Below are 56,852 nucleotides of genomic sequence, written 5' to 3'. Positions count from 1 at the left end.
GCCGGAGGATCCGGACGAGCCGCTGGTGCACGCGGCGAGCACCGCGACGAGCAGGGCGGCAAGGGGCACGGCCGGCAGTCCGGCGAATCGTCGCATGGTCGCCAGCGTAGGACCCGGGGCCGCCGCAGCCGGGGAGGCGCAAGCACGCACGCGAGGGGTGGCGCCCGGACCCACCCGGACGCCACCCCTCGTGACCGCCTGTGCTCCCGCGTGCGTCACATGCCCGCGATGAGCTTCTCCACCCGCTCGTCGACCGAACGGAACGGGTCCTTGCACAGCACGGTGCGCTGCGCCTGGTCGTTCAGCTTCAGGTGGACCCAGTCCACCGTGAAGTCGCGCCGCTGCTCCTGCGCCCGGCGGATGAAGTCGCCGCGCAGCCTGGCCCGGGTGGTCTGCGGGGGCACCGACTTGGCCTCGAAGGTCTTGAGGTCGGTGGTGACCCGGGCCGCCCGGCCCTTGTTCTGCAGCAGGTAGAACAGGCCGCGGCGGCGGTGGATGTCGTGGTACGCGAGGTCGATCTGGGCGACCCGCGGGTTGGACATCGTCATCTGGTGCTTCTCGCGGTACTGCTCGATCAACCGGTACTTCATGATCCAGTCGATCTCGGTGGAGACCTTCTCCAGGTCCTCGGTGCGGACGGCCTCCAGGGTGCGTCCCCAGAGGTCGAGCACCCGGGCCACCGTGCCGGTGTTCAGGCCCTTGCGGTCCGCGAACTCCAGCGCCTTGGTGAAGTACTCCTCCTGGATGTCCAGCGCGCTGGCCTCGCGGCCGTTGGCGAGCCGGACCTGGTGGGTCCCGGTGAGGTCGTGGCTGACCTCGCGGATCGCCCGGATCGGGTTCTCCAGGGTGAGGTCGCGCATCACCACGCCCGCCTCGATGAGGCGCAGCACCAGGTCGGTGGCGCCGACCTTGAGCAGGGTGGTGGTCTCCGACATGTTGGAGTCGCCGACGATGACGTGCAGCCTGCGGTAGCGCTCGGCGTCGGCGTGCGGCTCGTCGCGGGTGTTGATGATGGGACGGGAGCGGGTGGTCGCCGAGCTGACGCCCTCCCAGATGTGCTCGGCCCGCTGACTGACGCAGTAGACCGCGCCGCGCGGCGTCTGCAGCACCTTGCCGGCGCCGCAGATGAGCTGGCGGGTCACCAGGAAGGGGATGAGGACGTCGGCCAGCCGGGAGAACTCGCCGTGCCGCGCCACGAGGTAGTTCTCGTGGCAGCCGTAGGAGTTCCCGGCCGAGTCGGTGTTGTTCTTGAACAGGTAGACGTCGCCGGCGATGCCCTCCTCGTGGAGCCGGCGCTCGGCGTCCACGAGCAGGCCCTCCAGGATGCGTTCGCCCGCCTTGTCGTGCGTCACCAGCTCGGTGACGTCGTCGCATTCGGGAGTGGCGTACTCGGGGTGCGAGCCCACGTCGAGGTAGAGGCGTGCACCGTTGCGCAGGAAGACATTGCTGCTGCGGCCCCAGGAAACTACGCGGCGGAAGAGGTACCTGGCCACCTCGTCAGGAGACAGACGCCGTTGTCCCCGGAACGTACACGTGACACCGTACTCGTTCTCCAGCCCGAAAATTCGGCGGTCCATGAGGCATCTTTTCTCTTCCGGGGGCATTTCGAAACCCCTTCGGCGGAGCCGAAAAGGTCACGGTGTCGTCGGCAATCCGACCACGGTGCCGCGTCAAATCCCGGAAGGCGCACGTGAATCCCGCACGGCACCGGTGGGGTGCCGTACGGGATTCACACGTGCGGGCTATTCGGTGGCGGGCGCCCCGCCCTCGGCCGCCGGCGGCTCGTCGGCGGCCGGCGCCTCGTCGTCCGCGGCGGAGGCGTCGCCGCCGAGCAGGCGGCCGAGCTGGCCGCCCAGGATGCGCTTGAACTTGCGCTGCTGGACGCGCTTGCGGTCCAGCACCGCGACCTCCAGCTGTTCCGGCGTCAGGGCGCGCGGGCTGCCGCCGTTGGGGTCGCGGGCGAGGCCGTCCACGGCGAGTTTCAGGGCCTCGGTGAGCGCCATGCCGGCCCGGTGCCGCTGGCCGAGGTAGTTGCCGATGGAGTCGGCGTTGCCGCCGACCACGACGTAGTTCTTCTCGTCGACGACCGAGCCGTCCGGGGTGAGCCGGTAGATCTGGTCGTCGCCGTCGGTGCGGCCGACCTCGGCGACGACCAGCTCGACCTCGTACGGCTTGTCGCCGACCGAGGAGAAGATGGTGCCGAGGGTCTGGGCGTAGACGTTGGCGAGGCCGCGGGCGGTGACGTCGGCGCGGTCGTAGGAGTAGCCGCGCAGGTCGGCGTAGCGGACGCCGCCGATGCGCAGGTTCTCGAACTCGTTGTACCGGCCGACCGCGGCGAACGCGATCTTGTCGTAGATCTCGGAGACCTTGTGGAGCGCCCGGGAGGTGTTCTCCGCGACGAAGACGATGCCGTCGGCGTAGGTGAGCACGACCACGCTGCGGCCGCGGGCGATGCCCTTACGGGCGTACTCCGCGCGGTCCGCCATGGCCTGCTGGGGCGAGACGTAGAACGGTGTGGACACCGGCGGTCGTCCCTTCTTCCTGGATGGGTGGCGGACTAGAGCAGCGGGGCCTGCGGCCCGTTGGGGCGCTCGCGGCGGCTGGCGGTGATGGACAGGGCGATCTCCGACACCTCGTCGTCCGAGAGCCGGCGGAAGCCGTCCTCGGTGATCAGCGAGACGATCGGGAAGATGCCGCGGGCCAGGTCGGGGCCGCCGGTGGCGGAGTCGTCGTCGGCGGCGTCGTAGAGGGCCTGCACGGCCAGCGTGGCGGCCTGCTCGCCGCCGAGGTCCTCGCGGTAGAGCTTCTTCAGCGAGCCGCGGGCGAAGACCGAGCCGGAGCCGGTGGCCGCGAAGCCGCGCTCCTCGGAACGGCCGCCGGTGACGTCGTAGGTGAAGATCCGGCCGCGCCCGAGGTCGAGGTCGTAGCCGGCGAAGATCGGCACCACGGCCAGGCCCTGCATGGCCATCGCGAGGTTGGACCGGATCATGGTGGTGAGCCGGTTCGCCTTGCCCTCCAGGGAGAGGACGGCGCCCTCGATCTTCTCGTAGTGCTCCAGCTCCAGCTGGAAGAGGCGGACCATCTCGACGGCGAGGCCGGCGGTGCCGGCGATGCCGACGGCGCTGTACTCGTCGGCCGGGAAGACCTTCTCGATGTCGCGCTGGGCGATGACGTTGCCCATGGTCGCACGGCGGTCACCGGCGATCACCACGCCGCCGTCGAAGATCGCGGAGACGATGGTGGTGCCGTGCGGCGCCTCCAGCACGCCCTCGGGGAGGCTGCGGTTGCCGGGCAGCAGCTCGGGCGCGTGCCGGCCGAGGAAGTCGATGAACGACGAGGACCCGGGGGTCAGGAAGGCAGCCGGTAGACGCCCGGTGCCGCCAGTGTTGGCTTCCACGCGATTCCTTCCGTGGTGACGGTCAAGCAGTCGATCAAGCAGCTGATGCCCGGACCCTACCCGCGCCGGCACCCCTTGATCCACACGATCGACGGTGCCGTTGCGGGCGGTGGGAGCAGACCGCGCTGCAGGCATGCCGTGACACACCTGCAGCGCGGTCTCCGCAGCGCGGTTTCAGGAAGGGAATGCCCCCTCCTACTCGCCGCCCTTCTGCACGAATCCGCGGACGAAATCCTCGGCATTCGACTCGAGAACCTCGTCGATTTCGTCCAGGACGGCGTCGACGTCGTCGCTGAGCTTTTCCTGGCGCTCCTTCAGGTCGTCGGAGGCCTGCGCCTCTGCGGACTGCTCCTCGACCTCCTCGGAGGAGCGGTTCGCCCGCTGCTGGCCGCCGCCGGTGTCCTTACCAGCCATTTCCCTCACCCCGCTCGCTCTGTGTGGTCAGACCCTATCCGCCGGGTACGGCATTCGCGCCCGGTTTACCTTCAACGCCCGGCGCTCACCGGAATGATTCCCCCTCGGCGGGGATTTCACCCCAGGTGATCGAAGAGTTACCCTCCGGACAGTACACGAACCAGATCCTCGGCCGTCCGGCAGCGGTCCAGGAGTTCCTTGACGTGGTTCCTGGTGCCGCGCAGCGGTTCCATGGTGGGCACCCGCTGCAGCGAGTCGCGGCCCGGCAGGTCGAAGATCACCGAGTCCCAGGAGGCCGCGGCGACGTGCTCGGCGTACTGCTCCAGGCACCGGCCGCGGAAGTACGCCCGGGTGTCGTCCGGGGGCTTGGAGACCGCGCGGACGACCTCGTCCTCGGTGAGCAGCCGCTCGAACCGGCCGCGGGCCACCAGGCGGTTGTAGAGGCCCTTCTCGGCCCGCACGTCGCTGTACTGCAGGTCGACCAGGTGCAGCCGCGGGTTGTCCCAGTCCAGGCCGTCGCGCTGGCGGTAGCCCTCCAGCAGCTCGCGCTTGGCGATCCAGTCGAGCTCCTTGGACAGGCTCATCGGGTCGCGCTCAAGCCGGCCGAGCACGTCCTCCCAGCGGGCGAGCACGTCCATCGTCTGGTCGTCGGCGTCCTGCCCCCAGCGGTCCTCGACGTACTTGCGGGCGAGCTCGCAGTACTCCATCTGCAGCTGGACGGCGGTGAGCTTGCGACCGCTGCGCAGCTGGACGAGGTGGGTGAGGCCCGGGTCGTGGGAGACCCGGTGCAGGGTGCGCACCGGCTGGTCGACGGCCAGATCGACGGCGATGAAGCCGTCCTCGATCATCGCGAGCACCAGCGAGGTGGTGCCCAGCTTGAGGTAGGTGGAGATCTCCGAGAGGTTGGCGTCGCCGATGATCACGTGCAGCCGGCGGTACTTCTCGGCGTCGGCGTGCGGCTCGTCGCGGGTGTTGATGATCGGCCGCTTGAGGGTCGTCTCCAGACCCACCTCGACCTCGAAGAAGTCGGCGCGCTGACTGATCTGGAAGCCGTTCGAGGAGCCCTCCTGGCCGAGCCCGACCCGGCCGGCGCCGGTGACCACCTGGCGGGAGACGAAGAACGGCGTGAGGTGGCGGACGATGTCGGCGAACGGCGTCGCCCGCTTCATCAGGTAGTTCTCGTGGGTGCCGTAGGAGGCGCCCTTGTTGTCGGTGTTGTTCTTGTACAGGTGGATCTTCTGCCCGTTGGGCAGTTCCAGGGCGCGGGCGGCCGCCTCGGCCATGATCCGCTCGCCGGCCTTGTCCCAGAGCACCGCGTCGCGGGGGTTGGTCACCTCGGGCGAGCTGTACTCGGGGTGCGCGTGGTCCACGTAGAACCGGGCGCCGTTGGTGAGGATGACGTTGGCGAGGCCGATGTCCTCGTCGGTGAGCTGGCTGGCGTCCGCCACCTCGCGCGCGAGGTCGAAGCCGCGGGCGTCGCGGAGCGGGTTCTCCTCCTCGAAGTCCCAGCGGGCCCGGCGGGCCCGGTGCATCGCCGCGGCGTAGGCGTTGACGATCTGGGACGAGGTGAGCATGGCGTTGGCGTTCGGGTGGCCGGGCACGGAGATCCCGTACTCGGTCTCGATGCCCATCACGCGGCGTACGGTCATGCGGCCCTCCTTGCCCGTAGTGGTCCTGTGAGACGCGCCGTCCGGCTGCGGGGCGGGTGGGCACCGCAGCCGGACGGAGGGTTCGCGGTCCTTACAGGTACTGTCCGGTGTTGGCGACAGTGTCGATGGACCGACCGGACTCGGCGCCCTGCTTGCCGGTGACGAGGGTGCGGATGAAGACGATCCGCTCGCCCTTCTTTCCGGAGATCCGGGCCCAGTCGTCCGGGTTGGTGGTGTTGGGCAGGTCCTCGTTCTCCTTGAACTCGTCCACGCAGGCGGCGAGCAGGTGGGAGACGCGGAGGCCGCGCTGACCGTGGTCGAGGAAGTCCTTGATGGCCATCTTCTTCGCCCGGTCCACGATGTTCTGGATCATGGCGCCGGAGTTGAAGTCCTTGAAGTACAGGACCTCCTTGTCGCCGTTGGCGTAGGTGACCTCCAGGAAGCGGTTGTCCTCGGTCTCCGAGTACATCCGCTCGACCACGGACTGGATCATGGCGGCGACGGTGGCGGGCACCGAGCCGTCGTGCTCCTTGACGTCGTCCGGGTGGAACGGCAGCGAGTCCTTGAGGTACTTGGAGAAGATGTCCTTCGCCGCCTCGGCGTCCGGCCGCTCGATCTTGATCTTGACGTCCAGGCGGCCGGGCCGCAGGATCGCCGGGTCGATCATGTCCTCGCGGTTGGAGGCGCCGATGACGATGACGTTCTCCAGGCCCTCCACACCGTCGATCTCCGCCAGCAGTTGGGGGACGATGGTGTTCTCCACGTCCGAGCTGACGCCGGAGCCGCGGGTGCGGAACAGCGATTCCATCTCGTCGAAGAAGACGATGACGGGCGTGCCCTCGCTCGCCTTCTCCCGGGCCCGCTGGAAGACCAGGCGGATCTGCCGCTCGGTCTCGCCCACGTACTTGTTGAGCAGCTCGGGGCCCTTGATGTTGAGGAAGTAGCTCTTGCCCTGGGGCCGGCCGGTGACCTCGGCGACCTTCTTGGCCAGCGAGTTCGCGACCGCCTTGGCGATCAGCGTCTTGCCGCAGCCGGGCGGGCCGTAGAGCAGCACGCCCTTGGGCGGGCGCAGCTCGTACTCCTTGAAGAGGTCGGCGTGCAGGTAGGGCAGCTCGACGGCGTCGCGGATCTGCTCGATCTGGGTGCCCAGACCGCCGATCTGCCGGTAGTCGATGTCCGGGACCTCCTCGAGGACCAGCTCCTCGACCTCGGACTTCGGGACCACCTCGTAGACGTAGCCGGAGCGGGGCTCCAGCAGCAGGGCGTCGCCGGACCGCAGGGTGAGGTCGCGCAGCGGCTCGGCGAGCCGGACGACGCGCTCCTCGTCGGTGTGGCCGATCACCAGGGCGCGCTCGCCGTCCTCCAGGACCTCCTTGAGGGTGACGATGTCGCCGATGCTCTCGAAGGCCATCGCGTCCACGACGTTCAGGGCCTCGTTGAGCATGACCTCCTGGCCGCGGCGCAGCTCCTCGGGGTCGATGCCGGGGCTCACGTTGACCCGCAGCTTGCGGCCGCCCGTGAAGATGTCGACGGTGCCGTCCTCGTTGGCCTCGAGGAAGGTGCCGAACCCGGCCGGCGGCTGGGCGAGGCGGTCGACCTCCTCCTTGAGGGCCACGATCTGGTCGCGGGCCTCGCGGAGGGTGGCGGCGAGCCGCTCGTTCTGGGCGGTGACACCGGCCAGGTTGGTCTGGAGCTCGACGATGCGCTCTTCGAGGATTCTCGAGTTGCGCGGCGAGTCGGCGAGCTTGCGACGCAGGACGGCGATCTCCTGCTCGAGGTACGAGACCTGCGCGGCCTCGTCGGAACCACGAGCGGGCCGGCCGGCGCTGCGGTTGTAGTCGTCATCGTGGGCTGCCACGGTCCTCACCTCCTCCTGGGGGAGCTGGACGACCCAAACCTACCTGCAGCCAGGGGTCTGTAAACCCCTAGATCAGAAAGATGGATCGGGCGTGTCCGATCTTCGCCCTTGCGTTGCGTCCCCTCTGGTAGTGGATGTGCCCACCGCTCAACGGTTCAAAGCAGGGCGGGGGTAAGGTCGGCTCTGGAGTGCGAGTGGAAATGCCGCGCAAAGCGGGGCGTTCCGTGACAGAAACGGCAGGGGACATGTCGGCGACCGGCGAAGAGCTCGAAGTCTGGATCGACCAGGATCTGTGCACGGGCGACGGCATCTGCGCGCAGTACGCGCCGGAGGTCTTCGAGCTGGACATCGACGGCCTCGCCTACGTGAAGGACGAGGACGACGAGCTGCGCCAGCAGCCGGGCGACACGGTGCCCGTCCCGCTGACCCTGCTTCAGGACGTGGTGGACTCGGCCAAGGAATGCCCCGGTGACTGCATCCACGTGCGCCGGGTGCGCGACCGGGTCGAGGTGTACGGCCCCGACGCCGAGTGAGCCCGGCCGGGCTGAGCCCCGCTCAGCCCGGCCCCCGCAGGACGGTCCGTCAGCTCCGCCGGCTCCGGCGGGCCCAGGTCAGACCTGTCCGGCCGGCACGGCACTCTGTGCCCGCACCCAGCTCTCGCCCTGCCGCGTCCAGCTGAGGTCCACCGCCCGGTCCGGGCAGCAGCGCGGCACGTCGTCGGAGGACCAGCCCTGGGCGTGGCCGCGGATCGCGCCGTCGCTGCGGATCGTGAGCGCGGTGACGGTGAGGCCGTCCTTCACCGGGTCGAGCAGCGTCCCGGTGACCTGCGGGCGGCCGTCCGGGCCGTTGGTGAGCAGGTAGACCCCGTCCGGCGGGGTGCCGTTGCCGGCGGCGCAGTGGGCGGCCACGACCGTGCTCGGCACTCCGTCCACGGTCGCACTGGCCCGCAGTGCCACGGACACGCCGACCGGCCCGCAGTCAAGGGGAAGTTCGGCCTTCCCCGGGTCGGGTGCGGCGGCCGTCGGCACCGGCTCCGCGGTGGACCGCACGGGGGTGGGGGTGCCCTGCGCCGGGTCGGCCGCGAGCGCCCCGGCCACCACCGCGCCGCATCCGGCGGCGACCAGTGCCCAGTGCTTCAGCCCGCTGCGCGCGTGCCCCGGTGCCTTCGGTCCGCCGGTGGTCGTGCCGCTCGTGGTCATGGTCTGCTCCGCCTCGGCCGCTGCTGGTGCTCGCTGTCAGGGCTCCCCCGGGCCCGGGTGCCCGCCGTCCCCGCGAGGGGTGTCCCCCCACCTCGCCGCGCCCGCCGGGCAGACCTCTCCCCCGGTCGCTGCGCCGTGGCGCGAAGAAGGGGGTGTCGTGAGCGAGCATCCTGCCACATGATCGGCCGCTGCGGGACACCGGGCGGCGGGCTCGTCGGCGGGGCCGCCGCGGAACGCCGCGAGGGGCGGCACGCCGGAGGATCTCCTCCGTCGCGCCGCCCCTCGGCGGGTGGTCGGGCACGGTGTCAGGGCAGGTCGACGCCCTCGGCGGCGGCCGACTCGCGGGAGGCCCGGCGGGCCGCGGCCCGCTCGGCGAGCGAGGGCTCCGGGGTGCCGTTGTCGTAGTCCTCGCCGTAGGCGCCCTTGGCCGGACGGCGGCGGCGCAGCGGCGGCTCGACGCCGTCGGCGAGGCGCCGGGCGGTGAGCAGGAAGCCGGTGTGGCCGATCATCCGGTGGTCCGGACGGACGGCCAGGCCCTCCAGGTGCCAGGTGCGGACCATGGTCTCCCAGGCCTGCGGCTCGGTGAAGGTGCCGTGGTCGCGCAGCGCCTCGACGGTCTTCGACATCTGCGTGGTGGTGGCCACGTAGCAGCAGATGAGGCCGCCGGGGACGAGCGCCTTGGAGGCGACGTCCAGGCACTCCCAGGGGGCGAGCATGTCCAGGATGACGCGGTCGACGTCGGTCTCGACCAGGTTGTCCTGGAGGTCGCCGACGGTGAGCTTCCACGCCGGGTGCGGGCCGCCGAAGTAGCGCTCCACGTTGCCGCGGGCGATCTCGGCGAAGTCCTCGCGGCGCTCGTACGAGGCGAGCATGCCGGTGTCGCCGACCGCGCGCAGCAGGTACGTGGAGAGCGCGCCGGAGCCGACGCCGGCCTCGACGACGCGGGCGCCGGCGAAGATGTCGGCCATCGCCAGGATCTGACCCGCGTCCTTGGGGTAGATCACCGCCGCACCGCGGGGCATGGACAGGACGTAGTCGGGGAGCAGGGGGCGCAGCGCGAGGTACGGGACGTTGCCCGTCGTGCGTACGACCGTGCCCTCGGGGGCCCCGATCAGCTCGTCGTGCGGGAACGCACCCTTGTGGGTGTGGAACTGGTTCCCGGCCTGGAGCGTGAACGTGTAGTGGCGGCCCTTGGGGTCGGTCAGCTGGACCTGGTCCCCGACCTGGAAGGGCCCGCGTCGGCGGGTGGCACCGGTCGGTTCGGACATGCCGACAATCCTAAGGGAACGCCGGACCTCCCCCGACCAGCCGGGGTGCCGGCCGGTGAAGGAACGACCCCCACCCGGTGCGGAGCCGTCAAGGCCAACCCAGCAGGGGCGCGTGGGGGCACCTCCCGGCCGAAGGCCGGGGAGAACTGCGCAGTCCGGGGTCGGGTGTCACTGCGATTCGGGCCGGGCCCTGATCCATTCGGTGACCGGCATCCGACTTGCGCAGTTCCCCGCGCCCCTATCGGCTTGCCCCCTGCGGACCGCCGCCGCTGTCCGGGCCGGCCCCGAACCGTAGGAGGCCCCGTGCCGCTCGTGGCTCACACCCGGCCGCCGACCTCGCGGGCGAGTCTGCGTTCGAGGTCGGCGAGGGCCAGCACGCCGTACGGGGTGCCGTCGGGGCGGACGACCAGGTACTCGGTGGCGGGGACGCTCCGCATGGCGGTGAGCAGCTGCTCGCCCGTGAGGTCCAGGTCGAGCCGCATGCCGGGTTCGATGCCGCGGGCGAGCGCACCGACCGCGACCCAGGGGCGGCGGTGCTCGGGCACCTTGCCGACGGCGGCCTCGGTGACCAGCGCGGTGGCCTCGCCCCGGCCGTCGACCACGACGATCGCACCGGCCTGCGCCTCGCGGGCCCGCCGCAGCGCCTCGCCGAGCGGGGTGTCGGCGGGGACCTCGACGAAGCGTCGGGCGAGGTCCCGCAGGGCGAGCCGGGGCAGGGCCTCCCGGAGCCGGGCGTTGCGGACGGCTCCGCTCGCCCCGTTCCAGATGATCACGGCGAGGACGGCGGCGAGGACGCCGTCGATCAGGCTGTCGGTGGTGGACTGCTGGGGGTCGCGGGAGGCGCTGTACAACGGGAGGCCGAAGAGGACGAGCAGGGCGAGCCCGCGGCCGACCCAGGCGGCGGCGACGGTGCCGGCCATCGGCCGTCCGGTGATGCCCCAGACGACGGCGCGCAGCATCCGGCCGCCGTCGAGCGGCAGCCCGGGCAGCAGGTTGAAGGCGGCGACGACGAGGTTGCTGACCATCAGGCCGGCGAGCAGGACGCCGGGCACGGTGTCGGTGTCGACGGCGGTGAGCGCGACGTAGAAGACGCCGCCGAGGACGAGCGAGAGCAGCGGGCCGACGAAGGCCAGCCAGAACTCGCGGGCCGGTGTCTCGGCCTCCTTCTCGATCTCCGAGACGCCGCCGAAGAACTGCAGCTGGATGCGCCGCACCGAGAGCCGGTAGCGGAGCGCGACCACGGTGTGCGCGAGTTCGTGCACCAGCACGGAGGCGTAGAAGGCGACCGCGAAGGAGAAGGAGACCAGGTAGCGGGTGGCACCGAGCTCGGGCAGCACCTCGGAGAGGCGGCCGCCGAAGACCCAGGTGATCAGGGCGGCGATGACGAACCAGGAGGGCGTGACGTACACCGGGACGCCGAAGGGCCGGCCCATCAGGATGCCGCCCCGCGGTTCCGGCCGCTCGGGCCGGCCCGCCGACGGCTGGTCGGAGGTCCGCTGCCCCCTGGTGTCGCTCACCGCGTCCCCTTCGCTCTCGTCGTCCCCGCCGGCCCGCCGCGCTGCCGCGGCTGCCGCGGCTGCCGCGGCCCGCACCGTCGCGCCCACGCTACGTGATCTCCGTCCGGATGCCGCGCGCGCCCCTCGCGCCGCGCCCGCGGCGCCCGTCCGGTGCTGCCCGTACCTCGGTGATACCCCGGATGGGGCGCCTCCAGCGGTGCGGTGTCAGCCGGGCGGCAGCGGGATGTGAGCGAAGGGCAATAGGGTCGGGGGCATGCACCAGACCGACACCGAGCCGCCGGCCCGGCCGGCCGCCGCACCGACGGGGCTGTCGCCGTCGCGCGCCGGCGACTTCATGACCTGCCCGCTGCTGTACCGGCTGCGGGTGATCGACCGGCTGCCGGAGCCGCCGAGCGCGGCCGCGACCCGCGGCACGGTGGTGCACGCGGTGCTGGAGCGGCTGTTCGACCACCCGCCGGGCGACCGGACGGCGGAGCTGGCGCGCTCGCTGCTGCGCCCGCAGTGGGAGCGGCTGCTGGGCGAGCGGCCGGAGCTGGCGCAGCTGTTCCCGGGCGACGAGGACGGCTCGGCGCTGGCGGGCTGGCTGGGCGACGCGGAGAAGCTGGTGGACCGCTGGTTCGGCCTGGAGGACCCGACCCGGCTGCACCCGGTGGAGCGCGAGCTGTACGTGGAGACCCCGCTGGAGCCGGGCGTGCTGCTGCGCGGCTACATCGACCGGGTGGACGTCGCGCCGACCGGCGAGGTGCGGCTGGTCGACTACAAGACCGGCCGGGCGCCCTCGCGGGACTTCGAGGGCAAGGCGATGTTCCAGATGAAGTTCTACGCCCTGGTGGTGTGGCGCTGGAAGGGCGTCGTCCCCCGGCGGCTGCAGCTGGTGTACCTGGGCGGCGGCGGGGACGTGGTCACGTACGACCCGGACGAGGCGGACCTGCTGGCGGTGGAGCGCAAGCTCCGGGCGCTGTGGGAGACGATCTCGCGGGCGGTGGAGACGGGCGAGTTCCCGGCCACCCGCAACCGGCTGTGCGACTGGTGCGACCACAAGGCCCGGTGCCCGGAGTTCGGGGGCACTCCCCCGCCGTACCCGCTGCCGGTGCCGGTGCCGGCGCAGAGAACGACCGACGACGATCCCACGGGGGATCTCATGGTGAGCAAGGAGTCGTAGGTGACGATCCGAGTGCTGCTGGTCGACGACCAGCCACTGCTGCGCACCGGCTTCCGGATGATCCTGGAGGCCGAGTCCGACCTGGTGGTGGTCGGGGAGGCCGGGGACGGCCAGCAGGCGCTGGAGCAGGTCCGGGCGCTGCAGCCGGACGTGGTCCTGATGGACATCCGGATGCCGCGGATGGACGGGGTGGAGGCGACCCGGCGGATCTCCGGCCCGGGTCGGGACGGCCCGGCGAAGGTGCTGGTGCTGACCACCTTCGACCTGGACGAGTACGTGGTCGAGGCGCTCCGGGCGGGGGCCAGCGGCTTCCTGCTGAAGGACGTGCCGGCCGAGGAGCTGGTGCAGGCGATCCGGGTGGTGGCGGACGGTGCGGCGATGCTGGCGCCGTCGGTGACCCGGCGGCTGCTGGACATGTACGCCACCAAGCTGCCCTCCGGCGAGGAGGCGCCGCCGCAGGCGCTGGGCGCGCTGACCGAGCGCGAGGTGGAGGTGCTGCGGCTGGTCGCCCGTGGCCTGTCGAACGCGGAGATCGCCGCCGAGCTGTTCGTCAGCGAGACGACGGTGAAGACGCACGTCGGGCACGTGCTGACGAAGCTGCAGCTGCGCGACCGGGTGCAGGCCGCGGTGTACGCGTACGAGTCGGGTCTGGTGCGCCCCGGCTCGATGTGATCCGGCCCGGGTACGGCGACGGCCCGCCTCCTCCGCTGCGGAGGGGCGGGCCGTCGCCGTACGGTCACTTGGTGCCGTTGCGGCCGATCTCCCAGAAGCGGAAGATCCCGGTGGTGTCGACGGTGCCGTCGACGCCGGTGATGTCGTTGCGCGAGGCGTAGAACGACTTGGCCTGGAACAGCGGGATCACCGGGACGCCCTCGGCGACGATGTTCTGGATCTGGCCGTAGGCGCCGCCGGCGGAGCGGTCGGTCAGCTTGATGCTGGCGGGCACCAGCTTGCCGCTGATCCGCGGGTCGTCCCAGCCGTTGTGGAAGGCGCCGCCGTCGACCACGATCGGGCTGACGAAGTTGTCCGGGTCCGCGTAGTCGGGGGTCCAGCCGACGGTGTACGCCTGGTAGCTGCCGGCCTTCCAGCCCGCCTGGTACTTCTTCCAGTCGGACTCCTGCTTGATGTCGACCTGGAAGACGCCGCCGTTCTCCAAGTCCTTCTTGATCTGCTCCATCTCGGCGGCGCCGGCCCGGGCGCGCGACCAGGTCAGGGTGATCTTGACCGGCGTGGCGACCTTGGCGTTCGAGAGGATCTTCTTCGCCTTGTCGACGCTCGGGTCGCCGTAGCGGTCCGCGAAGGAGGTGTTGTGGCCGGTGATGCCGGCCGGCACCAGCGAGTACAGCGGCTGGACGGTGTTGGCGTACACCGTGCGGGAGAGCGCCTTGCGGTCGACCAGCTGGGCGATCGCCTGGCGGACGGCCGGGTTGCCGGTGACGGCGTCCTTGGTGTTGAGGACCAGGTAGCGGGTCTCGGCGCTCTCGCCCTCGGCGACCTTGAGGTCGCCCTGGCCGGCCATCTGGTCGCTCTTGATCTTGGCGCCGGCGGAGGGCTCCAGGCTGTTGTCGGCGAGGTCGACCTCGCCCTTCTCCAGCGCGGACTTCAGCTCGCCGGGCGCGTTGAAGTAGCGCAGCGCGAACTTGCCGCTGGTCGGCTTGTTGTCGCCCTTGTACTCGCTGTTGGCGGAGAGGGTGATCTTGCCGGGGTTGTCGCCGCCGTCGATGGTGGCGACCGAGTCGATCTTGTACGGGCCGGAGCCGACCAGCTTGTCGTTGGCGAGCAGCGCGTCGGCCGGGAAGACCTGGTGGTCGACGATGGAGCCGGCGGCCGAGGCGAGCTTCGCCGGGAGGACCGCGTCCGGGGCCTTGAGGTGGAAGACCACCTTCTCGTCGCCCTTGGCCTCCACCGACTTGATGGTGGAGAGCAGCGAGGCGGGGCCGCTCGGGTCGTTGATCTTCAGCATGCGCTGGACCGAGAAGACGACGTCCTCGCTGGTCAGCGAGTGGCCGTTGGAGAACTTCAGCCCGCTGCGCAGGGTGCACGCGTAGGTGATCGCGTCACCGCCGGTGAAGCCGCAGGACTGCGCGGCCTCCGGCTGCGGCACGGTCGCGCCGGGCGGGAAGCTCAGCAGCGACTGGAAGGTGTTGTTCAGCACCAGCCAGGAACCGGCGTCGTAGGCACCGGCCGGGTCGAGCACGCTGGTCACGTTGGTGGTGCCCATGGTGATCGTGGACGGCGAGTCCTTGCCGGTGACGGCCTTGGTCGCGGAGGCGCAGCCGGCGGCCGAGGACGCGACCATGACGGCGCAGCCGAGCACGGCCAGGCGGTGGGCTGAAGACATGCGGGATGGATTCCTTCTCCGTGCGGCCGGGCTTGTGGGGAGGCGCCGGTAGGGTGCCGTCACGTGCCGTGACCAGGGTGGTGGGCGCGGCCGGGACGGTCCGTTGGTCCCCTGTTCGGGGATTGACCGGAAGTAGCGTGCCATATCGACCACGCACCGCCTCGCACGCGTGCGCGAGGGCCCGGGGTTCGAGGGCCTCCCGCCGGATCCCGCGGTCCGGCGTTCTGTCACGCGATGTCCGTTTTCTCCATCGGCCCCTGTACGGTCCGTCGCCGGGGCGCCGCAGCCAGAGAGCGGCCGGGGGGCGGCCCCTCACGGAAAAGAGATCGATCTCACACCCTGGTCGCGGTGAGCGCGTGCAGCAGCTCCAGGTCGACCTGCTCCAGCGAGCCGAGGACGGTGCGGCCGGGGCCGGGCTCGATGGCCGCGACGGAGGGCACCGCGATGACCGGGCAGCCGGCCGCCTCGGCGGCGAGCACGCCGGTGGGGGCGTCCTCGATGACCACGCAGCGGGCCGGGTCGGCGCCGAGCCGGGCGGCGGCGGTGAGGTACGGGTCGGGGTGCGGCTTGGTCCGCGGCACCTCGTCGCCGGCCACCGAGAAGGCGAAGTGGTGGGCGCCGAGGCTGCGCAGCACGATGTCGATGACGTGCCGGTGCGAGGCGGACACCAGGGCGGCGGGGACGCCGTGCGCGGCCAGGGTGTTGAGCAGCCGTTCGGCACCGGGCATCAGCGGCACGCCGCCGGCCAGCAGGTCGACGAAGCGCTGGTTGATCAGCACGGTCAGCTCGGCCGGGGTGAGCGGCGCGGCCGTGCGGGAGAGCAGGTAGTCGATGACCCGGGTCATCGGGCCGCCGACGACGTGGGCGCGGTCGGCCTCGTCGAGGACGTGGCCGAACTCGGCGAAGAGCGAAGCCTCGGCCTGCCACCAGAAGTCCTCGGTGTCGACGAGCGTGCCGTCCATGTCGAGCAGCACGGCCTGCAGGCCGCCGCCGGTACCGCCGAGGCTCTCGGTGAGGGTCGAGATGGTCGTCATGGCAAGGTCCCTTCGCCGGGTGGGGTCCCGTCCGCACGGGTGGCCGGACGTGGCCGGGGATGGCACAGGCCGGCCCGCTGGTGAGCGGACCGGCCCGTTCAGGATCATTCAGGATACGCCCGCCGACCGGAAATGTGCCGAACGGAACGCAGCGGACGGGTTACCTGGCGTTGAAGTACTTCGCCTCGGGGTGGTGGATCACGATGGCGTCCGTGGACTGCTCGGGGTGCAGCTGGAACTCCTCGGAGAGCACCACGCCGATCCGCTCGGGCTTCAGCAGCTCGGCGATCTTGGCTCGGTCCTCCAGCTCCGGGCAGGCGCCGTAGCCCAGCGAGAAGCGGGCGCCGCGGTACTTGAGGGCGAACATGTCGCGGACGTCCTGCGGGTCCTCGTCGCCGAAGCCGAGCTCGTAGCGGACCCGGGCGTGCCAGAACTCGGCGAGCGCCTCGGCCAGCTGCACCGACAGGCCGTGCAGCTCCAGGTAGTCGCGGTAGGCGTTGGCGGCGAACAGCTCGTTCGCGGCCTCGGAGACCCGGTTGCCCATGGTGACCACCTGCAGCGCCACCACGTCCCGCTCGCCGGAGTCCTCCGGGCGGAAGAAGTCGGCGAGGCAGAGCCGGCGGCCGCGGCGCTGGCGCGGGAAGGTGAAGCGGGTCCGCTCGGAGCCGTCCTCGTTGTGGACGATCAGGTCGTCGCCCTTGGAGTTCGCCGGGAAGTAGCCGTAGATGACGGCGGGCTCCAGCCAGCCCTCGGTCTGCAGCCGGTCCAGCCACATCCGCAGCCGCGGCCGGCCCTCGGTCTCCACCAGCTCCTCGTAGGAGGGGCCGTCACCGGTGCGCGAGGCCTTCAGGCCCCACTGGCCCTTGAACAGCGCGTCCTCGTCCAGCCAGGAGGCGTAGTCGGCGAACGGGATGCCCTTGACGATCCGGTCGCCCCAGAACGGCGGCACCGGCACCCGGTTGTCGACGGCCACGTCGGAGCGGATCTGGCCGAGGTTGACCTCCTCGACCTCCTCCACCTCCACCCGGGCGTGCCGGCGCTGCCGCAGCTCGGGCAGCGCGGCGCCGGGCACGCCGCGCTTGACCGCGACCAGGGCGTCCATCAGCTTGAGGCCCTCGAAGGCGTCCCGGGCGTAGCGGACCTCGCCCTGGTAGACCTCGTGCAGGTCCTGCTCGACGTAGGCGCGGGTCAGCGCGGCGCCGCCGAGGATCACCGGGTAGTCGGCGGCCAACCCGCGCTGGTTCAGCTCCTCCAGGTTCTCCTTCATGATCACCGTGGACTTCACCAGCAGCCCGGACATGCCGATGACGTCGGCCCGGTGCTCCTGCGCCGCCTCCAGGATCGCCGAGACCGGCTGCTTGATGCCCAGGTTGACGACGTTGTAGCCGTTGTTGGACAGGATGATGTCGACCAGGTTCTTGCCGATGTCGTGGACGTCGCCCTTCACGGTGGCGAGCACGATGGTGCCCTTGCCCTCCGAGTCCGACTTCTCCATGTGCGGCTCCAGGTGGGCCACCGCGGACTTCATCACCTCGGCGGACTGCAGCACGAACGGCAGCTGCATCTGGCCGGAACCGAACAGCTCGCCGACCACCTTCATGCCGGCCAGCAGCGTCTCGTTGATGATCTCCAGCGCCGGACGGGCCGTCAGCGCCTCGTCCAGGTCGGCCTCCAGGCCGTTCCGCTCGCCGTCGACGATCCGCCGCTGCAGGCGCTCGTCCAGCGGCAGCGCCGCCAGCTCCTCCGCCTTGGAGGCCCTCACCGAGGCCGAGGAGACACCCTCGAACAGCTCCAGCAGGCGCTGCAGCGGGTCGTAGCCGTCCCGGCGGCGGTCGTACACCAGGTCCAGCGCGACCTCGCGCTGCTCCTCGGGGATCCGCGCGATCGGCAGGATCTTGGAGGCGTGCACGATCGCCGAGTCCAGGCCGGCCTCGACGCACTCGTGCAGGAACACCGAGTTCAGCACCACGCGGGCGGCCGGCGACAGGCCGAAGGAGATGTTGGACAGGCCGAGCGTGGTCTGCACCTGCGGGCGGCGGCGCTTCAGCTCGCGGATCGCCTCGACGGTCTCGATGCCGTCCCGGCGGGACTCCTCCTGGCCGGTGCCCAGGGTGAAGGTGAGGCAGTCGACCAGGATCGACGACTCGTCGATGCCGTACTCGGTGGTGAGCTGCTCGATCAGCCGCTCGGCGATGGCGACCTTCTTGTCCGCGGTGCGGGCCTGGCCCTCCTCGTCGATGGTCAGCGCGATCAGGCCGGCGCCGTGCTCGCGGGCGAGCGAGGCGATCCTGCCGAAGCGGGTCTCGGGGCCGTCGCCGTCCTCGTAGTTGACGGAGTTGAGCACCGCGCGGCCGCCGAGCGCCTCCAGGCCGGCCCGCAGCACCTCGGGCTCGGTGGAGTCCAGCACCAGCGGCAGGGTCGAGGCGGTCGCCAGCCGGGTGGCGACCTCCCGCATGTCGGCGACGCCGTCGCGGCCGACGTAGTCGACGCACAGGTCGAGCAGGTGCGAGCCGTCCCGGATCTGGTCGCGGGCGATCTCGACGCAGGCCTGCCAGTCCTCGGCGAGCATCGCCTCGCGGAACTTCTTCGAGCCGTTGGCGTTGGTGCGCTCGCCGATCGCCAGGTAGGAGAGGTCCTGCCGGAACGGCACCGACTGGTAGAGCGAGGCGGCGGCCGCCTCCGGCTTCGGGTCGCGGGCCACCACCGGGCGGCCCTGGACGCGCTCGACCACGTGCCGCAGGTGCTCCGGCGTGGTGCCGCAGCAGCCGCCGACCAGCGACAGGCCGTACTCACGCACGAAGGTCTCGTGGGCGTCCGCGAGCTCCTCGGGGCTCAGCGGGTAGTGCGCGCCGTCCTTGCCGAGGACGGGCAGGCCGGCGTTGGGCATGCAGGAGAGGCCGACCTTGGCGTTCTTCGCCAGGTAGCGCAGGTGCTCGCTCATCTCGGCGGGGCCGGTGGCGCAGTTCATGCCGATGTAGTCGATGCCCAGCGGCTCCAGGGCGGTCAGCGCCGCACCGATCTCCGAGCCGAGCAGCATGGTGCCGGTGGTCTCCACGGTCACCTGGGCGAGCACCGGCAGGTCCAGGCCGGCCTCGGCGAGCGCCTGCTTCACGCCCAGCACGGAGGCCTTGGTCTGCAGCAGGTCCTGGCTGGTCTCGATCAGCAGGGCGTCGGCGCCGCCGGCGATCAGGCCGGCCGCGTTCTGCCGGAAGCCCTCGCGGATCACCGCGAAGGTGGTGTGGCCCAGGGTCGGCAGCTTGGTGCCGGGGCCGATCGAGCCGAGCACCCAGCGGGTCCGGCCGTCCCGGGCGGTGAACTCGTCGGCCGCCTCGCGGGCGATCCTCGCCCCGGCCTCGGACAGCTCGACGATGCGGTCGGCGATCTCGTACTCTCCGAGCGCCGCGGCATTGGCACCGAAGGTGTTGGTCTCCACGCAGTCCACGCCGACGGCGAAGTACGCGTCGTGCACCGAGCGCACGATGTCGGGGCGGGTGACGTTGAGGATCTCGTTGCAGCCCTCCAGCTGCCGGAAGTCCTCCAGGGTCGGGTCCTGCGCCTGCAGCATCGTGCCCATCGCTCCGTCGGCCACCACGACGCGGGTGGCGAGGGCTTCGCGGAGGGCGTTCGCACGCTCCTGGTGGGCGGCGGCTGCGGCGGACGAGGGGACGGCGGTGGCCATGGGGCGACTCCCTGGGTGCGACGGCTGTCGGCTATGCGTCCCCTCCTGGTTCGGGGGCGCACGCCGTCAGGGTATCCGGACACCTGCCCGGCGACGGAACCCGTTCCGCATCCTGGGCGTCCTGACCACCTGAACGGACGGGAAGGGAGTGGCCGGGTGCCACGGAGGATCACCGCGCCGGCGGCGTGGTTGCGCAGGCCGCGGCCCGGACGGAGGGTGCGCCGGCGGCTCGTCGTCGCGCTGCTCGCCGTCCTCGGGCTGCTGCTCCTTCCGGTGGGCGCCGCCGCCGTCGCCCTGCGGGTGCAGTACGTGGGCGAACCGGCCGCCGAGGCCAGGACGAGGGGCCGCGACGCCCTCTGGCTGGGCCACGCCTGGGTCGACGGGCGGCGCACCGACGCCGACCTCACCGCGCTCGCCGCCCGCCTCGCCGGCACCGGCATCCGCGACCTGTACGTGCACACCGGGCCGCTCGCGCACGACGGCTCGCTCGACCCCGCGCTCGCCCCGGAGGCCCGCTGGTTCCTGGACGGCGTCCACCGCCGGCTGCCCGGCCTGCGGGTGCAGGCCTGGCTCGGCGACGTGGTCGCCCCGGAGAAGGACGGCCTGCGCCTGGACCGGCCCGAGGTGCGGACCCGGATCACCGTCGCCACCGTGCAGACGCTGGCCCTCGGCTTCGAGGGCGTGCACTTCGACCTCGAACCCGTCCGCTCCGGGTCCGCCGGCTTCCTCGCCCTGCTCGACCAGCTCCACCCGCTCACCGCCTCCTCCGGGGTGCCGCTCTCGGTCGCCGCCCCGCAGATCGACCCCGTCCCCGGACTGCACCGGGCCGGGCTCGCCCTCGCCGACCACGGCAAGTGGTGGTCGAAGGAGTACTTCGCGGACGTCGCCCGCCGGGTCGACCAGATCGCGGTGATGAGCTATGACACCGGGATGCCCCTGGAGTCGCTGTACGGCGGCTACGTCGCCCGGCAGACCGAGCTGGCGCTGGCCGCCACCCCGGCCTCCGCCGACCTGCTGATCGGACTGCCCGCGTACTGGGCGGACGACTTCGGTCACCGCGGCTCCGCCGAGACCGTCTCGGCCGCCGTCCGCGGCGCCCGGCTCGGCCTCGGCCGCAACGGGCGGCAGAACTTCGGCCTGGCGCTGTACGTCGACTTCACCGCCACCCCCGCCGACTGGATCGCCTACCGCAACGGCTGGTGCCGCTGAGGTCCGCCCGGGTTAGGCTGCGGCCATGACCGAACCGGGGGCGGACACAACGGAACTGACGACAGATCACCTCGTCCTGCGGCGACCGGTCCCCGCGGACGTGGCGGCGATCCTGGCCGTCCACCGCGACCCGCGGACCTGCCGGCACAACCCTTCCGACGCCCTGCGCACCCGGGCCGAGGCCGAATGGCTGTACCGGCGCTGGGACGAGCGGTGGCGGCGCAGCGGCTACGGGTACTGGGTGGTGCGCGGTCTGGAGGCGGAGCAGCCGCTCGGCTTCTGCGGGGTGAAGCCGACCGTGCTGGGCGGCATCCGCGGGCTCAACCTCTTCTACCGCTTCGACCCGGCCTGCTGGGGCCGGGGCGTGGCGAGCGAGGCCGCCTCCGCCGTGGTGGCGTGGGCCGGCCGGCGGCTGCCGCGGCTGCCCCTGATCGCCCGGATACGCCCCGACAACCTCGCCTCTCAGCGGGTCGCGGTGAAGGCCGGGCTGACCCGCGCCGACCACCTGGACGAGATCGGCGAGGACGGCCTGGACTGGATCTGGGCCCGCAACCTGCCGTAGCAGGCGGCTGTGGCTTCACATCGGAGCGCTGTGCAGGGCGATCAGCAGGCGCCAGACGTGGCCGGCGAAGGTGGGCGGGTCTGCGGTGATCAGGCCGTGCAGCCAGTCGGCGAGCAGGCCGGTGAAGGCTGCGGCGACGGCGGAGGCCACCGTGTCGGCGTGCGGGGCGCCGGCCCGTTCGCGTTCGGTGCGGCTGCGCTCCCGCAGCCGCCGGTGCATGAGGTCGCCGAGCGGGCCGCCGCCGCCCGGGTCGAGCAGGCCGCGGTAGAGCGCGGCGCGCTCGGCGGTGTCCGCCAGGAAGGCGGTGAGGGCGGCGGGGGGTGCCGCCGGGTCGACCGGGCCGCGCCAGTCGTGCAGGGCGTCGACGGCCGCCTCGACCACTCCCCCGCAGGCGTCGACGGCGAGCGCCCGCAGGTCCTCGTAGTGCAGGTAGAAGGTGGCCCGGCCGAGGCCCGCGCGGCGGACCACGGCCGAGACGCTCACCTCCGAGAGCGGCCGCTCGCCGCACTCGGCGAGCAGTGCGCCGCGCAGTGCGGCCCTGGTGCGTTCGGCGCGGGGGTCGTTCATCCGGCGGCCAGCACGGCGGCGAGGGCGACGGCCCCGGGCAGCGCCTGGGCGACCAGGATCCGCCGGTTCGCGGTGGCCCCGCCGTACAGACCGGCGACCACGACGCAGCTCAGGAAGAAGACCTGGGCGTCGTGGCCGACCGGGTCGGCGGCGATCAGGCCCCAGACCAGGCCCGCGGCCAGGAAGCCGTTGTAGAGGCCCTGGTTGGCGGCCAGCGGGGCGGTCGCCTTCGCGAGGCCGGCGTCGAAGCCGGAGAGGCTCCGGCCCGGGGAGCGCTCCCAGAGGAACATCTCCAGCACCAGGATGTACGCGTGCAGTGCGGCCACCAGGCCGACCAGGACGTTCGCCGCCGTATGCATGGATCACTCCGATTTCATGGACACCTGTCCAGCAATCATAGACGAGTGTCCAGGAACTCCAGCCACACCGCGGTGTCGGCGGGCACAGCGCCGTCGGCGAGCGGTCCGCTGGAGAGCACCGGCCGGGTGTCCCCGGGCAGCGGCACCGGCTGTTCGCCGAGGTTCACCAGGCAGCCGAAGCCCTCGGCGCGCCGGAAGGCCAGCACCTCGGGGGCGGAGGGCAGCCAGTCGAAGCCCCCGGTGATCCGCTCGCGGCGGATCCGCAGCGCGGCGCGGTAGAGCTCCAGCATCGAGTCCGGGTCGCCGGTCTGCGCCGCCACGGTGAGCGCGCCCCAGCCGGCCGGCTGCGGCAGCCAGGACTCGGCGCCGTCGGGCGCGAAGCCGTACGGCGGCAGGGTGCCGGACCACGGGATCGGGACGCGGCAGCCGTCACGGCCGGGGTCGGCCCCGCCCGAGCGGAAGTGCATCGGGTCCTGCAGGCTGCCGAGCGGCAGGTCCTCGACCTCGGGCAGGCCGAGCTCCTCGCCCTGGTAGAGGTAGAGCGAGCCGGGCAGGGCGAGCGAGAGCAGGGCTGCGGCGCGCGCCCGGCGCAGGCCCAGGTCCAGGTCGGTCGGGGTGCCGAAGCGCTTGGTGGCGAACTGGAAGCGGGTGTCCTCCCGGCCGTACCGGGTGACGGTGCGGGTGACGTCGTGGTTGGCGAGCACCCAGGTGGCCGGGGCGCCGACCGGGGCGTGCGCCGCCAGCGTGCCGTCGATCGAGGCGCGCAGCTCGGCGGCCGACCACGGGCGGGCCAGGAAGTCGAAGTTGAAGGCGGTGTGCAGCTCGTCCGGGCGCAGGTAGCGGGCGAACCGCTCGGTGTCCGGCACCCAGATCTCGCCGATCAGCACCCGCGGCTCCTCGTAGGAGTCGGCGATCGCCCGCCAGGAGCGGTAGATCTCGTGCAGGTCGTCGCGGTCGACGAACGGGTGGGTGTCGACGCCGGGTTCGAAGTCGGGCAGGCCGGGCTCCTTGGTCAGCAGGCCGGCCGAGTCGATCCGCACGCCGGCCGCGCCGCGGTCGAACCAGAACCGCAGGATCTCCTCGTGCTCCCGGCGGACCAGCGGGTGCGCCCAGTTGAGGTCGGGCTGCTCGGTGGCGAACAGGTGGAGGTACCACTGCCCGTCCTCGATCCGCGTCCACGGGCAGCCGCCGAACTCCGACTTCCAGTCGTTGGGCGGCAGTTCGCCGTGCTCGCCGCGGCCCTCGGCGAAGTGGAAGAGCTCCCGCTCGGGGCTGCCGATGCCGGCCGCGAGGGCCGCCCGGAACCACGGGTGCCGGTCGGACACGTGGTTGGGCACGATGTCGACGACGGTGCGGATGCCCAGGTCGCGGGCCTCCGCGATGAGCTTCTCGGCCTCCTCCAGGGAGCCGAAGACCGGGTCGATGGCGCGGTAGTCGGCGACGTCGTAGCCGCCGTCCTTCAGCGGGGAGGGGTACCAGGGGTTGAACCAGACGGCGTCGAAGCCGAGTTCGGCGAGGTACGGGAGCCGGGCGCGGATCCCCGCCAGGTCACCGGTGCCGTCGCCGTTGCCGTCGGCGAAGCTGCGCGGGTAGACCTGGTAGATCGCCGCGTCTCGCCACCAGTCCCGGCGGTCGGGCTGCTGTACCACGGTGGGTAGTCCTTTCGAGAAATGACGGGCCGTCAGCCCTTGAGCCCGCCCGAGGTCAGGCCGGCCATGATGTTGCGCTGGAAGATCAGGAAGAACACGATCGTCGGCACCGAGGCGATGGCCAGGGCGGCGATCACGACGTTCTGCGGGACGCCGATGGACAGCGAGTTGATGCCGATGTTGAGCGGCTGGTTCTTCGGGTCCGGCTGGACCAGCAGCGGCCACAGGAAGTCCTTCCAGACGTTCACCACGGCGAAGATCGAGACCACGCCGAGGATCGGCCGGGACATCGGCAGCACGATCGACCAGAGCGCCCGCATCGGCGACGCGCCGTCGATGGCGGCGGCGGCCATCAGCTCCTCCGGCACCGAGTCGAAGAAGCGCTTCAGCAGGAAGATGTTGAAGGCGTTCGCCACGGTGGGCAGCCAGATCGCCCACGGGGTGTTGATCAGGTTGAGGTGCAGCAGCGGCAGGTCCAGCACGGTGAGGTACTGCGGCACGATCAGCACGGTGGACGGGATCATCAGCGTCGCCAGCATCATGCCGAGGATCACGTTGCCGAGGACGGGCCGCAGCTTCGAGAGCGCGTAGGCCGCGGCCACGTCGAAGACCAGCTGGAAGGCGAGCGCCCCGAACGCGTAGTACAGCGTGTTGAAGAGCAGTCGGCCCATGTTGAGCTTGGACCACGCCTCGGTGTACGTGTCGGTGTGGACCTGGTGCGGGTAGAAGGTCGGCGGGCTCTGGATGACCTCCTGGGTGGACTTCAGTCCGCCGGTCACCAGCCAGTAGAGCGGGCCGAGGAAGACCAGGGTGAAGGCCGCGACCACCAGCACGAGGACGGTCCGGTAGACCGCCTTGCCGAAGGGGCGGTTCAGCTGCGTCTCGGAGATCAGGGTACGGGTCGAGGTGTCTGCCATGGCGGTGCTCCCGTCCTAGTCGTTGGTGCGGCTCAGGCGCACGTACAGCGCGGAGAAGCCGGCGAGTACGAGCAGCATGACCAGGCCGAGCGCCGAGGCGCTGCCGTAGTTGTTGAAGCTGAAGGCGTACTGGTAGATGAGGTTGACGACGGTCAGCGTCGAGTTCTGCGGGCCGTTGCCGCCGGTCAGCAGGTAGGGCTCGACGAAGACCTGCATGGTGGCGACGACCTGCAGCAGCAGGAGCAGCGAGAGGATCAGCCGGGTCTGCGGGATCGTGACGTGCCAGATCCGGCGCAGCAGGCCGGCGCCGTCGAGTTCGGCGGCCTCGTAGAGCTCGCCGGGGATGCCCTGCAGGGCCGCCAGGTAGATCAGGGTGGCGCCGCCCATGTTCATCCAGGTGGCCGCGATGACGACCGAGAGCATGGACGTGGTGGGCGAGTTGAGCCAGGCCGAGGTCGGCAGGTGGAGCGCCTTGAGGATCGCGTTGAACAGGCCGTAGCCGGGGTCGTAGAAGTACTTGAAGAGCAGGACGGACGCGACCGGCGGGAGCATCACCGGCAGGTAGACCAGGATGCGCAGGTAGGCCTTGGCGTGGCGGAGCTCGTTCAGCAGGACGGCGACGACGAACGGCACCGCGAAGCCGAGCACCAGGGCGAGCACGGTGAACAGCAGGGTGTTGCGCCAGGCGTGCCAGAAGTCCGGGTCCGCGAAGATGCGGTCCAGGTTCTCCGTGCCGACCCAGGTGGTCTTCCCGCGCTTGGTCTTCTGGAAGCTCATGATCACTTCGCGGACCATCGGGTACCACGAGAAGTACGCGAAGCACAGCAGGGCTCCGAGCAGGAAGCCATGGCCGGTGAGGTGCCTGCGGAGGCGCTGACGGAGGGCGGCGCGGCCCTGCGAGGGATCGGCGTGCGCCGGTGGCTCGGTCTTCCGGCGGGCGGAGACGCTGATCGCTGCCATGGGGGTTACTCCCGGTCGGTCGGAGGGTGTGGCTCGGGCGTGCGTGGGGGCCGGCCCGCCGGCCGGCCCCCACCGGCCGTCACTGGAGGTTGGCCAGCACCTGGTTGACCTGGCTCTCGGCGTCCGAGAGCAGCTTGTCGACGTTGGCGTTCTTGTCGGTCAGGACGGCCGAGACGGCGCCGTCGAGGACCTTGTAGATCTGCTGGGCGTTGGCGGGCTCGGTCTTGCCGGGCACCGAAGTGGCCAGGTAGGGCGCGTAGTTCTGCACCGGGACGGTGGCGCTGGCGGCCTTGGCCCTGTTGTCGGCGTCCAGGGTGGAGCCGCCGAACAGGAAGGGCTGCGGCAGGCCGACCGGCAGGCCGTCGGCCTTGGTGCGGGCGTAGTCGAACTGGCCCTTGCCCATGGTCAGCCACTTGAAGTTGACCCAGGCGATGCCGGCCTTGATCTGGTCCGGGGTGGAGCCCTTCTTGAACATGTAGTCGGCACCGCCGAGCAGGGCGCCCTTGCCGCCGGGCATCGGGCCCATGCCGTAGTCCTCGTAGTGGCCCTTGAGGGTCTGCACCATGTAGGTGATGTCGTCCGGCGCGCCGACGTACATGCCGAGTTTGTCGGTCGACATCTGGGTCATCAGGTCGGGCCACTTGAGGCTCTGGGTGGCGCCCATGGTGTTGTCGGTCCAGCGCATGTCGTACAGGTTCTGCAGGACCTGCTTGCCCCCGGGCGTGTTGAAGGCGGCCTTCTTGCCGTCCTCGGTGGTCATCGAGCCGCCGAGGCCGTAGAGCTCGGCGGTGAAGTGCCAGCCGCCCTGGTTGGTGGCGCTGTAGTCGCCGTAGCCGTTGACGCCGTTGCCGAGCGCGGCGATCTTCTTGGCGTCCTCGCGGATCTCGGCCCAGGTGGTCGGCGGCTTCTCCGGGTCGAGGCCGGCCTGCTTGAAGAGCTTGCGGTTGTACAGCAGGCCCATCTTGTAGTTGGTGGTGGGCAGGCCGTAGAGCTTGCCGTCCGAGGTCAGGGTCTTCATGACGGACGGGTCGATGTCCTTGAGCGCGGGCACCGTCTGCTCGTTGACGTACGCGGAGATGTCCTCGGCCTGGTCGGCGTCGAGCACCTGCTCCAGGTCGGTGAAGTACGTGTAGAAGACGTCGGGCTGGGTCTTGCCCTTGAGCTGCGCGGTGAAGGAGGCGGGCTCCTCGCAGGGGGAGGCGTCCTTCGCGTTGATCGTGACGTTCGGGTAGAGCTTGTTGAACGCCGCGACGTCCTCGGACCACTGCTTGCGCTCGGCCGGCTTGGTGGTCGGCGGCTGGCAGTCGATGCCGATGGTGACCTTGGCGTTCGGGTCGAGGGAGGCACCGGCCGCCGGCTTGCCGGAGTCCCCGGAGTTGCCGGTGTCGGAGCCGGAGGAGCACGCGGCAGCGGTGAGGGCGAGGCCCGCGGCGGCGGCGAGGGCGACGGTTCTGCGGAGGAGCCGGTCTCTGGTCATGCGGATGGACCCTTTCAAGCACGTGTGGGCTGCGCCGGGGCGCGGGGGTGCCCGTGGATTTCCGGTGGGGGGCCGGCCCCGGAAGATGTCCGGGAGCCGGGGAAGCGTGCGAGGCCGGGGCACGGTCACTGCGTTGTGCAGCAGCGCCGGCCGGTGTCGACTACTTAACCAGCCTCGACAGATGTCCACAAGATGTCGACTGGATTTCGCAAAAACACGACACTGACTACGCAGGTTTGCGCGACCGCCCTGGCGGCCACACCGCCGCCGAACCCCGCCCGCCATCTGCCGAAAGGCCCCACGTGGAGCCCTGGAAGCCCTTGGCGGGCCTGGTGGCACCGGGTTGCGCGACAGCCCGCGCAAGCGCCCCGCAGGGCCCGCAAACGGCCGCAGGAAACGCCGAAGCAGGGCGGGGCCCGAGGGCGCCCGCCCTGCTTCGTTTGCGCAATCGTTACGGGTTGACGGTGATCTTGAACGTGGACGTGGTGTTCTGGATGTCCTTGAAGTTGCCGCTCATGGTGAGGTTGTTGAAGACCGCCTCACCCACCGCCGGTCCCTGGCCCGCCTCGGGCATCTCGTTGGCCCAGACGCCGTAGCCGGACTTGGCGTCGAAGGCGTCGCCGCTCTTCTTGGCGCCGGTGATCGAGACGTTGGTGAAGACGGTGTCCTTCACCGGGTTCTCCGGCTGGCTGCCGGTGTACTTGGTCTGGAACATGATGCCGCTGTAGGTCGGGTCGACGATGTCGACGTCGCTCACGCGGATGCCCTGGAAGACCTTGGAGGCCGAGAAGACCCAGATCGCCGGGAAGACCTGCTGGCCCCAGAAGTGGCCGCCGGACCGGACGATCGTCATGTTCTGCAGGTTCGTCGTCGGCGAGGCGCCGAAGCCGTTCATCGGGTAGCCGAAGTCCAGCGAGGAGATGGTCACGCCGGAGTAGCAGAGGGTGTCCGCGATGTAGATGTTGCGGAAGGTGTTGGCGTAGCCGCCGTACACCGCGATGCCCGCCGCGCGCCAGGTCAGGATGGTGGTGAGGTTCTCGAAGACGTTGTTCTTCTCGTCGGCGCCGCCGGCGTCGATGGCGGAGAACAGCGCGAAGGAGTCGTCACCGGTGGCCCGCGCCTCGTTGTTCGAGATGAGGTTGTCGGTGGAGCCGTTGGTCATGTTGATGCCGTCGGCGAAGGTGTCGCGGATCCGCGAGTTGGTGATCCGCATGCTGTCGGTGTTGGCGCCCCAGTACATGCAGACCATGTGCTCGGTCCAGATGTTGTCGATCGTGATGTTCGCGACGTTGGAGAAGTCGAACACCTTGCCGGGGCCGTCGATCCGCGAGGTGTAGTTGCCGAAGTAGGCGAAGCCCGAGAAGGTCGAGCCGTTCGCCGTGGCCTCGGCGCGGAAGCCGACGTCGGTGTTGCTCTGCGAGGAGGGCGCGTAGAACCGGGTGAACCAGGGGCCGGCGCCGACGACCTTGACCGCCTTGCCGTAGACCTGGAACTTGTTGGCGGTCTGGTAGTCGCCCGCGGGCAGGTAGACGCCGACGTAGGTGCCGGTGGTGTCCATCCGGACCTTGTCCAGGGCGTTCTGCACGTCCTGGTGGGTGAAGCCGGCCGGGACGACGTACTTCGCCGGGTCCGGGTTGGCGATCTGGGTGGCCTGCTCCAGGCTCACGAAGTCGATCGCGTACTGGCTGGAGTTGGCCGAGTCCTTCTGCAGCTTGATCTTGTGACCGGCCGGCACGGTGGTGCCGAGCAGCAGGTTGGCCTCGTCGTAGACGTGCCGCTGGCCGCCGGAGCCGGGCGAGTTGCCGGGCGCCGTCTCGCTGCCGTACAGCCAGGCGTACTTGGAGGTCAGGTCGATCGCCTTGAGGAAGGTGCCGTCGACGTAGACGTTCAGCGTGGCGTTGGTGCCGTCGCCGCTCGCACTGTCCGGGATCGAGAAGCGGGTGACCAGCGTGTTGGTGGCCGCCTTGGTGGTGAACTCCACCGAGGAGCCGGTCGAGTTGAGCGTCACGGCCTTGCGGCCGGAGGCCTCGCCGGCCAGGTCGCCGATGGTGCGGTTCGGGCCGACCACGGCCGCCCCGCCGCCCAGCACGCCGTCCTCGGCCTCGTAGGTGTCGAAGGGCATGTTGGCGCCGCGGCCGATGTAGAGGCCCTGGCTGCTGGTGTTGTTGGCCTGCTTGACCGGCAGCTCGTTGGCGTCGGTCGCGATGACCGTCTTCACCGTGTACTTGCCGTTGACGGCCGTCCAACTGCCCAGCGACACCGGGGAGGTGGTGGCGCCGGGGGCGATCGCACCGCTGTAGGAACCGGTCAGCGTCTTGACCGTGTTGCCCTGGGCGTCGAGCACGGTCAGGGTGATGCCGTGGGCGCCGGAGGCGGCCGCCGAGGTGCCCTGGTTCTTGATCGCCACGGTGAAGTTGACCGCGTTGCCGGCCGCCGGGTTGGACGGCGACCAGGAGACCGGCGCGGCGACCAGGTCGGAGCTGGCGACCTGGTTGACCACCAGGTCGCTCGCCGCCGTCCAGGTGTTGTTGGTCTCGTCCTGCTCGATGACGGCGTTGGACTCGTCGACCTTGGCGGTGAGCTGGTAGCTGCCCGCGTTCTGCGCCGGGACGCTCACGTTGACGGTGCCGGAGGCACCCGCGGCGAGCGCGCCGACCTGGGCGGTGCCGACCTTGGTGGAGCCCAGGTACAGGTTGACCGAGGTGGCGGCGGAGGCGGCGTTGCCCTGGTTCTTCACCGTGGTGGCGAGGGTCAGGGCGTCGGTCTCCACCGGGCTGGCCGGGGAGACGGTGGTGCCGGTGACGGTCAGGTCCGGGTTGGGGGCGGGCACGCCGACCACCTGGAACTCGGCGACCTGGCCGGCGCCGGAACCGGTGTTGCTGGTGATCTTCAGCTGGACGTCGGCGACCCGGGCGCTGACCGGGATGGTCACCGTGTTGCCGGAGGCCGGGTCGAAGCCGTACGGCTTCGCCGCGACCAGCGTGGTGAAGGTCGAGCCGCTCTGCTCGCGGCCCAGCACCTCGACGGTCTGGGTGCGGGCGCCCCAGGCCGAGGCCGGGTTGAGCTTGAGCACCACCTGCTGGGTGTCGGCGTTCGAACCCAGCGCCACGGTCAGGGTGTTGGGGTAGCTGCCGCCCGCACCCTCCCAGTAGCTGGTGACGTCGTTGTCGTTGGCGTTGGTCGCCACGAAGGAGTAGACGGAGGAGTTGGCCGTGATCGGCTTGCCCGCCGCCAGGTTGGTGCCGTTGCCGCCGGTCTGGCCGGTGCGGATCACCGTGTTGCTGGAGTCGGACTGGTTGCCCGCCGCGTCCTTGGCCTTGACGTAGTAGGAGACGGTCGCGGTGTCCGGCTGGCTGTCGGTGTAGGTCAGCACCGAGCCGCCGACGCTGGCCTTCAGCGAGCCGTTGGCGTACACGTCGTAGCCGGTGACGCCCACGTTGTCGGAGGAGGCCGTCCAGGTCAGCTTGATCTGGCCGGAGCCGGGCTGGGAGTAGGCGAGGCCGCCGGGCGCGCTGGGCGCCTGGGTGTCGCCGCTCTGGCCGGTTCGGGTGACGGTGTTGCTCGCCGCGGACTGGTTGCCGACCGCGTCCTTCGCCTTGACGTAGTACGAGACGGTCGTGCTGTCCGCGCGGCTGTCGGTGTACGTCAGCACGTTCCCGGCCACGCTGGTCAGCAGCTCGCCGTTGGCGTAGACGTCGTAGCCGGTGACGCCCACGTTGTCGGTGGCCGCGTTCCAGGTCAGCTTGATCTGGCCGGAGGCCGGCTGGCTGTACGCCAGGCTGCCGGGCGCACTCGGCGCCTGGGTGTCGCCGCTGCTCGGGCCGTACACCTCGAACTCGGAGAGCTGGGCGGCCGGCCAGGCGCTGTTGGCGGTGAACGAGAGGCGCACGTACCGGGTGGTGGTCGTGCTCAGGTTGATCGTCGCGCTGTTCCCGGTGGCCGAGTTGAAGGTGTACGCGGCGGAGGCGACCAGGTCGGTGAAGTTGCTGCCGTCGGTGGAGCCCTGGACCTTCAGCGTCTCGCTGCGGGTCTCCCAGCCGGAGGGCAGCCGCAGCACCAGCTTGTTGACCGGCACGGCGGAGCCGAGGTCGGCCTGGTACCACTGCGGGAAGGCGTTGTTGGCGCTCTCCCAGTAGGTGCCGGTGTTGCCGTCGGCCGCGTTGTTCGCCGTGTAGGCGCCGTTGGCGCTGCTGGCGGTTGCCGAGCGGACGAGGTTGCCGGAGGCGCTGGTCGAGCCGTAGACCTCCAGCTCGGAGATCTGGGCGGCCGGCCAGCCGGTGTTCGCGGTGACGCTCACCCGCACGAAACGGGTGGTGGTGGAGGCGAAGTTGAGCCGGACGGTGTTGCCGGCGCCCGGGTCGAAGGACTGGGCGGCGGAGCCGAGGATCGTGGAGAAGTTCGACCCGTCGGTGGAGCCGAGCAGGGTCAGCGTCTCGTCCCGGGAGCCCCAGCCCGCGGGCAGCTTCAGCACCACCTGGTCGATCGCGGTGGGGCTGCCCAGGTCGACCTGGACCCACTGCGGCAGCGCGTTGTTGGCCGACTCCCAGTAGGTGTCCTGGCTGCCGTCGTTGACGTTGCCGACCACCTGGACGCCGGTGGAACTGCTGGCGGTGACGGTCTTGCCGGCCGCGAGGTTCGGACCGCCGGCGGCGTGGGCCGGTACGACCGGTCCGATCACCATCAGCAGCAGTCCGCTCGCGACCGTCGCGGCGCCGAGCCGCGGCAGTGTGCGCTTGGATCTCATCGTGTCCCTCTGTCTCGGGTGTCGTTGCGGTGCGCGGCGTGGCGGCCCCCGGCTCCGCCGCGCGAGCACCCCTGGGGGTGCGCCGGGGCATGCCCCGGATCGGGCCGCCGGGGTGGTCGGCGGCCCGAGGTCTGTGAGGTGTCCGTCCCTCCCGCGCCGGTGCGCGGGGCCGGCGTGCCGGCCGGACGGGCGCTACTGGGCGAAGGCCTGCAGCGCGGAGAGCTGCCCGGCCGGCCAGCCGGTGCTGCCGGTGAACTGCAGCCGGAGGTAACGGGATTGCACGGCGGCGGGCAGGGTGAGCGTCACGGTGTTGCCGGTGGCCGGGTCGAGGCGGTACCCGGCGGCGCCTGCCCGGGTGGTGAAGGCGGTGCCGTCGGTGGAGCCGAGCACGGCGACCGTCTGGGTGCGGGCGGCCCACGCCGGGGCGGGCGGCACCGCGAGGACCGGCCGCCGGACGGGGTGCACCGCCTGCAGGTCGGCCTGGATCCACTGCGGGAAGGCGCTGTTGGCGCTCTCCCAGTACGAGTTCGGGTCTCCGTCGACGGCGTTGCCGCTGCCGTAGACCTGGGTGCGGCTGCTCTCGGCGGTCGGCCTGCGCAGGGCGAGGTCCCCGGCGGGCGGCGGCGGGGTGGGCCGGACGGGGGTCAGCGCGAGCTGCCCCTTGCGCATCCGGCCGCCGTCGGCGGTGAGCCGCAGGTAGTGGTCGGAGGAGCAGGCGGTGCCGTCGCCGAGCGGGCCGTAGGCCGTGCGGTGGCCGGCGGTGTACTCGCGCATGTCCGGCCAGGCGCGCAGGGCGTCGTTCGTCGGCGACGGCGCCTGCGACCAGTCCCGGGACCAGTGCCACCAGCCGTTGATCGGCGCGCCGTCCCCGGGGCAGGCGAACCAGCCCTGGTAGCCGACGGTGATCCTGCCGACGACGTCCCCGGGCGGGCTGCCGGCCGCGCGGGCGGACGCGGTCGGCAGCAGGCCGGCTGTCGAGGACGCGGCCGCCGTCAGGAGGAGCGAGCGGCGCGAGATTCCCATGGGGTCCTGCCTTCGTGGGGGGAAGTTGCAGAAGGAATCGCGAATATGACGTTGAACTGTTTGAGTTTTGCGCGATGGCAGCCAAGAGTTACAGAGGTGCTACAAGCATGTCAACGGATCGCGCCGCATGCGGGCACGCGAAAAGGGCGGGCACCGAAGTGCCCGCCCTTGGTCCGACGGTCCGTCAGGGGGTGGCTTGCGGGGATTCCTCCCGGGGCGTCAACCCCGGTCGCGCACCGGCGCGGTGGACCCGCGGACGACCAGCTCCGGCTCGAAGAGCAGCTCGTCGTGGGTGACCTTGACCCCGGCGATCTCCCCCACCAGCAGCTCGACGGCCGCCCGGCCCATCGCCTCGATGGGCTGACGGACCGTGGTCAGCGGCGGGTCGGTGCACATCATGAACGAGGAGTCGTCGTACCCGATCACCGACACGTCGCCGGGCACCGACAGGCCGGCCCGGCGCACCGCGCGGACGGCCCCGAGCGCCAGCGGGTCGCTCGCGCAGACCACGCCGGTGACGCCCTGGCGCAGCAGCCGGGTGGTCGCCGCCTGGCCGCCCTCCAGGCTGAACAGGGCCTGCTCCACGTGCTCGTCGGGCAGGTCGACACCGGCCTTGGCCAGCGCCGCACGGGCCGCGCCGAGCTTGCGCTGCGAGGGCACGTGGTCGGCGGGGCCCAGCACCAGGCCGATCTTGCGGTGGCCCAACTGGTGCAGGTGGCCGACGGCCTGCTCGACGGCGACCGCGTCGTCGCAGGACACCCTGGGGAAGTCCAGGTCCTCGATGGCCGCGTTGAGCAGCACCGTCGGCAGGCTGCGCTCGGCGAGCCGGTCGTAGTGCTCGTGCGGGGCGTCGCCCTGGGCGTACAGGCCGCCGAAGAACACGATCCCGGACACCTGCTGCTCCAGCAGCAGGTCCACGTAGTCCGCCTCCGAGACGCCGCCCGCGGTCTGGGTGCAGAGCACCGGCGTGAAGCCCTGGCCGGCCAGCGCACCGCTGACGACCTCGGCGAACGCGGGGAAGATCGGGTTCTGCAGCTCCGGCAGGACGAGGCCCACGAGGCGGGCCCGCTCGCCGCGCAGCTGGGTGGGGCGCTCGTAGCCGAGCACGTCGAGCGCGGTCAGCACCGCGGCCCGGGTCGCCTCGGAGACGCCGGGCTTCTCGTTCAGCACCCGGCTGACGGTCGCCTCGCTCACCCCGACCTTCTTCGCCACTTCGGCAAGTCGTCGTGTCATGGCTGCGAGTGTACGGCAAAAAGCGCAAACCGCTTGCGTGAATTTGCAGAGCTTGTCACACTCTCACTCCGCATGCGATTGGCTACCATGCGTGACGGCGCGTCATCTGGCGCCGTCCCGGCCTCCCCGCAGGCCCCCCCAGAACCGGAGTGCCCCGTGCGTCCCAAGCTGCTCGCCGCCCTCGCAGCCGCTCCCCTGCTCCTGCTGCCCACCGCCGCCCCGGCCGGCGCCGCCCCCGCGGCCCGCTACGCGGCGCTCGGCGACTCCTACGCCGCCGGCGTCGGCGCGGGCGGCTACGACCCGGTGAGCGCCGACTGCCACCGGTCCACCCGCTCCTACCCCGAGCTGTGGCGGGCCGCGAACGGGCCGGCCGCATTCCTCTTCGCCGCCTGCAACGGCGCCGCCACCGCCGACGTGCAGCGCGACCAGGTCCCGCGGGTGCCCGCCGACACCACGCTCGTCACCCTCACCGCAGGCGGCAACGACCTGGGCTTCGGCGACGCCGTCGTCGCCTGCCTGCAGCCGCTCACCACCGACGCGCACTGCGACGCCGCCCTGGACGAGTCCGAGCGCCGGCTGCGCGAGGAGCTCCCGGGCCGCCTCGACACCCTCTACCGCGCCCTGGACGCCGAGGCCCCGGCCGCGCGCGTCGTCGTCACCGGCTACCCGCACCTGCTCGGCACCGCCGCCACCTGTCTGATCGGCACCGAGGCCCGCCGGGCCCGCTTCAACGCCCTCACCGACGCCCTGGACGATCTGATCGAGCGTCAGGCGGCCAAGCAGGGCTTCCGCTTCGCCGACGTCCGGGCGGCCTTCGACGGCCACGGAGCGTGCCGGGGCGGCTCGGACGAGTGGATCCACCCGATCACCCTGCCGCTGTGGGAGTCGTACCACCCGAAGGCCGCCGGGCAGTCCGACGGCTACCTGCCGAGCGTGTCGGACGCCGCGCTCGGATAGGCTTCCCACTCCGGCCTGGGAAGGCATCAAAGCCCGTAGGCTGGGCAGGTAGGGACCGTGGAACGGGGCGTTCCACGCGAGGTTCGACAGGCCGGCAGCCGGCCACCGGTCCGCGGGGCCGGGAGGGGGGCGGCACCGGTCGACGGAGGGAGACGCTGGGTGATCGAGCTGGAGGACGTTCCCGAGTTGATCGACCCGGTGATGATCTGCGCCTTCGAGGGCTGGAACGACGCCGGCGACGCCGCCTCGGCCGCCGTCGGACACCTGGACGAGACCTGGGGCGGCAAGGTCTTCGCCGCGCTCGACGCCGAGGACTACTACGACTTCCAGGTCAACCGCCCCACCATCTGGCTGGACGGCGGCGTGCGCCGGATCACCTGGCCGACCACCCGTCTCTCGGTGGTCCGGGTGAACGAGCCGAAGACCAGGGACCTCGTGCTGGTCCGCGGCATCGAGCCCAGCATGCGCTGGCGCTCCTACTGCAACGAGCTGCTCGGCTTCGCCCACGAGCTGGGCGTCGAACTGGTGGTCATCCTCGGCGCGCTCCTCGGGGACACCCCGCACAGCCGCCCGGTCCCCGTCAGCGGGGTCACCTCGGACGCGGCGCTGGCCCGCACGCTCGACCTGGAGGAGAGCAAGTACGAGGGGCCGACCGGCATCGTCGGCGTCCTGCAGGAGGCCTGCGCGCACGCCGGGGTGCCGGCCGTGACGCTCTGGGCCGCGGTACCGCACTACGTGGCGCAGCCGCCCAACCCCAAGGCCACCCTCGCGCTGATCAACAAGCTGGAGGACCTGCTCGACCTGCGGATCCCGCCGGGCGAGCTGGCCGAGGACTCCCGTGCCTGGCAGCTCGGGGTGGACCAGCTGGCCTCCGAGGACAGCGAGGTCGCCGAGTACGTGCAGCAGCTGGAGGAGGCACAGGACACCGCCGAACTGCCGGAGGCGTCCGGCGACGCCATCGCCCGTGAGTTCGAGCGGTACCTGCGGCGCCGCGAGAACCTCGGCCCGACCGGCGAGAAGCCCGTCGCCGGCCACGCCACCGAGTCCAAGTCCGACAAGGACGAGGACGACCCCGAGGACAAGCCGGAGGACAAGTCCGGCGACGACGAGTAGCGGCAACCACAGGGGCGCGGGGGACCGCGCCCCTGTGGTTGACCCGTCAGTGTTCGCGCAGCGTCACAGCGCCACGCCCAGGAGGGCGTCCACCGCGCGGGAGACCAGCCCCGGGGCGCCGATGTCCTCGCCGCCGTCGGCGGCCTGTGCCGCGGCCCAGCGGTCCACCGCTTCCAGCGCACCCGGCGCGTCCAGGTCCTCCGCGAGAGCGGCCCGCATCTCGGCGAGCATCCCCTCCGCCGGGGGCCCGTCCGGCCGGGAGACGGCGGCGCGCCAGAGGGCGAGCCGCTTCTCGGCCTGGGCGAGGTCCTGCTCGGTCCACTCCCAGTCGCTGCGGTAGTGGTGGGCGAGCAGGGCGAGCCTGATCGCCGCCGGGTCGACGCCCTCGCGCCGCAGCTTGGAGACGAACACCAGGTTGCCGCGGGACTTGGACATCTTGTGACCGTCCAGCGCGACCATGCCGGCGTGCACGTACGCCTGGGCGTAGGGGTGTTCGCCAGTGGCGACCTGCGCGTGCGCGGCGCCCATCTCGTGGTGCGGGAAGGACAGGTCGCTGCCGCCGCCCTGGATGTCGAAGGACATGCCGAGGTACTTCAGCGCGATCGCGACGCACTCGATGTGCCAGCCGGGCCGGCCGTGGCCGAGCTCGGTGTCCCAGGCGGGCTCGCCCGGGCGGGCGGAGAGCCAGAGCAGGGCGTCCAGCGGGTGCTTCTTGCCGGGGCGCTGCGGGTCGCCGCCGCGCTCGGCGAAGACCGGCATCATGGCGTCCCGGCCGAGGCCGGAGACCTCGCCGAAGCGGGGGTCGGCGTCGACGGAGAAGTAGATGTCGCCGTCCAGCTCGTAGGCGGCGCCGGTGGCGAGCAGCTGCTTGACCAGCGGGACGATCCACGGGATCGACTCGACGGCGCCGACGTAGTGGGCGGGCGGGAGCATCCGCAGGGCGGTCATGTCCTCGCGGAAGAGGGCGGTCTCGCGGGCCGCGAGCTCCGTCCAGTCCTGACCGGTGGCGACGGCGCGCTCCAGGAGCGGGTCGTCGACGTCGGTGACGTTCTGGACGTAGAGGACGTCGTGGCCGGCGTCCTTCCAGACCCGCTGCACCAGGTCGAAGGTGTTGTAGGTGGCGGCGTGGCCCAGGTGGGTGGCGTCGTACGGGGTGATGCCGCAGACGTACAGGCGGGCGGTCGGGCCCTCGGGCACGATCGCGCGGACACTGCTCGTGGCGGTGTCGAAGACACGAAGGGGAAGCCCCTGACCAGGCAGGGCGGGAACCTCGGAGGCGGGCCAGGCATGCATGGTTCCGACTCTAACCGGGCGATCATTTGAAAGGCTAACCAGTCATCGGGATCGGCCGGAATCCTCCCCCGCCGCGACCCCGCCGCGACCCCGCCGCGACCCCGCCCCGACCCCGTCGCTGCCCCGCCGTTCGCGGTGCCGTCCGCGGTGCCTCAGAGCGGGGGCCAGGGGATCGACGGCCAGTGCGGGGAGGGCAGCGGATGCCGTCCGGCCTTGAGCAGCGCGTCGATCCGGTGGCCCGTGGCCTCCAGTTCGGCCGGGGTCAGGTGCGGCCGCAGCCGCTCCCCTAGGGCTCCCGGCAGGTCTGCGGCGAGCCGGCCGAGCACCTCGACGGCCTCGGGGGTGAGCGGCTGCTCGGCCCAGCCCCAGAGCAGGGTGCGCAGCTTGTTCTCGGTGTTGAAGGTCACGCCGTGGTCGATGCCGTAGATCCGCCCGTCGGCGGCGGGTATCCAGTGGCCGCCCTTGCGGTCGGCGTTGTTGATCACGGCGTCGAGGACGGCGAGTCGGCGCAGCCGTTCGTCGTCGCGGTGGACGAGCAGTGCGGTGCGGCCGCCCTCGACCTCGGCACGGACGATCGGCAGCCAGCCCCGTTGGGGCCCGGCCGGGTCCTGCAGGTCGAGCAGTTCGGGTGCCCCGGGGTCGGGTTCGACCCAGAGCTGCACCATGCCGGGGCCGGCCGGGCCGTCCCTCAGCACGGTGGGCGGGACGAGCGCCCAGCCGGTGGCGGCGGAGAGCTCGTACGCGGCGGTCTCCCGGCCGGCGAGGGTGCCGTCGGGGAAGTCCCAGAGCGGCCGTTCGCCGGCCACCGGCTTGTAGACGCAGGGGGCGGTGGTGCCGTCCAGCGTCACGGTGCAGTACAGCACCGCGTTGGAGGCGTCGGTGAGGCGGCCGTGCACGGCCAGTTCGCCGGCGCCGAGCAGGGCGAGGGCGGTGGGCACGTCGGCGGCGAGCGCGGCGCTGGTGGCCGGGTCGGTGCCCGGGAGGCCGTCCGCGCTCAGCGCCGGTACCCGTTCGCGCGCGGGCACAGGTGGCCCTCCGGGTCGAGGGGAAGGTTGCAGAACGGGCAGGGCTTGCGGCCGGCGGCGACCAGGTCGAGCGCGCGCTTGGCGAAGACCCGGGCCATCGCGCCGGTGAGCCGGACCCGGAGCATGTCGGGGCCGTTCTCGTCGTCCTCGTAGAGGGCGTTCTCGTCCTCCTCGGCCTCCTCGACCAGGGCCTGGGCCTCGACGACGAGCCGCTCGTCGACGGTGTCCCAGGCGAGCGCCATGGTGCCGACCCGGAACTCCTGCTCCAGCGGCACGTCGAGCGGGGCGCTGTCGAGCAGTTCGGCGGGGGCGACGGCGGGGATCGCGGCCGATCCCCCGCTGCGTCGCAGCGCCTCGTCGAGGACCTCCTCGACGCGTTCGGCGAGCGCGGCCACCTGGGCCTTCTCGAGCAGCACGCTGGTGATCCGACCCCGGGCACTGGCCTGCAGGTAGAACGCCCGGGATCCGGGCTGGCCGACGGTGCCGGCCACGAACCGCTCTGGCTGGTCGTAGAAGAAGACCTGACGGGGCACTCTCTCGCTCCGGATCGGGATCGGACGGGGGCTCATCGGCCACCCTACGGCGTGCGCCGCGCGGACGCGGCGACCGGTCGGCTCAGCTCGTTCCGCCCACCACGGCGTCGCCGCCGGGCACCTGGGCGGGCTGCTGCTTCGGGGCGAGACCGGCCAGGCCGCCGGTGTCGCCGAGGCGCAGCAGGAAGGGGCGGTGCGGGGTGTAGCGGATCGCGGTGACCGAGCAGGGGTCGACGGAGATCCGCTGGAACTGGTCGAGGTGCAGGCCGAGCGCGTCGGCGACCACGGCCTTGATCACGTCGCCGTGGCTGCAGGCGAGCCAGAGGGCGTCGTCGCCGTGCTCGGCGGCGACCTTCGCGTCCCACTCGCGGACGGCCTCGACGGTGCGGTGGCTGAGGTCGCGCAGCGACTCGCCGCCGGGGAAGGCCGCCGCGGAGGCGTGGTCCTGCACGGTGCGCCAGAGCGGCTCCTTGGCGAGCTCGTGCAGCGGGCGGCCCGTCCAGTCGCCGTACTTGCACTCGCCGAGCCGCTCGTCGACGGCGGCGTCGCCGAGTTCGGGGCGGGCGGCGAGCAGCGGGGCGAGGGTCTGCCGGCAGCGCTCCAGCGGGCTGGTGACGGCGTGCGCCAGCGGCAGCCCGGAGAGTCGGCCGACGAGGCTCGCGGCCTGCTCCCGGCCGGTGTCGTCGAGTTCCACGCCGGGCGTCCAGCCGGCCAGGACACCGGCGGTGTTGGCGGTCGATCGGCCGTGACGGACGAGCAGCAGCGTGGGCATGCGGCCTAGCCTACGGCCTGGGGTGCCGGGTGGGGCACGGGTGCCCATCGGGTGTGCGTTCAAGGGATGTGATGACCGTTCGGTCCCCGGCGCGGGAGAATGTCCGCATGATCGTCGATTGCGCCACCTACCGGAACGGCCGCCGGGTGGAGGGACCCGCGGACTTCTCGGACGCGCTGGACGCCGTCCGGGCCGCCGGTGACGGCTTCCTCTGGATCGGGCTGTACGAGCCGACGCAGGAGGAACTGGACCTGGTCGCCTCGGAGTTCTCGCTGCACCCGCTCGCGGTGGAGGACGCCCTGACGGCGGCGCACCAGCGCCCCAAGATGGAGGTCTACCCGGACGCGCTGCTCACGGTGGCCAAGACCCTGGGCTACCGGGAGGAGGACCGGTCGGTGGAGACCGGCGAGGTGCTGGTGTTCGTCGGCGACTGCTTCGCGATCACCGTGCGGCACGGGAGCGCGAGCCCGCTGGGCGGGATGCGCAAGGAGCTGGAGGACCGGCCGGACCTGCTGCGGCTGGGCCCGGCGGCGGTGCTGTACGCGGTCTGCGACCTGGTGGTGGACAGCTACCTGGACCTCTCCGCGACGCTGCTGTCCGACCTGGACGAGCTGGAGGCGGACGTGTTCGCCCCGGGGCGGACGCGCGGCGCCGCCGAGCGGATCTACGCCTTCAAGCGGCAGGTGGTGGCCTTCCGCCGGGCGAGCGCCCCGCTGATGGAGCCGGCCACCCGGCTGGTCCGCGGCGGCGTGCCCTTCGTCCCGGACGCCCTGCAGCCCTACCTGCGGGACGTGCTCGACCACCTGACCAGGACCACCGAGCAGGTCGAGGCGCTGGACCGGCTGCTGTCGGACATCCTGAACGCCAACCTGGCTCAGGTCAGCGTCCAGCAGAACGACGACATGCGGAAGATCTCGGCCTGGGCCGCACTGGCGGCGGTGCCGACGATGATCGCGGGCATCTACGGGATGAACTTCCGGTACATGCCGGAGCTGCACCAGCCCTGGGGCTACCCGGCGGCACTGGCACTGATGGCCCTGGCCTGCCTGGTCCTGCACCGCCTGTTCAAGCGGGCCGGCTGGCTCTGACGGCGGGGCGCCCGGCACCTGACGTGAGGGCGCCCGGGGCACTCGCGCTCCCGGGCGCCCTCACGGGCCCGCGCTAGGCCAGGCCGGCGCGCTCCAGCGCCTCGACGCCGGTCCGCAGGGCGGTGATCCGCTCCTCCAGGGTGAAGCCGGCCGGGGCGAGGGTCAGCGTGGTGACGCCCGCGTCGGCGTAGGCCTGCATCCGGTCGGAGATCCGGTCGGTGGTGCCGAGCAGCGCGGTCGCGTCGATCAGGTCGTGCGGGACGGCCGCGGCCGCACCGGTGTAGTCCTTGGCCAGGTACTTCTCCTGGATCTCGTCGGCGGCCTGCTCGTAGCCCATGCGGCGGGCCAGCTGGTTGTAGAAGTTCTTCTCCTTGCTGCCCATGCCGCCGATGTACAGCGCGGCGTAGGAGCGCTGGCCGTCCGCGGCGGCCTTGACGTCCTCGCCGACCGAGATGGCGACGGTCGGACAGAGGTCGAAGCCCTCCAGGGTCTGCCCGGCCTTGGTGCGGCCGGCCTTCAGCGGGTCGATGGAGAGCGCGGCGTGCTCGGGGGCGAAGAAGATGCCGAGCCAGCCGTCGGCGATCTCGCCGGTCTGCTCCAGGTTCTTCGGGCCGATCGCGGCGATGTAGAGCGGGATGTGCTCGCGGACGGGGTGCACGGTGAGCTTGAGCGGCTTGCCGGGGCCGCCGGGCAGCGGCAGCGTCCAGGTGGCGCCCTCGTGGACGACCCGCTCGCGGGCCATCGCCTTGCGGATGATCTCCACGTACTCGCGGGTCCGGGCCAGCGGCTTGTCGAACTTGACGCCGTACCAGCCCTCGGAGACCTGCGGGCCGGAGACGCCGAGGCCGAGTCGGAAGCGGCCGCCGGAGAGGGTGTCGAGGGTGGCCGCGGTCATCGCGGTCATGGTGGGGGTGCGGGCCGGGATCTGGAAGATCGCCGAACCGACGTCGATCCGCTCGGTCTTCGCGGCGACGAAACTGAGGACGGTCGCGGCGTCGGAGCCGTAGGCCTCGGCGGCCCAGCAGACCGAGTAGCCGAGGCGGTCGGCCTCCTGGGCCACCGCGATGTTGTCGGCGTCCATGCCGAGTCCCCAGTAGCCGAGGTTGATGCCCAGTCGCATAACGGTGCCCACGCCTTCCGTTCGGTCCTTGCGGCGAGGGTAGCCGCGCCGCCCGAGGAAAGGCTACTGGCCGGTAGGAGTGGTCTGCGTCACGCCGCGGCGCGGGTCCTCCACCACGCCGAGTACCACGGCCGCTACGCTCTGCCAGCAAGGGGGCTCGCCCCCAGCTGCGGTTTTCAGCCACGACGGAGGGGCCCTCCCGATGGAACTGCGCCACCTCGGCAGAACGGGCCTGACAGTGAGCAGGCTCGGCCTCGGCACCATGACCTGGGGCCGCGACACCGACGAGCAGGACGCCGCCGAACAGCTCAAGGCGTTCGTCGACGCCGGCGGCACCCTGGTGGACACCTCCGACGAGTACGCCGACGGCGGCGCCGAGTACCTGCTCGCCCGGCTCACGGACGGGCTCGTCCCCCGCTCCGAGCTGGTCATCGCCACCAAGGCCGGTGCCCGCAACCGGCCCGGCCGCCGCCGTGACGCCTCCCGCGGGCACCTGCTCGCCGCCCTCGACGCCTCGCTGCACCGCCTCGGCACCGACCACGTCGACCTCTGGCAGGTCGACGGCCACGACCCGGCCACCCCGCTGGACGAGACGCTGCACGCCCTCGACATCGCCGTCACCAGCGGCCGCGCCCGCTACACCGGGGTCTGCGACTTCAGCGGCTGGCAGCTCGCCAAGTCCGCGGCCCGGCAGCAGGGGCACCCGGCGCGGGTGCCGCTGGCGGGCGCGCAACTGGAGTACTCGCTCCTCCAGCGCGGTCTGGAGCGCGAGGTGCTCCCCGCCGCCCTGGACGCCGGCGTCGGCCTGCTGGCCTCCTCGCCGCTCGGCCGCGGCGTGCTCACCGGCAAGTACCGGCACGGGGTGCCCGCGGAGTCCCGCGGCGCCTCCCCGCACCACGCGGGCATCGTCCAGCCGTACCTCGGCGAGCGGTCCCGGCGGATCGTCGACGCCCTGGCAACCGCCGCCGACGGACTCGCCACCAGCCCGCTGAAGGTCGCCCTCGCGTGGGTCCGCGACCGGCCCGGGGTGGCGAGCGCCCTGGTCGGCGCCCGCACCGCGGCCCAGCTGCAGACCACCCTGTCGGCGGAGGCCCTTACGCTTCCGGGTGAGATCCGCGGTGCGCTGGACGACGTGTCGGCACCGGTGCACCGCTACCCGGACCAGGGCTGGACGGAGCTGTGACCCGCCGGCCGTGAGGAGACATCGATGACGCAAGCGGAGCACACCGCCCCGGAGCGGCAGGCCCAGGCCGTCGCCGCACTGGCCGAGGCGATCCGCGCGGCGGGGGCGTCGTCGGGGCCCGCCGCCGAGGCCGCCGGCCCGGACGCGCCGCGCACGGACGAGCAGCGCGCCGCCGCCGTCGCGGCCGCGGCCGAGGTGCTGGCCGCCGGCGGCGCCCCCGCCGACCTGGCCGGGCCCGCGGTGGCCACCCTCGGCGAGGCCGCGGGCGAGCAGCTGCGCGAGGACCCGTGGGCCGTGCTCGCCCTGCCCGGGGTCCGCCCCGAGCAGGCGGACGGCTTCGCCCGCGGCCTGCTCGGCCCCGCCGCCGGGCCGGGCGACCCGCGCCGCGCCGCCGCCCTGGTCCCGTGGGTGCTGGAGCAGGCCGCGTTGCGCGGCCACTCCGCCCAGGAGATCGGCGAGGTCGCGGCCGCGCTGGAGCGGCTCCGCCTGCCGGACGCCGCGGCCGCCCTGCAGGAGGCCGTCGTGGACGGCCGGGCGATGGCCTTCCAGGAGGAACTCCCCGGCCACCACGGCAACGACGAGGAGGAGCCGCCCACCCGCACCCTGCTCGCGCTGGAGCGCCTGGCGCTCGCCGAGGAGAGCCTCGGCGAGGCCCTGGTGCGGCTGCAGTCCACCCTCGTCCCGGGCACCGAAGCCGCTGCAGAAGACGAAGACGAAGACGAAGACGGAGACGACGCCGCGGACGACGCCCAGGACCCCCAGGACGCCGAAGCCGAGGAGGGTGCGCCGGCCTGGCCCGCCACCCCCGGCCCGGCCGCCTGGGAGGCCGCCGCCGCGGCCGCGCCCTCCTCCTCCGCGACCGCGCTGCTGCGGGCCGTCGCCGGGAGCGCGCTGGTCGTGCACAGCGGCGGCGAGGCCTCCCGCGCCGAACTCGCCGCCCTGCTCCGCGCGGCCGACGGCCTCGGCCTGCGCGCCTGGGCCGGCACGTGGACGGATCACGGCCGCACGGTCCTCGCCGGCCTGCTCGACGGCTCCCCGGCGGCCGAGCGCCTCGCCACGCTGGCCGACCTGCTGGGCGCCGGCGGCCCCGGCCGTGCCGAGGACGGCACGCTCGCCCTCGACCTGCTGGTCGTCCCGGACGCCCAGCTGCTCGACGTCGAGCTGGCCGCGACCCTGCTGGAGGCCCTCGGCGACGGCACCCGGCTGGTGCTCAGCTCCGACCCGAACCAGCTCTGGTCGGCCGGCCCCGGCCGCTTCCTCGCCGACCTAGTCGCCGCCAAGGCGTGCCCGGTCGTCGCCTCCCGCACCCCGGACGAGGGTCCGATCGGCGAGCTGGTCTCCGGCATCTCGATCGGCGAGCTGCAGCCGGTCGACGCGCCGGACAAGGAGGTGGTCGTGCTGGGCGTCCAGGACGCCGGCGAGGCCGTCCACCGGGCCGTCCAGCTGCTCGCCGACTCGATCCCGCGGGCGCTCGGCATCCCCGCCGAGCAGGTCGTGCTGATCACCGCGGGCCACGGCGGCGGCGCCGGCACCCGGGCGCTGAACGCCGCGGCCAAGGCCCGGCTGAACCCCGGGCCGGGCGCCTTCGGCGGCTTCGACCCCGGCGACCGCGTGGCCTGGTCGCCGGCGCCCGGCACGACGCTGCCCGGCCGGGTCCTCGACGGCGGTGCCGCCGGGCTGCACCTGGAGCTGTCCGACGGCAGCCGGCTCACCCTCTCCCCCGCGCAGACCTCCCGGCTGCGGCACGGCTGGGCGCTCACCGCGCACCAGGCGGTCGGCCGGCGCTGGCCGGGCGCGGTGGTCGTGGTGCCCGGGGACGCCGCCGCGGGCCTCACCCGCCAGTGGGTCTACACGGCCTTCGGCCGCGCCGAGCGCCACCTCTCGGTGGTGCACCCGGCCGGGCCCGCGCTCGCCCAGGCGGTCGCCGAACGGCCGGCCGCACCGCGCACCACCCGGCTGCGGGCGATCCTCGCCGAGCACACCGGCCAGGGGGGCTGAGCGGGGCCGTGGACGCGCCGGAGGGGCGGGGCCGACGGCCCCGCCCCTCCGGCGCTCACCACCCGGCCTACGCCTCCGGCTCGAGGGCGTCCGGGTCGTCGTCGTAGACCTCGCTGATGTCGAACCGGCAGATCAGCAGCTGCGGGTCGGCCGCGTCGAACGGCTCGGGCAGCCACTCGCCCGGCTCGGACGGCTCACTGGCGGAGACCCACAGCGTGGAGTCGCCCTCCTCCAGCCCGAACTCCTCGCAACGCGCGGCGATCTCGTCCGGCTCGTACTCGCCGAAGAGCACGCCGATCGCCGCGTTCACACCGCCGGCGGTGTCGCCGCCCGGCGTGAGCGAGTCGTCCACCCGCTCGGCCTGGGCCCGCAGCCGCTTCGGGTCGGCCACCAGGTAGTCCCGGCGGATCAGCACGCTGATCGCCTCGGGCTGCTCGGGGCCGACGTAGCCGCCCTCGCTGCCGTCGCCCGGCACCTCGAAGGGGGTGACCTCGTCGTAGACCTCGTACAGCAACTGGTCGTAGGTGATTGCCGCCGCCGCCAGCTCCTCGTACGCGGCGACCACGACCGGATCGCCCTCCTCGGTGGTGCCGGCCACGGCCTCAAGGTGCCGGTCGATCGCGGCCTTGACCGCCTCGGCGGCGGCCCGTACCTCATTGATGGTGAGCTGCGCGGCATCAGACATGGTGCAGACGCTATCCCGCCCCGGTGACCGCACGCACAGGGGTTGTCACCTACGCCCGCGAATTCGCGACAACTTCCGCCGCGATGTCCGATCCGTGTGCTTCTGTACTTGCCGGACGGCACCGTTCCGGGGCCGGACCGAGCCCGTACGACCTGCACGGCAGCCCGCCCCCGGCCCCTCGGCATCGACCGGCCCGCGCCGGGGTATCGGTCCGGCATACCGGAACTGAACGCATGTCAGGGTGCCGCGGCAACGGCCGGGGCGCGGGGCCGGGCGGACGCCCCGCGCGCCCGGTCCGCCCGTCGGCACCACGCCGTAGGCTTGCGTTCAGGCCATGGCACGGAGGCAGGAGGAGAACTTGACCCCATCCAAGCTGGTCCGGACCCCCGAGTACGAGTACCAGTCGCTGCGCCTGCCGCGCGGCACGAGCCGGAACGCGGCCCGCCAGCTGCTCACCGAGCACGCCGAGTACGGCCACTGGGAGCTGGACCGGCTGCGGCTCTACCCGGACGGCAGCCGGACCGTCCGACTGCGCCGCCGGATCATCCGGCAGACGCGCAGCTGGTGAGCTCGGGCCCCGGCACGGCCACTGAGCCGCGGGGTCCGGCAGGGTCAAAGGTCCTCTGGCGCGACCGTGCGTCCGGGGGCGGTGGGGGAAGCGGCTCAGCGCGCGCCGGCGCGGGAGCGGCGGTACAGCACGCCGCCGCCGAGCAGCAGCGCGAGACCGGCGGGGGCGATCAGCTCCAGACCGGAGGCGCCCGTGGAGGCCAGGTGGTCGGGGGTGGCCGGGGCGGCCACGGTGACCGGACGCGGAGTGCCCTCACCGGAGCGCGGGGTGCCGTTGGTCGGCGTCTCCGGGGTCTTCGGCGGGGTGGGCGGCGGAGTCTCGGTGCAGCCGCACTCCTCCGGCTTGGTGGGGGGCGGCGGGGTCTCGTGGACGTGCGTGTTGCCGCAGGAGTTGCCGTACGCGGGGTTGCCGAGGCCCACCACGTCGACGGTGTTGCCGCAGGCGTTGACCGGCGCGCTGACCGGGACGCTCACGGTGTTGCCGGAGACCACGCCCGGCGAGCCGTGGCTGACGCCGCTCGCCGAGGACCCGCCGGCGTGGCTGCCGCCGGTGCCGGTCGAGGCACCCGAGCCGGTCGAGCCGCCGGTGGCCGCCGAGCCGCCACCGCCGTGCGAGACGTTGCCGCACTGGTTGCCGTACGCGGGGTTGAGCAGCCCGATCACGTTGACGGTGTTGCCGCACGCGTTGACGGGGATGTCCACCGGGGCCTGCACGGTGTTCCCGGAGCCGACACCGGGAGAGTTCGCCGCGACACCCTGGGCCTCGCTGCCGGCCGCGTACGCATAGCCTGCGGTGGAGGCCAGCACACTGCCGGTGGCGACGGCAGTGAGGATTCCCCTCTTTGCGACCTGTCGCATTGACTCCCCTGATTCATCTGATGGTCGGAATTCCTGACGAGGTCCTCGCCCGTACACCGCACAACGAGCGGTGCGGCGATAAGTTGAACCGGATGCCCGAGCTTCATCCGATCGAGTGAGCGGCGCGCCGAAGGCCCTTGCCGTCCGCAGACGGACGTGCCCCCGGGCCGCGGGAGTGCCGCGGCCCGGGGGCACGGGCGGGAAGACCGGGATCGGCGCCCGGGCCCGCTCAGACGTTGGCGCAGCTGTTGCCGAACGCCGGGTTGAGCAGGCCGATCACGCTGATGGTGTTGCCGCAGACGTTGACCGGGACGTGCACCGGAACCTGGATCAGGTTGCCCGACAGCACGCCCGGGGAGCCGGCCGCGACGCCCTGGGCGCCCGCGTCCGCCGCGGCGGCACCCGCGCCGGCCAGCACCAGGCCACCGGCGACGGCGGCAACAGCGGCGATCTTCTTGTTGACCTTCATGAGTCCTCCTGGTCGATACCTGCGGCCCGTTCCCCCGGGCTGCACACAGGAGTGAACGAGACTGCTGCGAACGGGGTACGGAGGAGTTTCCCAATTCACCCGCAACGGTGATGATCCGAACGGATTACCGGCCATGGAAAGACGCGAGGAATCGTTTCTTCAATGCCTTCCGAGAACGTCCCAAATCATTCCCTCGTACCATGCGAACGGCCCGCCCCGGAGGATCCCGGGGCGGGCCGTTCGCGGTCGGCCGGAGCCGTTCCGGCGGGGGTCAGCAGGCGTCGAGGAAGCGGTCCAGCACCCGCACGCCGAACTTCAGGCCGTCCACCGGCACCCGCTCGTCCACCCCGTGGAACATGCCGGCGAAGTCGAGGTCCGGCGGGAGCTGCAGCGGGGCGAAGCCGAAGCAGCGGATGCCGAGGTCCTGGAAGGACTTCGCGTCGGTGCCGCCGGAGAGGCAGTAGGGGACGGCCCGGGCGATCGGGTCCTCGGCCCGCAGCGCGGACTGCATGGCGTCGACCAGGGCGCCGTCGAAGCCGGTCTCGATCGCCTTGTCCGAGTGCAGGGTCTCGCGCTTGACCCGGGGGCCGAGCACCGAGTCCAGCTCGGCCAGGAACTCCTCCTCGTAGCCGGGCAGGAAGCGCCCGTCCACGTGGGCGGTGGCCTGGCCGGGGATGACGTTCACCTTGTAGCCGGCGCCGAGCATGGTCGGCTGGGCGGTGTTGCGCAGCGTCGTGCCGATCATCTTGGCGATGCCGCCGAGCACCCGCAGCGTCTCGTCCATGTTCTCCGGGTCGAGCTTCACCCCGAGGGCGTCGGAGAGCTCGTCCAGGAAGGCGCGGACGGTCTTGGTGATCCGCAGCGGGAAGGTGTGCCGGCCGAGGCGGGCGACCGCCTCGCACAGTTCGGTGATGGCGTTGTCGTCGTTCTCCATCGAGCCGTGGCCGGCCCGGCCCTCGACGGTGAGGCGCATCCAGTGCATGCCCTTCTCCGCCGTCTCGACCAGGTAGAGCCGCACCTGGTCGTTGACGGTGAAGGAGAAGCCGCCGACCTCGCCGATGCCCTCGGTGACGCCCTCGAACAGCTCGGGGTGCTTGTCGACCAGGTACCGGGCGCCGTAGGTGCCGCCCGCCTCCTCGTCGGCAACGAAGGCCAGCACCAGGTCGCGCGGGGGCTTGCGGCCGGTGCGCAGCCGGTCGCGGACGACGGCGAGCGTCATCGCGTCCATGTCCTTCATGTCGACGGCGCCCCGGCCCCAGACGCAGCCGTCGGCGATCTCGCCGGAGAAGGGGTCGTGCGTCCAGTCGGCGGCGTTGGCCGGCACCACGTCGGTGTGGCCGTGGATCAGCAGGCCGGGCCGCGAGCGGTCCTCGCCCTCGATCCGCACGACGGTGGAGGCACGGCCCTTCGCCGACTCGTAGATCTTCGGTTCGACGCCGAACTCGGCCAGCATCTCGGCGACGTACTCGGCCGCCTTGCGCTCCCCCGGCCCGGAGCCGTCCCCGTAGTTGCTGGTGTCGATCCGGATCAGGTCGCGGCAGATGTCGGCGACCTCCGACTCGGCCGTCACCTTCGGGGCTCCCGCCCGCTCCGCACTCGGCTCACTCACGGCCACTCCTCGTCTCCGGCCCGCCCGACGCAGTTCGGCGCCGCCCCCGACCCCACGCCGGGGCACCGCGGGCACCGTCCCGCCATCCTCCCCCAGCTTCCGGCGCGCCCCAAGGCCATCCGCCCACGGATCGAAGCCCGTCGGCACCCCGCAGGGGCTGTTTTGGGACCGCAAGCCGATCTTTGCTACAGTTGAGCACGTCAACGCGGCGCGGAGCCGCGGAGACGACACCCGGTCCGGGTGGCGGAATGGCAGACGCGCTAGCTTGAGGTGCTAGTGCCCTTTATCGGGCGTGGGGGTTCAAGTCCCCCCTCGGACACAGTACGAAGGTGCCCGACCAGAGTGATCTGGTCGGGCACCTTTCGTTTTTCCGCACGTTCCTGCCGGACCCCCGCGCCTGCCGCTCCGGGCTCGGCCCTTCCCGGCCGCTCCCCTCCGGGCCGCCCGGACTCCGGCCCTTCCACGCGCCCGGCTCCACCCTCCCCCTCACCGCCCGGTACCTGGCGCGACCTCTGTGCACTACGCTATGCGGTACTGACGTACCGCTTTGAGTACCACTTGGAGTCCGCCATGGCCGTCGACCGGCTCCTCCCCACCCAGGAGGCCGAGGACCTGATCTCGCTCACCCGCGAGATCGCCGACCGGGAACTGGCACCGCGTGTCGACCGGCACGAGAACGACGAGACCTACCCCGAGGGCCTGTTCGCCCTGCTCGGCAAGGCCGGCCTGCTCGGCCTGGCCTACCCCGAGGAGTACGGCGGCGGAGGGCAGCCCTACGAGGTGTACCTCCAGGTCCTGGAGGAGCTCGCCGCGCGCTGGGCCGCCGTCGCGGTGGCCACCAGCGTCCACACCCTGGCCTGCCACCCGCTCTACGCCTTCGGCACCGACGAGCAGAAGGGCCGCTGGCTGCCCGACATGCTGGCCGGTGCGGCGATCGGCGGCTACAGCCTCTCCGAGCCGCAGGCCGGTTCCGACGCCGCCTCGCTCAGCTGCAAGGCCGAGGCGGTCGAGGGCGGCTACCGGATCACCGGCACCAAGGCGTGGATCACCCACGGCGGCAAGGCGGACTTCTACGCCCTCTTCGCCCGCACCGCGCCGGGCGGCAAGGGCGTCTCCTGCTTCCTCGCCCCGGGCGCGACCGAGGGCCTGACCTTCGGCAAGCCCGAGCGCAAGATGGGCCTGCAGGCCGTGCCCACCACCTCCGCCTTCTGGGACGGCGCGCTGCTCGACGCCGACCGCCTGATAGGCACCGAGGGCCAGGGCCTGCAGATAGCCTTCAGCGCCCTCGACAACGGCCGTCTGGGCATCGCCGCCTGCGCCACCGGCCTCGCCCAGGCCGCACTGGACGCCGCGGTCGACTACGCCAACGAGCGCACCACCTTCGGCCGGAAGATCATCGACCACCAGGGGCTGGGCTTCCTGCTCGCCGACATGGCAGCCGCGGTCGACTCCGCCCGCGCGACCTACCTGGACGCGGCCCGCCGCCACGACGCCGGCCGCCCGTTCAGCCGGCAGGCCAGCGTCGCCAAGCTGGTCGCCACCGACGCCGCCATGAAGGTGACCACCGACGCCGTCCAGGTGCTCGGCGGGTACGGCTACACCCGTGACTTCCCGGTCGAGCGCCACATGCGCGAGGCGAAGATCATGCAGATCTTCGAGGGCACCAACCAGATCCAGCGCCTCGTCATCAGCCGCGGCCTCGCCCGCTGACCCGTCCCAACGCCACCGAGGAGACTTCCATGGACATCGCCGGTTCCGCCGCCCTGGTCACCGGTGCCGCCTCGGGCCTGGGTGCGGCCACCGCCGCCGCCCTCGCCGCCCGCGGCGCCACCGTCTACGGCCTGGACCTGGACAAGGCCGTCGCCGCCGCCGGCCCGCAGCCAGACGGGGTCACCCTGCTCCCGGCCGACGTCACCGAGGAGGGGCCCGTCCGCGAGGCGCTGGCCCGGATCGAGGCCGACGGCGCCGAGCTGCGGCTGGCCGTCAACTGCGCGGGCATCGCCCCGTCCGCCCGCGTCCTGGGCCGCAAGGGTCCGCACGACCTCGACCTGTTCCGCGCGGTCCTGAACGTGAACCTGCTCGGCACCTTCAACGTGATGCGGCTCGCCGCGGAGGCGATCGCGAAGCACGGCGCCGACGAGAACGGCCAGCGCGGCCTGATCGTCAACACCGCCTCGATCGCCGCCTTCGAGGGCCAGGTCGGCCAGATCGCCTACGCCGCCTCCAAGGCCGGCGTGGCGGGCATGACGATCACCGCCGCCCGCGACCTCGCGCAGTTCGGCATCCGCGTGGTCACCATCGCCCCCGGCATCGTGGACACCCCGATGATGGCCGGCTTCAGCGACGAGGTCCGGGCCGGCCTGGCCGCGAGCGTGACCTTCCCGCAGCGGCTCGCCCGGCCGGAGGAGTACGCCCGCCTGGTCACCATGGTCACCGAGCACGACTACCTCAACGGCGAGACCCTCCGGATGGACGGCGCGCTGCGGATGACCGCCCGCTGAGCGGACGGCGCCGCACCCGCCGAGGGCCCGCCCGGTCACCCCGACCGGGCGGGCCCTGGTCACGTTCAGCCCTTCAGCGGGAGTCCTTCAGCGACGGGAAGTCCGACTCCCAGTACTCGTTGGGGTTCCGCCGCTCGCCGTGCTGCTGCTCGAGCTGCCTCAGCTCCACCCGGCGGATCTTGCCCGAGATCGTCTTCGGCAGGTCCGCGAACTCCAGCCGCCTGATCCGCTTGTAGGCGCTCAGCCGCTCCCGGGTGAACCGCAGGATGTCGCAGGCCAGGTCGGCGCTCGGCTCCCTGCCCTGCACCAGGACGACGAACGCCTTGGGCACCGCGAGCCGCACCGGGTCCGGCGAGGGCACCACGGCGGCCTCCGCGACGGCCGGGTGCTCGATCAGCACGCTCTCCAGCTCGAACGGCGAGATCCGGTAGTCGCTCGCCTTGAACACGTCGTCGGCACGGCCCACGTAGGTGACGTAGCCGTCCGTGTCCCGCGAGGCGACGTCGCCGGTGCGGTAGTGGCCGTCGCGCATCGCCTCGGCGGTCTTCTCCGCGTCGCCCGCGTAGCCGCGCATCAGCCCGGCCGGGCGGCGGTCCAGGTCGAGGCTCAGCTCGCCCTCCTCGGCGCGGTTGCCCTCGGCGTCCAGCAGGGCGACGTGGTAACCGGGCAGCGGGCGGCCCATCGACCCCGGCTTCACCGGCTGGCCGGGGCTGTTGCCGATCTGCGCGGTGGTCTCGGTCTGCCCGAAGCCGTCCCGGACGGTCAGCCCCCAGGCCTTGCGCACCTGCTCGACGACCTCCGGGTTGAGCGGCTCGCCGGCGGCCACCAGCTCCCGCAGGGAGAGTTGACGTGACGTCAGGTCGGCCTGGATCAGCATCCGCCAGACCGTCGGCGGCGCGCACAGCGTGGTGACGCCGCAGCGCGCCAGCACGTCGAGCAGCCGCTCCGCGTCGAAGCGGGCGTGGTTGAGCACGAGCACGGTCGCCTCGGCGTTCCACGGCGCGAAGAGGTTGCTCCACGCGTGCTTGGCCCAGCCCGGCGAGGAGATGTTGAGGTGGACGTCCCCCGGCTGCAGGCCGATCCAGTACATGGTCGACAGGTGCCCGACCGGGTACGAGGTGTGGGTGTGCTCGACCAGCTTCGGCCTGGAGGTGGTGCCGGAGGTGAAGTAGAGCAGCAGCGGATCGTCCGCCGGGGTCTCGCCGTCCGGTTCGAAGGTACCGGCGGCACCGTCCACCGCGGTGTACGGGTGCCAGCCCCCGGCCCCGCAGCCCACCGCGATGCGCAACTCCGCACCGGGCAGCCCCGCGAAGCGGTCCGCGACCTCGGCGGCGGCGACCACCGCCCGCACCCCGCCGCGCTCCAGCCGGTCGCGCAGGTCGTCGGCGCCGAGCAGCAGGGTGGCCGGGATGACCACCACGCCGAGCTTCATCGCCCCGAGCATGGTCTCCCACAGTTCGGGCACGTTGCCCAGCATGACCAGCATCCGGTCGCCGCGCCGCAGGCCGAGCGCCCGCAGGTGGTTGGCGACCCGGTTGGAGCGGTCGGCCATCTCCTGGTAGGTGCGGGTGTGTTCGGTGCCGTCGTCGTCGACCACCCAGAGCGCCCGCCGGTCGTTGCCCTCGGCGATCCGGTCGAACCAGTCGAGCGCCCAGTTGAAGGCCGTCGGCTGCGGCCAGTGGAACTCCCGGCGTGCAGCGTCGTAGTCGGTGCGGTGGCGCAGCAGGACGTCGCGGGCCGCGAGAAATTCGTCGACCGAGCCCATGGCCTGTCTCCTCGGTGGTGATCGGAAGGTCTCTCCCGCTCATCCTGCCGCCGGGGCACCGGCCTCCGCCGGAAGTTCGCCGACGTGTCCGGACGGCCGCGCACCCCGGGGCCCGGCGGCGCCGCCGCTCCCGGAGTCGACGAACCTCCAGGTGATGCCGTCGACCACGCCCAGATCGGGGTCGGCGAGCCGCCGGAAGGCCGGCCTGCTGAGGTCGAGGTGGTCGGCCGGGCAGCCGGGGCACTGGTCGCGGACCGGGACGGTGACGGTCCGCCCCTGGTAGCCGACCTCCACCGAGATGCCGGTGCAGAGCGGGTCGTCGTTGGGGTCGGTCGCCGTCCACCAGGCGGCGGGGACGGCGGCGAGGTCCTCGGCCGAGGCGTCGATCGCCGTACCGCAGGCGCCGGTGCCCGCGTCGTCGTACCAGGTCGTCCGGCCCGTCCTGAGCTGGCCGACGGGGAGTCCGCCCGCCTCCGTCCCGGCGCCCAGGACGGGAACGACCGCCGCGCCGACCAGGGCCGCCACCCACCGCCTCCGACCCTTGCAAGGAGTCGAGTTGACGCCCACTCAGACGCCGGCAGCGCCGGCCGGGCCGCCTGCCACGTCGCCCTCGACGAGTACCTGGAGGACCTTGGCGGCGGCGGCGCGGTAGACCTCGTCGGCGAGTTGGGCGGAGGCGCCGTCGGACTGGAAGTACCAGAAGGTGAGGACGGCCGGGCCGATCTGCTCGACCGCCAGGTAGCCGTTGAGCAGGACGCCGTCGAGCACGCCGTCCATGCGCACCGCCGTGGTCGCCAGCCCGCCGAAGCGTATCGGGGTGAGGGTGAAGGTGACGGCGGCCGAGTCGCCGGTGAAGGTGAGCGCCTCGCAGGTGCGGAGCGCCTGGGCGACCTTGGCGTGGTCGTCCGCCAGCGCGCCCTGTTCCTCGCTGAGCAGGGACTCGCCGAGGTAGGGGCTGGACTCGGCGGTGGTGAACTCGGTCTGCTCGCGGACGGCTCCGGGCCGCGGCTCGCCCTGTCCGTTGAGGATCGCCGAGAGCAGCGGGCAGCCGGTGGTGCCCCGGTCCTCGGTGCCGTCGGCCGGCAGGGTCTCCGCGAAGGCGGGGCCGAGGTCCTCCGTCGTGAGCAGCGCGCTGCGGAGGTCCTCCGAGGTCGGCACCGGCGCGGGCGCCGTGGGGCTGCCGGAGGAGGCGGCGGGTGCGGGGGCCGAGGCCGCGTGGGGGTCGCCGCCGGATCCGCTGCACGCGGCGGTGCCGGCGAGGGTCAGGGCGAGCAGCGGGGCGGCCAGCAGCCGCGCCCGTACGGGCCGGCCCGTGGGCCTGCTGTGGGACCGGTACTGCCGGGCGGTCGCCCGCGAGGCATGCATCAGCGGCACCTTCCGAAGGTCGCACCCCTGCCCACGATGGTCGCACCGGTGTCCGGAGGCTGCCCCCCGGCCGGCCCCGTCCGGGTGCCCGGCGGCGCTCTGCGCGGCGGTCGCCCGGTCGGACCTCCGCCGCTGCGCCGGGGCCGTGCCCGGCCGAGGCTGGGGTGATCGCCGAACCCGCCGCGACGCCGTGGCGGAGCCGCCCGGAGGAGCCCGTGCCCGAGTCCGTCACCGCCACCGCCACCGCCACCGAAGGCACCGAGCGCGGCCGGGCGGTGCGCAGCATGGTGCCGCGTTCCTCGCACGGGACACGGCCCGAGCCGGCCGGGCGCGCGGATCCGGTGGCCCTGTTGGAACGCCGGGCGGTGAATCTGCTGCCGCAGTCGGTGCCGGTCCGCCACGCGCGGATGGCGGCGTCCCCGTTCGCCTTCCTCCGCGGTGCGGCGGCGGTGATGGCGGCCGATCTCGCGGTACAGCCGCACACCGGGCTGACGGTGCAGCTGTGCGGTGACGCGCACCTGTTGAACTTCGGGCTGTACGGCCCGCCGCAGGGGGCGCCGGTGTTCGGCCTCGGTGACTTCGACGAGACGCTGCCGGGCCCGTTCGAGTGGGACGTGAAGCGGCTGGCGGTGAGCGTGGCGATCGCGGCGCACGCCATCGGCGGAGGTCCGTCCCTGGCCCGTGGTGCCGCGCGCTCCTGCGTCCGGGCGTACCGGGAGGCGGTGCGACGCCCGGCCGGGTCGTCGGACCGGTCGGGGTGGCCGGACACCGCGGCGGGCCTCCCCGCCGGCTGGCGCCGGGACGGCGTGCTCGCCGCGGCGCGGCTGACCGAGCTCCGCGGCCGGCGGCGCCGGATCGTGCCGCGGCTGCCGCTGATCACCTCCGTTCCCGAGCGGGTCGCCGACGGCGTGCACGCCGTCCTGGAGGGCTACCGGGCGTCCCTGCCGGAGCGGCGCCGGGAACTGCTGGACGGCTTCCGCTTCGTGGACGCCGCCGCCGTGGTCGCCGGGGTGGGTGGCGTCGGCACCTGCTGCTTCGCGGTGCTGCTGCAGGGCCGGACGTCGGACGACCTGCTGGTCCTCCAGTTGAAGGAGGCCGGGCGGTCCGCCCTGGAGGACCACCTGCCGTCCGGGCCGCACGACCACCACGGCCACCGCGTGGTGGCGGGCCAGCGGCTGCTGCAGGCGGTGGACGACGACTTCCTCGGCTGGACGACCGGACCGGGCGTCCCGTCCCGGCAGTTCTACTGGCGGCAGCTGCGCGACCCGGGGCGCCCGGCGCGGGTGGAGGCGATGACGCCGCGGGTGCTGCAGCGGTACGGCGCACTGTGCGGCGCCGCGCTGGCCCGTGCGCACGCCCGCTCGGGCGACCGGCCGGCGATCGCGGGGTACCTCGGCAGCGGCACGGTCTTCGACGAGGCGGTCGCCGATTTCGCCGTGCGGTACGCGGAGCGCAACGCCGCCGACCACGCCCGGCTGTGCGAGGCGATCGCGGCAGGGGCGGTCGGGGCGCGCGCGGATGCATGACGGTCCGCCACATGCGCCACTCCGTCAGGTGAGGGATCGTCACCGAACCGACCACCCGAGTGGCGGGCCACCCGGGGCGGTCCTAGCTTCGGTGAGGCGGAGGCTCCCTGCGTTCCCCCACGCCCCCGCGCCCTCCGCACCCGCGCCCGGCGCGCCACTTCCACACACCTCCACACGCCCCCGCACCCCCACCTCTCCACCCCCCAC

Annotated in this window: 48 protein-coding genes and 1 tRNA gene (1 of these 49 running past the window's edge); 15 read left to right on the top strand and 34 right to left on the bottom strand. The window is 72.4% G+C overall.

The annotated features are described in order from the left end of the window. The 7 genes from IE98_RS0129600 to arc form a co-directional block, all read right to left on the bottom strand. On the bottom strand, positions 1-96 hold the beginning of the coding sequence (locus IE98_RS0129600) for an FKBP-type peptidyl-prolyl cis-trans isomerase (protein ID WP_030274216.1). The gene continues 900 nt to the left of window position 1, outside the view; 96 of the gene's 996 nt are visible here — the first part of the coding sequence; it begins with the start codon at positions 94-96; its stop codon lies off the left edge, out of view. A 119-nt stretch (positions 97-215) separates the two neighbouring features. Beyond that, positions 216-1,577: a Pup--protein ligase gene (gene pafA / locus IE98_RS0129595; RefSeq protein WP_030274214.1), complete on the bottom strand. Its 1,362-nt coding sequence runs from the start codon at positions 1,575-1,577 to the stop codon at positions 216-218. A gap of 165 nt (positions 1,578-1,742) precedes the next feature. Continuing rightward, entirely contained in the window at positions 1,743-2,522 is a 780-nt protein-coding gene (gene prcA, locus IE98_RS0129590) for a proteasome subunit alpha (RefSeq protein WP_030274213.1), read from the bottom strand. Between the two features lie 35 nt (positions 2,523-2,557). Beyond that, the gene (gene prcB / locus IE98_RS0129585) at positions 2,558-3,397 is read right to left on the bottom strand and encodes a proteasome subunit beta (protein WP_030274211.1); all 840 of its coding nucleotides are present in this window, start codon (positions 3,395-3,397) and stop codon (positions 2,558-2,560) included. A gap of 195 nt (positions 3,398-3,592) precedes the next feature. Then, positions 3,593-3,811: a ubiquitin-like protein Pup gene (locus tag IE98_RS0129580; RefSeq protein WP_030274209.1), complete on the bottom strand. Its 219-nt coding sequence runs from the start codon at positions 3,809-3,811 to the stop codon at positions 3,593-3,595. Between the two features lie 137 nt (positions 3,812-3,948). Continuing rightward, complete coding sequence (gene dop / locus IE98_RS0129575; protein ID WP_030274207.1) at positions 3,949-5,460, bottom strand: depupylase/deamidase Dop; 1,512 nt, start codon at positions 5,458-5,460, stop codon at positions 3,949-3,951. A gap of 91 nt (positions 5,461-5,551) precedes the next feature. Continuing rightward, positions 5,552-7,318 (bottom strand): proteasome ATPase, encoded by a 1,767-nt coding sequence (gene arc / locus IE98_RS0129570; protein ID WP_030274205.1) that lies wholly within the window; start codon positions 7,316-7,318, stop codon positions 5,552-5,554. Between the two features lie 245 nt (positions 7,319-7,563). On the opposite strand from arc, the gene IE98_RS0129565 reads away from it, so the two are divergent. Continuing rightward, the gene (locus IE98_RS0129565; protein ID WP_030274203.1) at positions 7,564-7,851 is read left to right on the top strand and encodes a ferredoxin; all 288 of its coding nucleotides are present in this window, start codon (positions 7,564-7,566) and stop codon (positions 7,849-7,851) included. Between the two features lie 78 nt (positions 7,852-7,929). Here the strand turns inward: IE98_RS0129565 and IE98_RS43275 are convergent, their stop codons facing one another. The 3 genes from IE98_RS43275 to IE98_RS0129545 all read right to left on the bottom strand — a co-directional run bounded on the left by IE98_RS43275 (position 7,930) and on the right by IE98_RS0129545 (position 11,302). Further along, on the bottom strand, positions 7,930-8,517 hold the full coding sequence (locus IE98_RS43275; RefSeq protein WP_052391127.1) for a hypothetical protein: 588 nt from the start codon (positions 8,515-8,517) through the stop codon (positions 7,930-7,932). A gap of 305 nt (positions 8,518-8,822) precedes the next feature. Beyond that, positions 8,823-9,785, bottom strand: coding sequence for a tRNA (adenine-N1)-methyltransferase (locus IE98_RS0129555; protein WP_030274199.1), 963 nt, complete (start codon positions 9,783-9,785; stop codon positions 8,823-8,825). A gap of 317 nt (positions 9,786-10,102) precedes the next feature. Continuing rightward, on the bottom strand, positions 10,103-11,302 hold the full coding sequence (locus tag IE98_RS0129545; RefSeq protein ID WP_030274198.1) for a site-2 protease family protein: 1,200 nt from the start codon (positions 11,300-11,302) through the stop codon (positions 10,103-10,105). Positions 11,303-11,555: 253 nt separating this feature from the next. Here IE98_RS0129545 and IE98_RS0129540 point away from each other — a divergent pair, with 253 nt between their 5' ends. Then, on the top strand, positions 11,556-12,464 hold the full coding sequence (locus IE98_RS0129540; protein WP_052391126.1) for a RecB family exonuclease: 909 nt from the start codon (positions 11,556-11,558) through the stop codon (positions 12,462-12,464). Then, positions 12,465-13,136: a response regulator gene (locus IE98_RS0129535; protein WP_030274195.1), complete on the top strand. Its 672-nt coding sequence runs from the start codon at positions 12,465-12,467 to the stop codon at positions 13,134-13,136. 64 nt (positions 13,137-13,200) lie between these two features. Here IE98_RS0129535 and IE98_RS0129530 read toward each other — a convergent pair whose 3' ends face one another. The 3 genes from IE98_RS0129530 to metH form a co-directional block, all read right to left on the bottom strand. Next, a complete protein-coding gene (locus tag IE98_RS0129530; RefSeq protein ID WP_030274193.1) occupies positions 13,201-14,805 on the bottom strand; it encodes an ABC transporter substrate-binding protein in 1,605 nt (534 codons plus the stop codon). Between the two features lie 332 nt (positions 14,806-15,137). Then, positions 15,138-15,839, bottom strand: coding sequence for an HAD family hydrolase (locus IE98_RS0129525; protein ID WP_030274191.1), 702 nt, complete (start codon positions 15,837-15,839; stop codon positions 15,138-15,140). 160 nt (positions 15,840-15,999) lie between these two features. Beyond that, complete coding sequence (metH, locus tag IE98_RS0129520; protein ID WP_030274189.1) at positions 16,000-19,518, bottom strand: methionine synthase; 3,519 nt, start codon at positions 19,516-19,518, stop codon at positions 16,000-16,002. A gap of 216 nt (positions 19,519-19,734) precedes the next feature. Here metH and IE98_RS0129515 point away from each other — a divergent pair, with 216 nt between their 5' ends. Beyond that, entirely contained in the window at positions 19,735-20,727 is a 993-nt protein-coding gene (locus IE98_RS0129515) for a membrane protein (protein WP_030274187.1), read from the top strand. Positions 20,728-20,752: 25 nt separating this feature from the next. Then, positions 20,753-21,289, top strand: coding sequence for a GNAT family N-acetyltransferase (locus tag IE98_RS0129510; RefSeq protein WP_030274185.1), 537 nt, complete (start codon positions 20,753-20,755; stop codon positions 21,287-21,289). Positions 21,290-21,304: 15 nt separating this feature from the next. Here the strand turns inward: IE98_RS0129510 and IE98_RS0129505 are convergent, their stop codons facing one another. The 9 genes from IE98_RS0129505 to IE98_RS0129465 form a co-directional block, all read right to left on the bottom strand. Next, the gene (locus IE98_RS0129505; protein WP_030274184.1) at positions 21,305-21,856 is read right to left on the bottom strand and encodes a TetR/AcrR family transcriptional regulator; all 552 of its coding nucleotides are present in this window, start codon (positions 21,854-21,856) and stop codon (positions 21,305-21,307) included. Continuing rightward, positions 21,853-22,215 carry a DUF1304 domain-containing protein gene (locus IE98_RS0129500; protein ID WP_030274181.1) on the bottom strand — a complete coding sequence of 121 codons (363 nt, stop codon included), beginning with the start codon at positions 22,213-22,215 and terminating at the stop codon, positions 21,853-21,855. Before IE98_RS0129500 ends, IE98_RS0129505 begins: the two co-directional genes overlap by 4 nt. A gap of 35 nt (positions 22,216-22,250) precedes the next feature. Continuing rightward, positions 22,251-23,864, bottom strand: coding sequence for a glycoside hydrolase family 13 protein (locus IE98_RS0129495; protein WP_030274180.1), 1,614 nt, complete (start codon positions 23,862-23,864; stop codon positions 22,251-22,253). 32 nt (positions 23,865-23,896) lie between these two features. Further along, positions 23,897-24,781 carry a carbohydrate ABC transporter permease gene (locus tag IE98_RS0129490; protein WP_030274178.1) on the bottom strand — a complete coding sequence of 295 codons (885 nt, stop codon included), beginning with the start codon at positions 24,779-24,781 and terminating at the stop codon, positions 23,897-23,899. A gap of 15 nt (positions 24,782-24,796) precedes the next feature. Further along, on the bottom strand, positions 24,797-25,741 hold the full coding sequence (locus IE98_RS0129485; protein WP_030274177.1) for a carbohydrate ABC transporter permease: 945 nt from the start codon (positions 25,739-25,741) through the stop codon (positions 24,797-24,799). A gap of 79 nt (positions 25,742-25,820) precedes the next feature. Next, positions 25,821-27,218, bottom strand: a complete 1,398-nt coding sequence (locus IE98_RS0129480; RefSeq protein ID WP_030274175.1) for an extracellular solute-binding protein — start codon at positions 27,216-27,218, stop codon at positions 25,821-25,823. Between the two features lie 451 nt (positions 27,219-27,669). Next, positions 27,670-31,962: a discoidin domain-containing protein gene (locus IE98_RS0129475; protein ID WP_030274173.1), complete on the bottom strand. Its 4,293-nt coding sequence runs from the start codon at positions 31,960-31,962 to the stop codon at positions 27,670-27,672. Between the two features lie 192 nt (positions 31,963-32,154). Next, complete coding sequence (locus IE98_RS0129470) at positions 32,155-32,985, bottom strand: discoidin domain-containing protein (RefSeq protein ID WP_030274171.1); 831 nt, start codon at positions 32,983-32,985, stop codon at positions 32,155-32,157. Positions 32,986-33,204: 219 nt separating this feature from the next. Further along, the gene (locus IE98_RS0129465) at positions 33,205-34,218 is read right to left on the bottom strand and encodes a LacI family DNA-binding transcriptional regulator (protein ID WP_030274170.1); all 1,014 of its coding nucleotides are present in this window, start codon (positions 34,216-34,218) and stop codon (positions 33,205-33,207) included. Positions 34,219-34,374: 156 nt separating this feature from the next. On the opposite strand from IE98_RS0129465, the gene IE98_RS0129460 reads away from it, so the two are divergent. Further along, positions 34,375-35,175 (top strand): SGNH/GDSL hydrolase family protein, encoded by an 801-nt coding sequence (locus tag IE98_RS0129460; protein WP_030274168.1) that lies wholly within the window; start codon positions 34,375-34,377, stop codon positions 35,173-35,175. Positions 35,176-35,334: 159 nt separating this feature from the next. Next, a complete protein-coding gene (locus tag IE98_RS0129455) occupies positions 35,335-36,288 on the top strand; it encodes a PAC2 family protein (protein ID WP_030274166.1) in 954 nt (317 codons plus the stop codon). 63 nt (positions 36,289-36,351) lie between these two features. Here the strand turns inward: IE98_RS0129455 and mshC are convergent, their stop codons facing one another. The 4 genes from mshC to IE98_RS0129435 all read right to left on the bottom strand — a co-directional run bounded on the left by mshC (position 36,352) and on the right by IE98_RS0129435 (position 39,911). Beyond that, positions 36,352-37,581 (bottom strand): cysteine--1-D-myo-inosityl 2-amino-2-deoxy-alpha-D-glucopyranoside ligase, encoded by a 1,230-nt coding sequence (gene mshC, locus IE98_RS0129450; protein WP_030274164.1) that lies wholly within the window; start codon positions 37,579-37,581, stop codon positions 36,352-36,354. A 152-nt stretch (positions 37,582-37,733) separates the two neighbouring features. Further along, the gene (locus IE98_RS0129445; protein WP_078661399.1) at positions 37,734-38,606 is read right to left on the bottom strand and encodes an SCO1664 family protein; all 873 of its coding nucleotides are present in this window, start codon (positions 38,604-38,606) and stop codon (positions 37,734-37,736) included. Then, a complete protein-coding gene (locus IE98_RS0129440) occupies positions 38,576-39,139 on the bottom strand; it encodes a DUF3090 domain-containing protein (RefSeq protein ID WP_030274161.1) in 564 nt (187 codons plus the stop codon). The genes IE98_RS0129445 and IE98_RS0129440 overlap by 31 nt, the downstream gene beginning before the upstream one ends. A gap of 82 nt (positions 39,140-39,221) precedes the next feature. Beyond that, complete coding sequence (locus IE98_RS0129435; protein WP_030274160.1) at positions 39,222-39,911, bottom strand: histidine phosphatase family protein; 690 nt, start codon at positions 39,909-39,911, stop codon at positions 39,222-39,224. A gap of 107 nt (positions 39,912-40,018) precedes the next feature. Between IE98_RS0129435 and IE98_RS0129430 the strand changes: the two genes are divergently transcribed. Next, entirely contained in the window at positions 40,019-40,999 is a 981-nt protein-coding gene (locus IE98_RS0129430; RefSeq protein ID WP_030274158.1) for a magnesium and cobalt transport protein CorA, read from the top strand. A 73-nt stretch (positions 41,000-41,072) separates the two neighbouring features. Here the strand turns inward: IE98_RS0129430 and IE98_RS0129425 are convergent, their stop codons facing one another. Continuing rightward, positions 41,073-42,119: an LLM class F420-dependent oxidoreductase gene (locus IE98_RS0129425; RefSeq protein WP_030274156.1), complete on the bottom strand. Its 1,047-nt coding sequence runs from the start codon at positions 42,117-42,119 to the stop codon at positions 41,073-41,075. 202 nt (positions 42,120-42,321) lie between these two features. On the opposite strand from IE98_RS0129425, the gene IE98_RS0129420 reads away from it, so the two are divergent. Further along, a complete protein-coding gene (locus IE98_RS0129420) occupies positions 42,322-43,302 on the top strand; it encodes an aldo/keto reductase (RefSeq protein WP_030274154.1) in 981 nt (326 codons plus the stop codon). 24 nt (positions 43,303-43,326) lie between these two features. Next, the gene (locus IE98_RS0129415) at positions 43,327-45,300 is read left to right on the top strand and encodes a helix-hairpin-helix domain-containing protein (RefSeq protein ID WP_052391125.1); all 1,974 of its coding nucleotides are present in this window, start codon (positions 43,327-43,329) and stop codon (positions 45,298-45,300) included. Positions 45,301-45,367: 67 nt separating this feature from the next. Here IE98_RS0129415 and IE98_RS0129410 read toward each other — a convergent pair whose 3' ends face one another. Continuing rightward, entirely contained in the window at positions 45,368-45,985 is a 618-nt protein-coding gene (locus IE98_RS0129410; protein ID WP_030274150.1) for a hypothetical protein, read from the bottom strand. 358 nt (positions 45,986-46,343) lie between these two features. Here IE98_RS0129410 and IE98_RS0129405 point away from each other — a divergent pair, with 358 nt between their 5' ends. Continuing rightward, entirely contained in the window at positions 46,344-46,553 is a 210-nt protein-coding gene (locus IE98_RS0129405) for a DUF5703 family protein (protein WP_420706229.1), read from the top strand. A 95-nt stretch (positions 46,554-46,648) separates the two neighbouring features. On the opposite strand, the gene IE98_RS0129400 is transcribed toward IE98_RS0129405, so the two are convergent. The 3 genes from IE98_RS0129400 to IE98_RS0129390 all read right to left on the bottom strand — a co-directional run bounded on the left by IE98_RS0129400 (position 46,649) and on the right by IE98_RS0129390 (position 49,488). Next, positions 46,649-47,410, bottom strand: a complete 762-nt coding sequence (locus tag IE98_RS0129400; RefSeq protein WP_030274146.1) for a chaplin — start codon at positions 47,408-47,410, stop codon at positions 46,649-46,651. Between the two features lie 229 nt (positions 47,411-47,639). Further along, on the bottom strand, positions 47,640-47,879 hold the full coding sequence (locus IE98_RS0129395) for a chaplin (RefSeq protein WP_030274127.1): 240 nt from the start codon (positions 47,877-47,879) through the stop codon (positions 47,640-47,642). Between the two features lie 271 nt (positions 47,880-48,150). Beyond that, a complete protein-coding gene (locus IE98_RS0129390; RefSeq protein ID WP_030274125.1) occupies positions 48,151-49,488 on the bottom strand; it encodes a M20/M25/M40 family metallo-hydrolase in 1,338 nt (445 codons plus the stop codon). 234 nt (positions 49,489-49,722) lie between these two features. Between IE98_RS0129390 and IE98_RS0129385 the strand changes: the two genes are divergently transcribed. From IE98_RS0129385 to IE98_RS0129375, 3 genes are all read left to right on the top strand, one after another. Further along, positions 49,723-49,807: transfer RNA gene (locus IE98_RS0129385), tRNA-Leu, on the top strand. A 251-nt stretch (positions 49,808-50,058) separates the two neighbouring features. Further along, positions 50,059-51,198 (top strand): acyl-CoA dehydrogenase family protein, encoded by a 1,140-nt coding sequence (locus IE98_RS0129380; RefSeq protein ID WP_030274123.1) that lies wholly within the window; start codon positions 50,059-50,061, stop codon positions 51,196-51,198. A gap of 29 nt (positions 51,199-51,227) precedes the next feature. Beyond that, positions 51,228-51,989, top strand: coding sequence for an SDR family NAD(P)-dependent oxidoreductase (locus tag IE98_RS0129375; protein WP_030274121.1), 762 nt, complete (start codon positions 51,228-51,230; stop codon positions 51,987-51,989). A gap of 73 nt (positions 51,990-52,062) precedes the next feature. Here the strand turns inward: IE98_RS0129375 and IE98_RS0129370 are convergent, their stop codons facing one another. The 3 genes from IE98_RS0129370 to IE98_RS0129360 are packed head-to-tail and all read right to left on the bottom strand — an operon-like array spanning position 52,063 to position 55,119. After that, positions 52,063-53,754 carry an AMP-binding protein gene (locus IE98_RS0129370; RefSeq protein ID WP_030274119.1) on the bottom strand — a complete coding sequence of 564 codons (1,692 nt, stop codon included), beginning with the start codon at positions 53,752-53,754 and terminating at the stop codon, positions 52,063-52,065. Between the two features lie 39 nt (positions 53,755-53,793). After that, a complete protein-coding gene (locus tag IE98_RS0129365) occupies positions 53,794-54,279 on the bottom strand; it encodes a cysteine/serine endopeptidase inhibitor (protein WP_063749025.1) in 486 nt (161 codons plus the stop codon). Positions 54,280-54,321: 42 nt separating this feature from the next. Then, positions 54,322-55,119, bottom strand: coding sequence for a hypothetical protein (locus IE98_RS0129360; RefSeq protein WP_030274116.1), 798 nt, complete (start codon positions 55,117-55,119; stop codon positions 54,322-54,324). Between the two features lie 215 nt (positions 55,120-55,334). Between IE98_RS0129360 and IE98_RS0129355 the strand changes: the two genes are divergently transcribed. Further along, positions 55,335-56,645: a DUF2252 domain-containing protein gene (locus IE98_RS0129355; RefSeq protein ID WP_043175436.1), complete on the top strand. Its 1,311-nt coding sequence runs from the start codon at positions 55,335-55,337 to the stop codon at positions 56,643-56,645. Positions 56,646-56,852: the final 207 nt, after the last annotated feature.

Origin of the sequence: Streptomyces sp. NRRL B-24484, from assembly GCF_000717715.1 — a bacterium.
GTDB lineage: Bacteria > Actinomycetota > Actinomycetes > Streptomycetales > Streptomycetaceae > Kitasatospora.
Note: the sequence above shows the minus strand (reverse complement) of the source record. Positions and strands in the feature narration are given on the sequence as shown.

Bases quoted from the DNA above. Each gene is read 5' to 3' on its own strand.
- pafA (WP_030274214.1), bottom strand. From the start codon at position 1,577: ATGGACCGCCGAATTTTCGGGCTGGAGAACGAGTACGGTGTCACGTGT.
- IE98_RS0129580 (WP_030274209.1), bottom strand. From the start codon at position 3,811: ATGGCTGGTAAGGACACCGGCGGCGGCCAGCAGCGGGCGAACCGCTCC.
- dop (WP_030274207.1), bottom strand. From the start codon at position 5,460: ATGACCGTACGCCGCGTGATGGGCATCGAGACCGAGTACGGGATCTCC.
- IE98_RS0129565 (WP_030274203.1), top strand. From the start codon at position 7,564: ATGTCGGCGACCGGCGAAGAGCTCGAAGTCTGGATCGACCAGGATCTG.
- IE98_RS43275 (WP_052391127.1), bottom strand. From the start codon at position 8,517: ATGACCACGAGCGGCACGACCACCGGCGGACCGAAGGCACCGGGGCAC.
- IE98_RS0129555 (WP_030274199.1), bottom strand. From the start codon at position 9,785: ATGTCCGAACCGACCGGTGCCACCCGCCGACGCGGGCCCTTCCAGGTC.
- IE98_RS0129540 (WP_052391126.1), top strand. From the start codon at position 11,556: ATGCACCAGACCGACACCGAGCCGCCGGCCCGGCCGGCCGCCGCACCG.
- IE98_RS0129530 (WP_030274193.1), bottom strand. From the start codon at position 14,805: ATGTCTTCAGCCCACCGCCTGGCCGTGCTCGGCTGCGCCGTCATGGTC.
- IE98_RS0129525 (WP_030274191.1), bottom strand. From the start codon at position 15,839: ATGACGACCATCTCGACCCTCACCGAGAGCCTCGGCGGTACCGGCGGC.
- metH (WP_030274189.1), bottom strand. From the start codon at position 19,518: ATGGCCACCGCCGTCCCCTCGTCCGCCGCAGCCGCCGCCCACCAGGAG.
- IE98_RS0129510 (WP_030274185.1), top strand. From the start codon at position 20,753: ATGACCGAACCGGGGGCGGACACAACGGAACTGACGACAGATCACCTC.
- IE98_RS0129505 (WP_030274184.1), bottom strand. From the start codon at position 21,856: ATGAACGACCCCCGCGCCGAACGCACCAGGGCCGCACTGCGCGGCGCA.
- IE98_RS0129500 (WP_030274181.1), bottom strand. From the start codon at position 22,215: ATGCATACGGCGGCGAACGTCCTGGTCGGCCTGGTGGCCGCACTGCAC.
- IE98_RS0129490 (WP_030274178.1), bottom strand. From the start codon at position 24,781: ATGGCAGACACCTCGACCCGTACCCTGATCTCCGAGACGCAGCTGAAC.
- IE98_RS0129485 (WP_030274177.1), bottom strand. From the start codon at position 25,741: ATGGCAGCGATCAGCGTCTCCGCCCGCCGGAAGACCGAGCCACCGGCG.
- IE98_RS0129480 (WP_030274175.1), bottom strand. From the start codon at position 27,218: ATGACCAGAGACCGGCTCCTCCGCAGAACCGTCGCCCTCGCCGCCGCC.
- IE98_RS0129475 (WP_030274173.1), bottom strand. From the start codon at position 31,962: ATGAGATCCAAGCGCACACTGCCGCGGCTCGGCGCCGCGACGGTCGCG.
- IE98_RS0129470 (WP_030274171.1), bottom strand. From the start codon at position 32,985: ATGGGAATCTCGCGCCGCTCGCTCCTCCTGACGGCGGCCGCGTCCTCG.
- IE98_RS0129465 (WP_030274170.1), bottom strand. From the start codon at position 34,218: ATGACACGACGACTTGCCGAAGTGGCGAAGAAGGTCGGGGTGAGCGAG.
- mshC (WP_030274164.1), bottom strand. From the start codon at position 37,581: ATGCATGCCTGGCCCGCCTCCGAGGTTCCCGCCCTGCCTGGTCAGGGG.
- IE98_RS0129435 (WP_030274160.1), bottom strand. From the start codon at position 39,911: ATGCCCACGCTGCTGCTCGTCCGTCACGGCCGATCGACCGCCAACACC.
- IE98_RS0129430 (WP_030274158.1), top strand. From the start codon at position 40,019: ATGATCGTCGATTGCGCCACCTACCGGAACGGCCGCCGGGTGGAGGGA.
- IE98_RS0129425 (WP_030274156.1), bottom strand. From the start codon at position 42,119: ATGCGACTGGGCATCAACCTCGGCTACTGGGGACTCGGCATGGACGCC.
- IE98_RS0129420 (WP_030274154.1), top strand. From the start codon at position 42,322: ATGGAACTGCGCCACCTCGGCAGAACGGGCCTGACAGTGAGCAGGCTC.
- IE98_RS0129415 (WP_052391125.1), top strand. From the start codon at position 43,327: ATGACGCAAGCGGAGCACACCGCCCCGGAGCGGCAGGCCCAGGCCGTC.
- IE98_RS0129410 (WP_030274150.1), bottom strand. From the start codon at position 45,985: ATGTCTGATGCCGCGCAGCTCACCATCAATGAGGTACGGGCCGCCGCC.
- IE98_RS0129400 (WP_030274146.1), bottom strand. From the start codon at position 47,410: ATGCGACAGGTCGCAAAGAGGGGAATCCTCACTGCCGTCGCCACCGGC.
- IE98_RS0129395 (WP_030274127.1), bottom strand. From the start codon at position 47,879: ATGAAGGTCAACAAGAAGATCGCCGCTGTTGCCGCCGTCGCCGGTGGC.
- IE98_RS0129380 (WP_030274123.1), top strand. From the start codon at position 50,059: ATGGCCGTCGACCGGCTCCTCCCCACCCAGGAGGCCGAGGACCTGATC.
- IE98_RS0129375 (WP_030274121.1), top strand. From the start codon at position 51,228: ATGGACATCGCCGGTTCCGCCGCCCTGGTCACCGGTGCCGCCTCGGGC.
- IE98_RS0129370 (WP_030274119.1), bottom strand. From the start codon at position 53,754: ATGGGCTCGGTCGACGAATTTCTCGCGGCCCGCGACGTCCTGCTGCGC.
- IE98_RS0129360 (WP_030274116.1), bottom strand. From the start codon at position 55,119: ATGCATGCCTCGCGGGCGACCGCCCGGCAGTACCGGTCCCACAGCAGG.